General features: G+C 66.8%; 36 protein-coding genes and 1 pseudogene. 7 read left to right on the forward strand and 30 right to left on the reverse strand.

The window, feature by feature from the left end; translation table 11 throughout:
• Together SX243_07470 and polA are read right to left on the reverse strand one after the other, a co-directional pair.
• A partial coding sequence (locus tag SX243_07470) for a hypothetical protein (GenBank protein ID MDY7092794.1) occupies positions 1–2,562 on the reverse strand: 2,562 nt, incomplete at its 3' end.
• A 190-nt stretch (positions 2,563–2,752) separates the two neighbouring features.
• Positions 2,753–5,455 carry a DNA polymerase I gene (gene polA, locus SX243_07475; GenBank protein MDY7092795.1) on the reverse strand — a complete coding sequence of 901 codons (2,703 nt, stop codon included), beginning with the start codon at positions 5,453–5,455 and terminating at the stop codon, positions 2,753–2,755.
• A gap of 279 nt (positions 5,456–5,734) precedes the next feature.
• On the opposite strand from polA, the gene SX243_07480 reads away from it, so the two are divergent.
• Entirely contained in the window at positions 5,735–9,121 is a 3,387-nt protein-coding gene (locus tag SX243_07480) for an FG-GAP-like repeat-containing protein (GenBank protein MDY7092796.1), read from the forward strand.
• Positions 9,122–9,324: 203 nt separating this feature from the next.
• Here SX243_07480 and SX243_07485 read toward each other — a convergent pair whose 3' ends face one another.
• The 7 genes from SX243_07485 to SX243_07515 form a co-directional block, all read right to left on the reverse strand.
• Positions 9,325–10,590, reverse strand: a complete 1,266-nt coding sequence (locus SX243_07485) for a tetratricopeptide repeat protein (protein ID MDY7092797.1) — start codon at positions 10,588–10,590, stop codon at positions 9,325–9,327.
• Positions 10,591–10,731: 141 nt separating this feature from the next.
• Positions 10,732–11,664 (reverse strand): histone deacetylase, encoded by a 933-nt coding sequence (locus tag SX243_07490; protein MDY7092798.1) that lies wholly within the window; start codon positions 11,662–11,664, stop codon positions 10,732–10,734.
• 32 nt (positions 11,665–11,696) lie between these two features.
• Positions 11,697–12,413: a metal-dependent hydrolase gene (locus SX243_07495; GenBank protein ID MDY7092799.1), complete on the reverse strand. Its 717-nt coding sequence runs from the start codon at positions 12,411–12,413 to the stop codon at positions 11,697–11,699.
• Between the two features lie 199 nt (positions 12,414–12,612).
• Complete coding sequence (locus tag SX243_07500) at positions 12,613–12,951, reverse strand: metalloregulator ArsR/SmtB family transcription factor (GenBank protein MDY7092800.1); 339 nt, start codon at positions 12,949–12,951, stop codon at positions 12,613–12,615.
• Positions 12,952–14,008: 1,057 nt separating this feature from the next.
• The gene (locus SX243_07505; protein ID MDY7092801.1) at positions 14,009–15,040 is read right to left on the reverse strand and encodes a hypothetical protein; all 1,032 of its coding nucleotides are present in this window, start codon (positions 15,038–15,040) and stop codon (positions 14,009–14,011) included.
• A 268-nt stretch (positions 15,041–15,308) separates the two neighbouring features.
• A complete protein-coding gene (locus tag SX243_07510; protein MDY7092802.1) occupies positions 15,309–16,421 on the reverse strand; it encodes a carboxylate-amine ligase in 1,113 nt (370 codons plus the stop codon).
• A gap of 107 nt (positions 16,422–16,528) precedes the next feature.
• The gene (locus SX243_07515; GenBank protein ID MDY7092803.1) at positions 16,529–19,075 is read right to left on the reverse strand and encodes a heavy metal translocating P-type ATPase; all 2,547 of its coding nucleotides are present in this window, start codon (positions 19,073–19,075) and stop codon (positions 16,529–16,531) included.
• Between the two features lie 123 nt (positions 19,076–19,198).
• On the opposite strand from SX243_07515, the gene SX243_07520 reads away from it, so the two are divergent.
• Positions 19,199–19,366 (forward strand): hypothetical protein, encoded by a 168-nt coding sequence (locus SX243_07520; protein MDY7092804.1) that lies wholly within the window; start codon positions 19,199–19,201, stop codon positions 19,364–19,366.
• 18 nt (positions 19,367–19,384) lie between these two features.
• On the opposite strand, the gene SX243_07525 is transcribed toward SX243_07520, so the two are convergent.
• The 17 genes from SX243_07525 to SX243_07605 form a co-directional block, all read right to left on the reverse strand.
• Positions 19,385–19,912: a hypothetical protein gene (locus SX243_07525; protein MDY7092805.1), complete on the reverse strand. Its 528-nt coding sequence runs from the start codon at positions 19,910–19,912 to the stop codon at positions 19,385–19,387.
• A gap of 29 nt (positions 19,913–19,941) precedes the next feature.
• Positions 19,942–23,172, reverse strand: coding sequence for a CusA/CzcA family heavy metal efflux RND transporter (locus SX243_07530; protein ID MDY7092806.1), 3,231 nt, complete (start codon positions 23,170–23,172; stop codon positions 19,942–19,944).
• Between the two features lie 3 nt (positions 23,173–23,175).
• Positions 23,176–24,837 (reverse strand): efflux RND transporter periplasmic adaptor subunit, encoded by a 1,662-nt coding sequence (locus SX243_07535; GenBank protein ID MDY7092807.1) that lies wholly within the window; start codon positions 24,835–24,837, stop codon positions 23,176–23,178.
• Entirely contained in the window at positions 24,834–26,447 is a 1,614-nt protein-coding gene (locus SX243_07540; protein MDY7092808.1) for a TolC family protein, read from the reverse strand. The genes SX243_07535 and SX243_07540 overlap by 4 nt, the downstream gene beginning before the upstream one ends.
• Before the next feature lie 184 nt (positions 26,448–26,631).
• Positions 26,632–27,186 (reverse strand): hypothetical protein, encoded by a 555-nt coding sequence (locus SX243_07545; protein ID MDY7092809.1) that lies wholly within the window; start codon positions 27,184–27,186, stop codon positions 26,632–26,634.
• Between the two features lie 43 nt (positions 27,187–27,229).
• On the reverse strand, positions 27,230–27,553 hold the full coding sequence (gene sugE / locus SX243_07550) for a quaternary ammonium compound efflux SMR transporter SugE (protein MDY7092810.1): 324 nt from the start codon (positions 27,551–27,553) through the stop codon (positions 27,230–27,232).
• Positions 27,554–27,761: 208 nt separating this feature from the next.
• Entirely contained in the window at positions 27,762–28,148 is a 387-nt protein-coding gene (locus SX243_07555) for a VOC family protein (GenBank protein ID MDY7092811.1), read from the reverse strand.
• Positions 28,149–28,182: 34 nt separating this feature from the next.
• On the reverse strand, positions 28,183–28,623 hold the full coding sequence (locus SX243_07560) for a hypothetical protein (GenBank protein ID MDY7092812.1): 441 nt from the start codon (positions 28,621–28,623) through the stop codon (positions 28,183–28,185).
• Between the two features lie 24 nt (positions 28,624–28,647).
• Positions 28,648–29,970 (reverse strand): DUF6265 family protein, encoded by a 1,323-nt coding sequence (locus SX243_07565; protein ID MDY7092813.1) that lies wholly within the window; start codon positions 29,968–29,970, stop codon positions 28,648–28,650.
• A gap of 152 nt (positions 29,971–30,122) precedes the next feature.
• Positions 30,123–30,485: a P-II family nitrogen regulator gene (locus tag SX243_07570; protein MDY7092814.1), complete on the reverse strand. Its 363-nt coding sequence runs from the start codon at positions 30,483–30,485 to the stop codon at positions 30,123–30,125.
• On the reverse strand, positions 30,482–31,807 hold the full coding sequence (locus SX243_07575) for an ammonium transporter (GenBank protein ID MDY7092815.1): 1,326 nt from the start codon (positions 31,805–31,807) through the stop codon (positions 30,482–30,484). The genes SX243_07570 and SX243_07575 overlap by 4 nt, the downstream gene beginning before the upstream one ends.
• A 267-nt stretch (positions 31,808–32,074) precedes the next feature.
• Positions 32,075–33,433, reverse strand: a complete 1,359-nt coding sequence (locus SX243_07580; protein ID MDY7092816.1) for an ATP-binding protein — start codon at positions 33,431–33,433, stop codon at positions 32,075–32,077.
• Positions 33,434–33,446: 13 nt separating this feature from the next.
• On the reverse strand, positions 33,447–34,817 hold the full coding sequence (locus tag SX243_07585; protein ID MDY7092817.1) for a sigma-54 dependent transcriptional regulator: 1,371 nt from the start codon (positions 34,815–34,817) through the stop codon (positions 33,447–33,449).
• Positions 34,818–34,918: 101 nt separating this feature from the next.
• Positions 34,919–35,584: an ABC transporter ATP-binding protein gene (locus tag SX243_07590; protein ID MDY7092818.1), complete on the reverse strand. Its 666-nt coding sequence runs from the start codon at positions 35,582–35,584 to the stop codon at positions 34,919–34,921.
• Between the two features lie 144 nt (positions 35,585–35,728).
• Complete coding sequence (locus tag SX243_07595; GenBank protein ID MDY7092819.1) at positions 35,729–36,433, reverse strand: ABC transporter ATP-binding protein; 705 nt, start codon at positions 36,431–36,433, stop codon at positions 35,729–35,731.
• Between the two features lie 138 nt (positions 36,434–36,571).
• Positions 36,572–37,828 carry an HlyD family efflux transporter periplasmic adaptor subunit gene (locus tag SX243_07600; GenBank protein ID MDY7092820.1) on the reverse strand — a complete coding sequence of 419 codons (1,257 nt, stop codon included), beginning with the start codon at positions 37,826–37,828 and terminating at the stop codon, positions 36,572–36,574.
• A 274-nt stretch (positions 37,829–38,102) separates the two neighbouring features.
• On the reverse strand, positions 38,103–39,110 hold the full coding sequence (locus SX243_07605) for a hypothetical protein (protein ID MDY7092821.1): 1,008 nt from the start codon (positions 39,108–39,110) through the stop codon (positions 38,103–38,105).
• 329 nt (positions 39,111–39,439) lie between these two features.
• Here SX243_07605 and SX243_07610 point away from each other — a divergent pair, with 329 nt between their 5' ends.
• The 4 genes from SX243_07610 (at position 39,440) to SX243_07625 (ending at position 42,991) form a co-directional block, all read left to right on the forward strand.
• Positions 39,440–40,870, forward strand: coding sequence for an RtcB family protein (locus SX243_07610; GenBank protein MDY7092822.1), 1,431 nt, complete (start codon positions 39,440–39,442; stop codon positions 40,868–40,870).
• Positions 40,871–41,005: 135 nt separating this feature from the next.
• Entirely contained in the window at positions 41,006–41,665 is a 660-nt protein-coding gene (locus tag SX243_07615) for a ferritin-like domain-containing protein (protein MDY7092823.1), read from the forward strand.
• A gap of 466 nt (positions 41,666–42,131) precedes the next feature.
• Positions 42,132–42,326: a hypothetical protein gene (locus tag SX243_07620; GenBank protein ID MDY7092824.1), complete on the forward strand. Its 195-nt coding sequence runs from the start codon at positions 42,132–42,134 to the stop codon at positions 42,324–42,326.
• A 2-nt stretch (positions 42,327–42,328) separates the two neighbouring features.
• Positions 42,329–42,991 carry a helix-turn-helix domain-containing protein gene (locus SX243_07625; protein ID MDY7092825.1) on the forward strand — a complete coding sequence of 221 codons (663 nt, stop codon included), beginning with the start codon at positions 42,329–42,331 and terminating at the stop codon, positions 42,989–42,991.
• Positions 42,992–43,029: 38 nt separating this feature from the next.
• Here SX243_07625 and SX243_07630 read toward each other — a convergent pair whose 3' ends face one another.
• The 3 genes from SX243_07630 to SX243_07640 all read right to left on the reverse strand — a co-directional run bounded on the left by SX243_07630 (position 43,030) and on the right by SX243_07640 (position 48,265).
• On the reverse strand, positions 43,030–44,358 hold the full coding sequence (locus SX243_07630) for a hypothetical protein (GenBank protein MDY7092826.1): 1,329 nt from the start codon (positions 44,356–44,358) through the stop codon (positions 43,030–43,032).
• A gap of 717 nt (positions 44,359–45,075) precedes the next feature.
• On the reverse strand, positions 45,076–46,344 hold the full coding sequence (locus tag SX243_07635) for a DUF1501 domain-containing protein (GenBank protein ID MDY7092827.1): 1,269 nt from the start codon (positions 46,342–46,344) through the stop codon (positions 45,076–45,078).
• Positions 46,345–46,363: 19 nt separating this feature from the next.
• Positions 46,364–48,265, reverse strand: coding sequence for a DUF1800 domain-containing protein (locus SX243_07640; protein ID MDY7092828.1), 1,902 nt, complete (start codon positions 48,263–48,265; stop codon positions 46,364–46,366).
• A 119-nt stretch (positions 48,266–48,384) separates the two neighbouring features.
• Between SX243_07640 and SX243_07645 the strand changes: the two genes are divergently transcribed.
• On the forward strand, positions 48,385–48,882 hold the full coding sequence (locus SX243_07645) for a DUF4442 domain-containing protein (protein MDY7092829.1): 498 nt from the start codon (positions 48,385–48,387) through the stop codon (positions 48,880–48,882).
• Between the two features lie 51 nt (positions 48,883–48,933).
• Here the strand turns inward: SX243_07645 and SX243_07650 are convergent.
• Positions 48,934–49,055, reverse strand: a pseudogene (locus SX243_07650) (dihydroorotate dehydrogenase-like protein).

Here is a 49,055-nt window from a genome sequence, read left to right on the forward strand (position 1 = left end):
CAGTCGGTCCAGCGCGTCGTAGGAGTACATCGTCGTCGGGATCTCCGTCTGGCCGCTCTGCTGGGTGGTCGAAGGATGGTTGGCGTCCCAAACCTTCTCCAGGTTGCCTTCGCAATCGTACGCGTACTCGGTCTGGCTGCCGTCGGCGTGATCCACTGACTTCATCTGGCAGCGGTTGGCCCAGGTGTAGTCTGTGAAGGATTCAGTGACCCAACCGGCTCCGTCCCAGCGCTGCTGCTCCTCGCGGGTGCGGTTGCCGGCGGCGTCGAGGGTGTAGACGGTGCGCTCGCCGTGGCTGGTCGGTTGGTCGTTAGGTTTGCGCTCGACCCAGACCAGCCTCCCCGCGGCGTCGTATCCGTACTCGATGACGTTGCCCTCCGGCAGCACCGTCTGGAACAGCCGGCCGAATTCGTCGTAGCGGTGCTCGGTGACCAGATCCTCCGCCGGCGTCGCTCCCTCTTGAATCAGGAAGGTGACTCGGTCGGCGGCGTCGTACATCGTCGTGGTGGTCACACCGTTGGGGTCAGTGACACCGGTGCGACGATTGTAGCCGTCGTAGGCGAAGGTGGTGGTACCGATGAGCGGGTCGGTGCGCGACTCGGCGAGCAGGGAGCCGCGAGTGGAGTCGTAGACGGTCGTCGTCAGGTCGTCCGTGCCGTAGCCGGGAGGATCGACGACCTCCGGCAATCCCTCGTCCGTCGGCGTGTAGAAGGTCGAGTAGCTGAAAGCCCCGCCGGGAGCCTCCGCCCCCTCGATGCGCCGCTCCTCCAAAGCTCCCTCGCTGTTGTAGCCCATCGTCGTGGTGCGCACCGAGGCGCCACCGGCCACCGACGGCTGCTCGATCTCTGTGACCAGCGCTGGGTAGGTGGAGTGGTAGGTCCAGCTCGTGGTGCGTTCGACAGCCTTTCCGGAGGCCTCAGTGCGGGTCAGCACCTGACCCAAGTCGCCGTAGGTGAAGTCGGTGTGCACGCCTTGGGCGTTGGTTTCCCGGGTGGGTCGGAGGGGGTGGTCCGGGTCGTCGTAGTCCATGTTGGAGTTGGGAGTCATGCCACAAGCCGGGCAGCTGCCGGAAAGCTCTTCCAATCGGGCCTTGCGGCTGCCCTCATCGCGGCCGAAAGTGTAGGTGCTAGTAGCCCCGAGAGGATCGAGAACCGTCGTTTCCACCGGCAACGCCGGGTCGTCGAAGGACAGCTCCCAGAGGTTCACCGCATCGGGGCCGATCTTCGAAGCGTCCCCACGCCAGATGGCCAGCACGTTGCCGGTGGTGTCGTACTCCCAAGCGACATCTACTTCCCGACCGCCCATCGTTCCGACCAGCTCCACGCGGGTCAGGTAGCCGGGTAGGAGCAGATCTTCGTAGAAGAATTCGTAGGCCCGGCCGTCAGGCAGATCGATGCGCTCCAGGTCGTCGCCGTCCCAGGTGTAGGTCCACGTGCGGGCTGGCGAGCCGCCGACGCCGACCTCGGTGAGGGTGTCGAGCTTTCCGGTGACGGCGTCGTAGGTGAAGAGCTCCTCGCGCTGGTCGGCAAAAGTGACGCGCTCCAGCTGATCGAGGGCGTTGTAGAAGCCGGTCTTCGGGTTGCCAAAGCGGTCGGTGGTAGAGGTCCACTTCCCGGCGGCGTCGAAGGCCATCACCGTGCCGTCGAGGTCGGTGAGTTCCCAGCCGGCGCCGACCTTGCGCAGGGTGCGGTATTCGTCGGTGGGTGAGGTGGTCTGATAGACGCCGCCGGAGAGGTTGGAGAACTCCCGGAAGGTGACGCGGTCGGTGATCAGCCAGACGTGCCCATCTGAAGGAACAGCATCCGGGTCGGGGACGATGCGTTGGGCGTAGTCGTGGGACCAGTAGCGCCCCAGGGTGGGTAGCCAGCCGGCGGTGCCGGGCCAGCCGGGATGTCCCGCACCACCGGCTTTGTAGGCGAGGCGGGCACCGGGGCCGGTCTCGCCCTTGCCGTCGTAGCCCCCACCGCCGCCGCCGGGAGGTGCTCCTCCACCCCCGACGCCGAGGCAATTGGTGCAGCTGTACGCGTTGGCGCCGGGGCAGTCCTCTTTGGGCGGCTCGGGGCAGAAATTGGAGTCGTTGAGGTCGGCCGTGACCGTGGTCACGTGCTGGCACAGCGGGCAGAACGGTCCCTGACAGGGGCAGCTGCGGGCTTGGACTTGGAAGGCCACATCGGTGTCGCCGCAGGCGCCGGTGAAGCCCCATTGGACGGTGCCCGTATCCTCCAGAATCACCTGGCCGGCGTGGCCGCAGACTCCCAGCAGGCTATCCGAGGAGTCGCGGACCTCGACGGTGGCGAAGGTGTAGTTGAAACCGATGTCGGTCGGTTCGTTTTGGTGGTTTCCGGGGAAGCTGAGTTCGACGGTGGCCGTGATGGAGCAGGGGCCGAGGGCGGGGTTGCAGCCGAAGGCAGGCTCGAACACCGGCTCGGAGGCCACCGGCGGGTAGCAGCGGAAGCCGCTGCAATTAGCGCTCTGGTCGTCCTGATTGGTACCGAGGATCCAGTCGAGGCTGCCGGTGCAGGCGCCGGAGGTTTGGGCCAAAGCGGGTGGGCATGGGGTCAAGAGACACCCGAACAGCACCCAGGCCAAGAGACTTTGGAAGAGAGAGAAAGAGCGGCGAGCAGTCAGAGCCTTCATGAGAACTCCGTTCCCGCCGAAGCCCTCCTGAGGACGTTCTCCAGCTATTTCTTCTGAAACCCTCCAACCACCGAGCCGCGAAGGGTAGAAACCCCGTCTTAGATCTCAGAGTGAGCTACTTCGCCTCATACCAACTCTCCCCCACCCCCACCTCCGCCACCAGCGGGGCGTCGAGGGTGCAGACGCCTTCCATTTCTTCCTGCACCAGCTTGGAGACGGGATCGACCTCGGCTTCCGGGACTTCGAGGATGACCTCGTCGTGGACCGTCAGCAGAAGGCGGGAGGCGAGGGATTCTTCGGCCAGGCGGTGGTGGATGCGGATGAGGGCTAGCTTCATGATGTCGGCAGCGGTGCCTTGGATGCGGGCGTTGATGGCCATGCGTTGGGCGTTCTCGCGCACCGCGCGGTTCTTGGCGTGGATCTCCGGCAGCCAGCGAGCGCGGCCGTAGAGGGTTTCCACTTTGCCCTCGTCCTGAGCCGTCGCCAGAGTCTCGTCGACGTAGGCTTTGACGCCGCCGTAGCGCTCCATGTAGGCGTCGATGAATTGGGCCGCCTGGGCCTTGGGGATGCCCAGGTTGCGGGCCAGGCCGAAGGCACTCATGCCGTAGAGGATGCCGAAGTTGATGGTCTTGGCGGCGCGGCGTTGCTCGTCGGCGACCATGCCGGGGTCGATCTCGAAGACCGCGGCGGCAGTGGCGCGGTGGATGTCTTCGCCGGCGCGGAAGGCGGCAAGCATGGCTTCTTCCTGGGCGATGTGGGCGAGGACTCGTAGCTCCACCTGGCTGTAGTCGGCGCACAGCAGGCGGTAGCCTGGGGGTGCCACGAAGGCCTTGCGGATGCGCTGGCCGAGCTCGGTGCGCACCGGGATGTTCTGCAGATTGGGGTTGGCGGAGGACAGGCGGCCGGTGGCGGCCACGGCCTGGTTGAAATGGGTGTGAATGCGGCCGTCCTCCGCCACCAGGGTGGGCAGGGCGTCGACGTAGGTGCTCTTGAGCTTGGCCAGCTCCCGGTAGCGCAGGATCTCTGCGGGCAGCGGGTAGCCGCGGGCGGCGAGCTCTTCGAGGACCTCGGCGCCGGTGGAATAGGACTTGGTCTTGCGGGTGCGGCGGAGCACCGGGTATTCGAGCTTCTCGAACAGGATCACCCCCAGCTGCTGGGGCGAATTGACGTTGAATTCCTCCCCCGCCAGCCGATAGATCTCCCCCTCTAGAGCGTCGATCTCTTTGCCCAGCTCCGCCGACATCTCCGCCAGAAAATCCTGGTCGAGGAGCACGCCGGCCTCCTCCATGGAGACCAGCACCGGCACCAGCGGCGCTTCGATGTCGCCGTAGACCGCCGCCAGGGCGGGAGCCTCTTCGAGCTCCTGGCGCAGCTGGGGCGCCAACCGGCGCAGGGCGTCGAGACGCTCGCCGCCGAGGAGGGTAAGGCCTTGGTGGCCGGGCTCCGGCGGCTGCTTCTTCTGCCAGCCGGCATCCTCCAGGCTGGGCAGGGTACGGTGCAGGCGCTCGAGGCAGATCTCGTCGAGGCCGTGGCTCTTGAGCGCCGGACGCAGGACGTAGGAGGCGAGCATGAGGTCGAAGAGCTGGGCGCGGCAGTGGCCCCCTCCAATGAAACCGTCATTGGGCACCAGATGGAGAACTTCTTTGAGGTCGTGGCCCACCAGGCGCAGTTCCTCGTCCCCAAACCACTCACCGAGGGTTGCGAGGACGGCCTCCCGGAGCTCGGGACGGCGAAGGTCCACCAGAACGCCAACCGACAGGCCGCCTTCGACCTCGACATCCGCAGCGGCTCCCACCACCAGACCCAGCAGCGACTCGGCCCCCACCGGCGCCAGATAGAGCTCGTTGGGTGAAGCCTTGCGCAGCGCCGCGACGGCTTCGGCCCAGGCCTTGGGAGTGGTGATCTCCCGGGCGGCTTCGAGCTCCCGATCCTGCTCGGCGGCGGCGTCCAGCTCTTCCACCAGGGAGTGGAACTCGAGCTCGGCGAAGATCTCCCGCAGGGCGGCGTTGTCCGGCGGGTCACGGTGCAGATCGTCGGGGTCGAAGGCGATGTCCAGGTCGCAGTGGATGGTCACCAGCTCTTTGGACAGCTCGGCCTGGGCGCGGTGCTCCTGGAGGCCTTCGCGGTAGCTCTTGCGCTTGATCTCCTCGGCGCGCTCGAGGAGGGTCTCGACGGAGCCATACTCCTGCACCAGCTTGACGGCACCTTTCTGACCGATGCCCGGAACCCCGGGGACATTGTCGCTGGTGTCCCCCATGAGGGCCAACACATCGGCGACCTGCGCCGGCGGCACGCCGAAGTCCTCCTCTACCAGCGCCGGATCGTAGACCTTGGTGCGGCCGGTGTGGAAGAGGGAGACCTTGGCGGTCACCAACTGCATGAGGTCCTTGTCAGCGGAGACCAGCACCACGTCGTAGCCTTCGGCGGAGGCTTTGGCGGCGAGGGTTCCCAGGACGTCGTCGGCCTCGTAGTTGGGCATCTCCAGCATCGGGATGCGGTAGGCCTCCAGCACCTTGCGGATCCACGGGATCTGCGGACGCAGATCTTCCGGCATGGGGGCGCGGTGGGCTTTGTAGTCCTCGTATTTCTCAGTGCGCACCGTCTTCCGGGAGACATCCAGCGCCACGCCCACCAGCTCCGGGGCTTCCTCCCGCAGCAGCTTGCGGAGGATCTGCAGGAAGCCGAAGACGGCGTTGGTGGGCTCCCCCCGGGAGTTGGTGAGATGGCGGATGGCGTAGAACGCCCGGAAGATGTTGGAGTAGCCGTCGATGAGGTACAGGCGACGGGGCGACGAGGTGGAATCATTGGCGTTGGTCATGGAAGCTTGATTGTATCGTTGCGAGCCCGGTCCCAGGACTCGCAATGGGTAGCGTCCTGGTTTGAATCCTGGGAAGACCCCGAGGCACCCGCCGCAGGCACGAGCTGAAGCGGGAAAACGCGCGGAACTGTTTGAGCAACGCGAGTTTTCCGCGCGCCGCTTCAGCTCGACCGCCTGCGGTGGCTAGCAGTGCCGAGGCCTGAGCTGGATTCAAACCAGGACGCTGCCCCGCTCCAGTATCCTCGGACACTCTTCCTCAGAGATCGTAGAATGCGCTGCATGAGAAAAATCCTCACCGCCGCCGCCCTGCTGGCCTGCGCCGCCCAACTCCCCGCTCTCGCCACCTCGAAGATTCCGGAGGAGGCGGTGAGCTTGCAGAATGTGGGCTTCGCCCAGCTGGAGAATGAGTCCCCGGAGAAGGCCGAGAAGAGCTACCGCGCGCTGATCAAGGCTTTGCCGGAAGATCCCCTGGGCTACGCCAACCTGGCCATTTCTCTGCTGCGCCAGCAGCGCTCGGAGGAGGCATTGGAGGCCATCGACCAGGCGCTGGAGAAGGGGCCCGGGCGCGGTGATCTGCTGGCGGTGCGGGGGGACGTGCTGCAATGGGCGGGGCGAGCGGAGGAAGCGCTGACGACCTACCGCCAGGCGGCGGAGGCGGCACCGGAGAATCCAGAGATTCTCTACGCCCTCTACCGCCAGGCGGTGACGGTGGAAACAGAGGCCGCCAAGGACTCCAAGGCCTGGGCTTTGGAGCGGCTGGTACGGCTGCGGCCGGAGAATGTGGTGGTGCTGCTGGCCAGCGGTCAGCAGGCCATCGCCGAGGGCGACCGCGCAGCGGCCACTGGTGCCTTTCTGCGCATCCGCGAGCTGCTGTGGCAGACCCCGCCCATCGCCGAGACTGCCATGGAGAAGGTGATGGAAGCGCTGAAGGGCGAGACCGTGGCAGCCGCCCGGGTGCCGGCATTGCGGCTGGAGAACGTCCTCAAGGTCAGCGCCATGTACCGCGAAAGCCTGCGGGAGCTGGTGACGGGCATCCAGGGTATCCCGGTGACCAGATTCACCGGCAGCACCGACCGCGGCGACTTTGGAGCGCCGGGGAAGATTCGTTTCAGCGGCGAAGAATGGACCGACGGAGCGGCAAGGGCCCCGGTGGCCTGTGACGTGGACGGCGACGGGACCCAGGATCTGGCCTGGATCCTCCCCGGCGAGGAAGCGGCAGAGACAGCGGTAGAGCTGCGCAGGAGCGGTGCCGAGGGCGCCGCCCCGCCGCCGGTGCGGCTGCCGGCGCCAGCGGGAGCCGAGACCCTGCTGTGCACCGACCTGGACAACGACGGCGCCCTCGACCTGTTGGTCTTCTCTGCCACCGCCGGCAAAGTGCTGCGGGGGGATGGCCAGGGCGGCTTCACCGACGGCACCGAGGGGACGGGGCTGGCCCAGGCCGGCGCTGGCGCCGCCGTGGCGCTGGATTTCGACATCGAGGGCGACCTCGACCTCTTCCTCGCCGGCGGCTCTCAGATCCGAGGATCGAAGGTTCCCGGCGAGCTCTACTTCAACGACCTCCAGGGCCCACTGCAGCCGGTGGGGACCGAAGCTCTCCCAAAGCTGGACCCGGCTCGCAAGATCGCCAGCGCCCTGCCCACCGACCTCGACCAGGACGGGGACCTGGACCTGCTGCTGGCCCACGACCGCGGAGTCACCTGGCTCGACAATCTGCGCCAGGGAACCTTCGCCGACCGCACCGGCGAGGCCGCTCTCACCGCGGCGGCCCCGTCCCGCCAGGCCCTCAGCGCCGACCTCAACAACGATGGGCGGCTGGACGTGGTGAGCGTCGGCGCATCCCTGGAGGTTTGGGACAACCTGGGCGGCTCCTTCAAGCTACGCCGGCAGACCTCCCTGCCGGGGCCCTTCCACGCCGTCGAAGCCTTCGATGCCGACAACGACGGCCGCATCGACCTGGCCCTGGCCGGTGACGATGGCGTGCGGGTGCTGCAGCAGGACGGCCAGGGAGGGCTCGTCCCGGTGCCCTTGGCGGGCGCTCCGCGCCAGGTCAGCGATCTGCTGGCGGTGGATCTGGACGGCGACGGAGATCAGGACCTGCTCACCGCCGGGCCGGCGGGAGTGCACCGGCTGATCAACCAGGGCGGCGACCAGCGCAATTGGATCGCCCTGCGGCTGCGGGGGTTGGACAAGGGCAGCTCGAAGAACAACGCCTTCGGCCGCGGCGCACTGGTGGAGGTGCGTTCGGGCAACGCCTATCAGCTCAGGGAAGTCCACGGCGACCTGGTGCACCTGGGGCTCGGGGATTTGCGCGGCGGTTACCTGGTGCGGGTGGTGTGGACCAACGGCGTACCCCAGAACCGGCTGCAGCTGAGCCGCAATCAGACGATGGTGGAGGAACAGCTGCTCAAGGGTAGCTGCCCCTTCCTCTACGCCTGGAACGGCGAGTCCATGAGCTTCGTCAGCGATCTGCTGTGGGGCGCTCCCATCGGCATGCCCCTGGCCCCCGGCGTGTGGGCCGGCGCCGATCCGCAGGAATTGGTGCTGGTGCCGGAGGCTGCCGCCGAGGACGGCCGCTACCGCATGAGCATCACAGAGGAGCTTTGGGAGGCCGCCTACTTCGATTATCTGCGGCTGTGGGTGGTGGATCATCCAACCGAGGTGGAGGTGGCCAGCAGCCTGCGCATCCAGCCCGGAGAGAGCGTGCCGGATCGGGTCATGGCCAGCCGCCACCTGCGTCCCCTGGACGGCGCTTGGGACGGCCGCGGCGTGGAGGTCGGCGACCAGGTGGCGCGCCGTGACCACGTCTACGCCGACGGCTACACGCCGAGCCGGTACCAGGGCGTGGCGGCGGAGCCCTGGAGCTTCACCCTGGATCTGGGGGAGGCGCCGGCAGCACCGGTGCGCCTGCACCTGGACGGCTGGATCTTCCCCGCCGACGCCAGCCTCAACCTGGCCCTGGCCCAGCGCGGTGGCCCGGCGCCGGTGCCGCCACGGTTGGAGGTGGAGGTGGACGGCCAGTGGCGCACGCTGATGCCTTCCATGGGCTTCCCCGCGGGCAAGACCAAGACCATGATCATCGACACGCCGCCGCTGCCGCCGGGAGCCCAACGCCTGCGCATGGTCACCGGTCAGTGGCTCCATTGGGACCGCATCGCCTGGACCACCGGCGCCGCGGCGACCCCCGACGAGAAGGCGGTGAAGGTCGTGGCGAAGCTACCGGCGGCGCGGGCCGACCTGCACTTCCGAGGCTTTTCCCGTCCCTTCCGCCGCGCCCCCAACGCGCCCCACGAATTCGATTACGACGCGGTCACGGCGGACTCGCCCTGGCTCCCCATGAGCGGCGGCTATACCCGCTACGGCGACGTGCGGGAATTGCTGGCGGAGGCCGATGATCGTTCGGTCATCCTCGGTGCCGGAGACGAGGTCGAGCTCCTCTTCGACGCCAGCGAGCTGCCGCCACCGCCGGCAGGCTGGAGCCGCACGGTGTTCCTGGAAAGCCACGGCTGGGACAAGGACGCTGACCGCAACACCTGGGCCGGCGACCGCGTCGAGCCCCTCCCCTTCCGCGCCATGAGCGGCTATCCCTACGGCCCCGGCGAGGCCTTCCCGGACACTCCGGAGATGCAACGCTACCGCGAGGAGTGGCTGACCCGGCGGGTTCCCTGAGCAGGGCTCTCTCGCCTTCTGCTGCCGAGATGGTGGGCTGGCGCGCCCACCCTACGGAAGAAGCGTTGCTCTCCGGCTGTAGGGTGGGCGCCAGCCCACCGGTTTCTCTGATTCGCCAAATAAGAAACCGGCCGGCTTTCCCGGAAGGAAAGCCGGCCGGTTGGATCAGATCAGAAGCTCTGATCAGGCGCTGAGCTGAGGGATCAGCCCAGGTACTTGATCATCTCCTGAGCGGAGGCCGCCTCCGGATCGTCCGGAGCGATCTCCAGGAAGCGCGCCAGGTGCTCCTTGGCCTTGGCGTTGTCGCCGGTGTTGATGGCGGCCAGGCCGAGATAGTAGTGGGCCTTGCCGTGCTCCGGGTTGATCGTCAGAGCCTCTTCGAAGAGCTCGATGGCACCAGCGTAGTTGCCCGAGTTGAAGCGGCCCACCGCCAGGTTGTAGAGGTTGTTGGAGGCGAATTCGGGATCGACCTGGGCCAGATCCACCAACGCATCGCCGATCTTCTCCTCGTCGCCAAGGTTGACGTAGGCGTCGTAGCGGATGCGCAGCGCCTTGTCGTTGCCCGGCTCCAGAACCAGCAACCGCTCGGAAGCCTCGGCGGCCTCCTCCCAGCGCTCCAGATTGGTCGCCAGGATGGCGATGGCGTTGAACGCCGGCGCCAGGTTTTGGTCCATGGCGGCGGCTTCCTGGAACTTGCCGAGAGCAGCCTCTTTGTCGTCGGACTTGTTGAGCTCCACGCCCTCGTTGAAGATGCGCTTGGCCTCGGCGGTGTTCTGTCCAAGGGCAGCGATGGCCTCCTGAGCCTCCTGGGCCTTGTCGTCCATGCCCAGCTCTTTGTACGCCTCGTAACGAATGCGGTGGGCCGGCAGGAAACCGGACTGCTGGACGATGGCCTGCTCCGCCGAGTCCACGGCGGCCTGGTACTCACCGGTGGCCAGATAAACGTCGGCCAGCGCGGAGTGCGCCTGGTAGAGCTGGGAATCCGCCTCCAGGGCTTCCAAGAACTTGGTCTTGGCGGTCTCGTAATCCTTGGCGTCGTAGGCTTCGACACCGGCGTTGAAGGAGAAAATGGCCTTGTTGGACTTTGAGGCGGGCTTGTCGCCGCTGGCGGTCACCGGCGCGGCGCCCACGCCCTCGGCGAGCTCGAAGGTGTGCCGGGTGGTACCGCCGAGGTTGGTCTTCACCTCCTGCTCGGTGGTCTGGAAGCCTTCCTTCTCGATGCGGTAGACGTAGCGCAGGTACGCCTTGGAGAAGACCATGGAGAACGTGCCGTTCTTCTTGGTGCTGGTGATTTCCTTGTACTGGGGCAGGTCCGGCGAGGTGATGGTCACCGTCGCGTCTCGAACGGGATCTCCATCCTCGTCCACTACCTTGCCCAGCATCCGGCCTTCGCCGGCCGCCAGGGCCACGGCCGCGCTCAGCAGCACCATCAGGGGGAGAAGCGCTAGAGCTCGCCACGTCTTCTTCATTGCGATACCCATCCTTTCCATATCGATTCAAATTCAGCACCCTGACGATTCGAGACCGCAGCTGTCGGCGGTCCGGCGGCGGAAGTTCTCGCGCACGCAACCCGCTGGGGCTCCACCGTCATCGATCAGGGACGATCAAGTCTATCGGAAACTGGTTTCCGTTCCTAACTGCCGTTTCACGGCGCTCTGCGCCGCTAGCTCGAGAGTAGCGGTGTGGATGTCGACGATTCGTTCCACGGGACGCGCATACCCTCCGGCCATAACTAGTGCAATCGGGATGCCAAGATCCGCGCAAAAGCTCAAGACCCGGCGATCCCGCTCCCGCAGGCCCTGGCGGCTGAGGGCCAGCCGCCCGAGGCGGTCGCCATGGTATGGGTCAGCGCCAGCGAGATAAATCACCAGCTGGGGATCGAAGGGAGCCAGACTGCGATCCAGGGCATGATCCAAGATCTCCAGGTAGTCGCCGTCGCCGGTGCCGTCGGGAAGCGCCAGATCGACATCGCTGTGCTCTTTGTGAAACGGGTAGTTGCGCTCCCCGTGGATCGAGATGGTGAGCACCGAGGCATCGCCGGCGAAGATGCTGGCGGTGCCGTTGCCCTGGTGCACGTCGCAATCGAGGATCGCCACCCGCTCCACCCGGCCCTCCGCCTGCATCGCCCGGGCCGTCACCGCCGCGTCGTTGAACACGCAGAAGCCCTCACCGCGGTCGGTGAAGGCGTGGTGGGTGCCGCCGGCGAGGTTCGCCGCCACCCCTTCGGCGAGGGCCCAACGGCCAGCGGCCAAGGTGCCGCCGACGGAACGCCGGGAACGCTCCACCAGCGCCGGCGACCATGGAAAACCCATCCGCCGCACCTGCTCCCGGGTCAGCTCGCCCCTCACCACCCGCCGCAGGTACTCCGGGTCATGAACCCGCAGCAGCTCTTCGTCGGACGCCGCCGGCGGCACCCGGAGATGCTCCGCCGCCACGACCCCTCGAGCCCCCACTCGCTCCCGCAGCAGCCGGTACTTGGCCATGGGAAAGCGATGTTGGGGAGGCAGGGGGAGCACGAAGTGATCGCAGTAGAAAGCCTTCACCCCGGGCTCCTAGGAGGGCGCCGCCGTACCGCTCAGTAGACCTCTCCGGGCTGCAGGGTCAGCACATCGCAGTTGATGCCCAGGTCCCGCAACTCTTTGCTCAACTGGGTCGGAGTGCCGGTGAGATCCGGGAAGGTGCCCCAATGGATAGGCACCACATGGCGCACGCCGAGAAAGCGGCAGGCCTTCGCCGCCTGGTGGGGATCCATGGTGAAGACGTCGCCGATGGGCAGGAAGGCGAGCTCCGGGCGGTAGAGCTCGGCGATGAGCTGCATGTCGGAGAATAGCGCCGTGTCCCCGGCGTGGTAGAAGGTGTAGCCCTCGGCGAGCTTGACCACAAAGCCGCTGGCGATGCCGCCGTCGTAGTACTTGCCGCCGTCCTCCAGACCGCTGGAGTGATCGGCGCGGACCATCGACACCCGCATGCCCAGCACCTTGCGATTGCCACCGATATTCATCGGCGCCACGTTCTCCACCCCTTGAGCGGCCAGCCACTCGCAGATCTCGAAGTTGGCCACCACCGCCTCCGGCTTGTACTTCTTCGCCAGAGCCACCGCGTCGGCCATGTGATCCGCGTGGGCGTGAGTGATGAGCATGGCATCGATGCGTTCGAAGCTCTTGAGCTCGTCGGGACAGGAAGGGTTCCCGTCGACCCAGGGCTCCATCAGCAGGACCTTGCCATCCGGCAGGTCACAACGGACCGTGGAATGACCCAGGAAGGTGAATTTTGGGCGGGGGCTGTGGCTCATCTCTGTCTCCTCTAACCGATGCTTGGGCGTGTCCGGACGCCGGAACATTTTACCCAACTCGCAGCGGGAGGAAAGCCATGACGAGATGCGGCGGGAGGAGCCCGAAATGCGAAAACGCCGACGGAAAGCACCCATCGGGGTGATCTCCATCGGCGTTTTGATCCCGACCGTTGAGACGGATCGGGCTGCTAGCGCAGGCTCAGTTGTGCAGGTCGTTCAGGAAGCTCTCCTTGAGCTTGCCGTTGAAGTCGTGCTTGGTGAGCCGATAGTAGATGGTCTGGGCGTCCCGGCGGGGAGCCACCAGGCCCCGAGCCTTCAGCTTGGCCAGGTGCTGGGAAACCGCCGAAACGGAAACGCCGAGCATCTCAGCCAGGTCGCAGACGCAGATCTCACCGTGGGTCTCCAGCAGATAGAGCAGCTTCAGCCGGGTCGCGTTGCCGGCGAGGCTCATCAGCTCGGCAGCCTCCTCGATATCAGGGGCGCACTCCAGATCGCGGCGAATACGGGCGATGTCCTGGGAGGTAACAGTTGCTTCCATGGTCTTCTTACTCCTTACTCAAGAGGATTGAATCGTTTGGCCCGAGCCGGTCCCCCGTAGCCCTTGATCCTCGAAGGGCCCCTCGCTCACCCCGGGTGGCGGTCTGAACGGGACCGCTCCGGGGCTTGTAGGAGCAAGGAGTCTTCCAGCATCAAAATCTCGCTAACTCGCTGATTCCCTTGTTCCAGAGGTCGTTGCAGCACCGGTCCTCTGTAAGGCGTGACAAACTATACAACACTCTGGTCTTGTTTTCAGCACTTTTGTGAAAAAAGGTTGGCTAGTTTATGGCCAGGCCCCGCAAACTACCGCTTCAAAGGGCCTTAGCGCGCCTAGAAATTCTCTGTTAGGACATCTCCGAAGGCCTGAACCGCGCCCCGGGCCATCGATCCGACCACCCCACGGCAGCAGAAGTTTCTCCGGACGGGGGGCAAAGACTGGTTCCAGCAACTCCTGTAACCCTGAGAGTCGCCGGAGCGTGCGAGGGAGAGAGGTCACCGATGGTGGCGAGGCGATTCACGATGATCGGGACAGCCTGAGGCGGGAGGGAGCGAGAGAGCCACGGCATGGTGGTCAGGCTAACTCGGAGGTCTGGAAGCGTTCTGCGGGAGAGAGAGTGACGGGCCGCAGACGCGGAGAATGCTTCAGTTCCGAGGGAGCCGCCTTTGACGGAAGGCCGGGAGGCAGCCGCAGGGGACGCGGGAAGGCGGCTCTCGTCATTTTCTTTCCTTCGGGACCGTACCTACGCGCCGGTGAACGGACGGCAGTAGGGCTTGGGTTCCGATCTCGTCGACGCGGCGTGTCGAGGCGCTCCTGGCAGCACCGGTGAATCTCCTCGACACGCTCGGCGTCCCTGTCTGTTCTACCAGCCAACTTTGCAGGCGACCACTCTCAGCCCTCGAGACCTCGGTCGCCGCCCGGAGTCGGAGGGATGGGAGGATCATGAACGGAGATCTTCCCATTCCTCGCCTCTCGGGTTCTTTTGCGCCTCCTCGGCTCGAAGAGCGCCCTTGAACGGACCGGCCCCGATGGAGGTCGCCCCAATCCAAAGCCTGCAAGCCTAGCGTTTGAGCGTCAGCTCCCCCGCGGTACCCGAAACCTTCAGCCCTACCGTCGGCGCATCCTCGGCCAAGCTGGAGTCCTCCAGCGTCGAGCCTTCCAGCAGCTTCTCGCCAAATTGCACGTTCGCCCGCAACACCTCCGTACGAGCGTTGTCCGGCAGAACGATGAGGCAGGAACCGAAGCCAAAGCGCAGATCCACTTCGCCGTCCCCACGCCAAGCTCCCCCTAGATCTACCACCAGCTCGCCGCCGGAGGTTCGGAGGTTGGTGTACACCGGGCTGGCGTTGCCCAGAGAAAAGGTCTTGATGCTGCCCCAGGAGGCGTCCACTTCCAGCCGGGGCAGAGGCTCAGCCAACGGCTCGAGCACGCTCACCCAGTGGTCACCGGGGCCCAAGTCCATCTCCACATCGGTGAGCCAGAGCCCTCCCAGATCGAACCGCGATTCCCCTGCCCCCAGCGAAATCTCCAGCGCCAGAGCCCGGTCTCGGGGCAGCACCAGCCGCAGCTCCGGCGCCCGGCCGCCCTGCCAAGGCAGGCCGAAAACCCCACCTTTGCCATCGACCCGAAGCCGGTAAAGCCACGGCTCGCCCTCGATCTGGTGCAGGCTCTCCTCGACCCGAAAGCGCGCTTCGTCATAGTCGGCGAAGAGCTCGATCTCCTGATTCGGCTCACCGACCTCGAGGCGCAAGCTGCCCGCGTCCACGTTGACGCGGACGATGCCTTCGGCGGCAGCCGAGGTCCAGGAAGCGCTTCCCAGCTCCACCGCTTGGGGCCCGTCCTGAGAGGAACCGGTGGTGGAAGAAGGCGCGCCGGGAGGGGCTTCCGCCGGCATGGATGCCGGGGCTTCGGGGGCGGAGGGAGCGGCGGGAGCTTCGGGCAAGGGCTGAGCCATGCGGCGGGAAACCGGCTCGGGCTCCGGCGGATCCGCCGACGAGATCACCAGCCCCACCACCACCGCCGCGGCGCCGAGAAGCGCTGCCGCGACGACGCAGCCGATGCAGCCTCCCTTCAGGCAGCCGTCGGCGCTCATGACCCAATCATCCTGAAGCCGGTCGTCCTGAAGTCGGTCATCCTGAAGTCGGTCCTCTTGAAGTCACTGGGGCGGCTTGATGGTTGGGTCGAGCTCATAACACCTCCCGGCAGCAGGGCTCTCGGAGCAAATCCTCCGGGCCTGGCGAGGACTACGCCGCCGAGGAGCGGGGAGTTTCGCCCACGTCGCAGCCCGCCACGCCGGACGGACTATGCCCGGCGCGCTGCGGTTCGGGGGGAAGAGGCGTTAGTGGGAGCCCGGGGGGCGGTCAGTCACAACCCTCCCGAGTCTCGCGGATCAGATGATCCACCACCGCCTTCATGTCGCCGGTGCTGCGGAAGACCTCCAGCTGGCGATCGGCGGAGGAGCCGTTGGCGAGGATCGTATGGACGTATTCCACCTCCTCGCGGCTGCCCAGCTCGTCCACCACATCGTCGATGAAGGTGAGCAGCTCGCGAGCCAGGAAGCGCATGGGCACGGCCTGCCGGAGGCCGAAGTCGATGAGCTTGCCGTCGATGCCGTAGCGCACCGCTCGCCATTTGTTCTCCTCGATCAGATGGTGGCGGTATTGGCGCCAGCTCTGGTTGCTGCGGCGGAGTTTGATGAGCTTGGCCACGATGGCCTGAATCAGCGCCGCCAGGCAGATGGCCTCGTCCACCTTGGTGCAGATATCCGACACCCGGAACTCGAGGGTGGGGAATTTCGAGTGCGGACGCACGTCCCACCAGATCTTGCTCGGTTCGTCGATGCACTCGGTCTTGACCAGGATGTCGACGAAGCCCTGGTAATCCGCCCAGGAGTCGAAGGACGGCGGCAGCCCGCTCCGGGGCAGGCTCTCGAAGACCACCGACCGGTAGGATTTGAGCTTGGTGTCGCGGCCGTGCCAGAAGGGCGAGCTGGTGGACAGGGCCAGCACGTGGGGCAGAAAGTACCGGGCCTGGTTCATCACGTCGATCATCAGCTCTTTGTTCTCGATGCCGATGTGGACGTGCATGCCGAAGATCAAGAGGCGCTGCGCCAGCTGCCCCATGTCCTCCTGGAGCTTGATGGACCGCGGAGTGACGTTGACGTCCTGCTTGGCCCAGCTGGAGAAGGGATGGGTGCTGGCCGCCGCCACCTTGAGACCGTTGCGGTCCGCCAGCTCGCAGATCGAGCGGCGCAGGCGCACAATGTCCGCCCGCGCCTCCTGGATATTGCGGCAGATCTGACTGCCCACCTCCACCTGGGACTGCAGGAACTCCGACTTGATCTGATCCTGAAGCACCACCCGGCCCTGCTCCAACATCTCCTGGATGTAGGATTTGAGCTCCCGGCTCTCGGGCTCGATGATCTGGTACTCCTCTTCGATGCCGATGGTCAGATCCGGTAGCGTGATCTTCATCGCGAGCTGCTCCCTCCACGAATGCAAATGCCTGAATTCGCGCGGATTCTAGCACGCACTCCGACGCCCGCCGAACCCGATTCCGCCAAGGTGCCGGCGGTCCGAGATCAGAGCTTCACCCGCCGCAGCCGCAGCGCGTTGGCGATCACCGACACCGAGCTGAAGCTCATGGCGGCGCTGGCGATCATGGGCGAGAGCAGGAGGCCGAAAAACGGGTACAAGGCTCCCGCCGCCACCGGCACACCGAGGGCGTTGTAAGCGAAGGCGAAGAAGAGATTCTGGCGGATGTTGCGCATGGTCGCGCGGCTCAGCCGCAGGGCCCGCACCAACGCCCGCAGATCCCCCTGCACCAGAGTCACTCCGGCGCTTTCGATGGCAACGTCGGTACCGGTACCCATGGCGATGCCCACGTCCGCCCGGGCGAGGGCGGGAGCGTCGTTGACGCCGTCCCCGGCCATGGCCACCCGCAGGCCACCGTTGTCGGATTTCTCGGCCTTGAGCTCGGCCACCAGATCCGCCTTCTGCTCCGGCAACACGCCGGCGTGGATCTCGTCCAGCCCCAGCTCCCGGCCCACCGCCTCGGCGGTGGTGTGCTCGTCGCCGGTGAGCATCACCAGCCGCAGCCCCGCCTCGTGGAGCTGCCGCACCGCTTCCGGAGTCGATTCCTTGATCGGATCCGCCACCGCCAGCAAGCCCGCGGCGGCGCCGTCCACCGCCACCAACATCACCGTCTGGCCCTTGCGGCGCAGCTCGTCCGCCCGCTGTGGCAAGGCGCCGGCGTCGACCTCCAGCTCCTCCAACAGCGCCCTGTTGCCCACCGCGACGGTGCGGCCGTCCACCGTGCCGTGGACGCCCTTGCCGGTGACCGAAGAGAAGTCTTCGGAGGAGGGAAGCTCCAGCTCCCGCTCCTCAGCACCGCTCAAGATCGCCTGGGCCAGGGGATGCTCACTGCCGCGCTCGAGCGCCGCCGCCAGGCGCAGAAGCTCCTCTTCGCTCAGCTCACCGCCGTCGACGGGCTCCACCGCCACCAGGCGCGGCTTGCCCTCGGTGAGGGTGCCGGTCTTGTCCACCACCACCACGTCGATCTGCTCCAGTGCCTCCAGCGCCTCGGCGTTGCGGATCAAGACGCCGGCGCCAGCGCCGCGGCCGGTGCCCACCATGATGGACATGGGCGTCGCCAGCCCCAGAGCGCAAGGGCAGGCGATGATCAACACCGAGACCGCCGCCAGCAGCGCGTGGGCCAGCCGCGGATCCGGCCCCAACCACAGCCATAGGACGAAAGCCACCACGGCGGTGAGCACCACCGCCGGCACGAACCACGCCGCCACCTTGTCCGCCACCCGCTGGATCGGCGCACGGCTGCGCTGGGCCTCCGCCACCATCTCGACGATGCGCGACAGCAGGGTGTCGGCACCGACGTGGCGAGCGTGGACCACCAGACTGCCGGTGCCGTTGAGGGTGCCGCCGGTGACCTCGTCCCCGGCTTCCTTGGATACCGGCATGGGCTCGCCGGTGATCATCGACTCGTCCACCGTGCTGCGCCCTTCCAGCACCTCGCCGTCCACCGGCACCTTTTCGCCGGGACGCACCCGCAGGCGGTCCCCCTCGCGCACCTCCTCCAGCGGCACATCGCGCTCCGAGCCGTCTTCCTCGAGACGTCTGGCGGTGTCCGGCGCCAGCTCCAGGAGCTCCTGGAGCGCCCGGCTGGTCTGGCCCCGGGCCTTGAGCTCGAGAACCTGCCCCAGCAGCACCAGGGTGATGATCACCGCCGCCGCCTCGAAGTAGACCGCTACCTCTCCCGAGGCCTCCCGGGCCGCTTCGGGGAAGAGATCCGGCGCCAGCGCCGCCAGCAGGCTGTAGAGGTAAGCCGCACCGGTACCGAGACCGATGAGGGTGAACATATTCGGGCTGCGGTGAACGACGCTGGCCCAGGCGCGCTGGAAAAACGGCCAGCCGCCCCACAGCACCACCGGCGTCGCCAGCGCCAGCTGCAGCCACAGGCTCACCCCGTGAGGGACGAAGCCCAGGGGATCGCCGGGAATCATCTCCGACATGGCGAGCAGGAGCACCGGCACGGTGAGCACGGTGCTGACCCAGAAGCGCCGGCGCATCACCGTCAGCTCCGGATTCTCCTCCGCCGCCACCGTGCGCGGCTCCAAGGCCATGCCGCATTTGGGGCAATCGCCGGGCTCGTCCCGCACCACCTCCGGATGCATGGGGCAGACGTACTCCACTTTCCCAGCCTTTTGCGGGCTCTCCGGCTCCAGGGCCATGCCGCATTTGGGGCAGGAGTCCGGGCCATCGCTCTCCACTCCCTCGCACATGGGGCAGATGTAGCGCCAGGAGCCAGTGCGAGACGACTCCGGGGGTGTGGCCGACGAGCAACAAGAACCCGGCTCTTCGTCCCCCGAACCCTGCGCCAGGTACTGCTCCGGATTCGCGACGAACTTTTTCCGGCAGTGCTCACAACAGAAGTAGTAGGTCTCCCCTCCGTGCTCGGCGCGGTGCTCGGCGGTGGCCGGATCCACCGTCATGCCGCACACCGGGTCCAGGACACCGGAGGAATCCGGCTGGTCCTTCGCAGACTCATCTTTCTCAGAATGACCGCAGCAGCTGTGGCCGGACTCGGATGAAGATTCCTGGTGCTCGCTCATGACTTGGCTCTCCCTGTGCCCGTGGGCACTGTTCGCCAGCGTTCGTTGAATCCCAAGGGTGCGTGAAGACGATGCGATGGACGACAGAGCGGACTCCCCGGCGCGAGGTTGTAGACTCGCCCCATGGATCCCAAAGCCATCGCCCATCTCGCTCGCATCGCCGCCATGTTCGCCGCCGCCGTGGCGCTGTTGGTGGGGATGTTCCTCGGCCCCCGCGCTCCGGTGGCGGTCGTCGCAGCCATCCTCACGGTGGTCTTCGCGGCGATCACCATGATCGCGCGCCGACTCTGACCGCTGGAACGACGACGATCAGCTCTCGACGATCTCACCACAGCGGGGCATGCTCTGACCGTGGTACGGATTGCCGATCTCACCCTCCGGCTGTAGCCAAGACTTGCGCGCCATGGGGCAGTAGGTCACGGCGGGCCAGTCACCGTCAGCAATGGCGCGGTAGCGCACCAGGGGCTTGCTGATGGCGTAGAAGGCGTCGCGAACGGCATCCAGGCTCTCCGCCGACTCCAAAGCCTCGACCCCCTGCCGAATCTCCACCAGCAACTCGCCGGCGGTCTCGACCTGATCCTTCGCCACTCCGGCCCGGGCCGCCGTCAGGTCGGCCTCCAGCTCCGCCAAGGCTTGCCCCATGGCGGCGGCGTGGGACGAGATATCGGTGGTGGCATCTTCGACCAGCACCAAGCGTACCTGCTCGTAGCGGTTCAAGACCCGTTCCATGGGCAGCTCTTCGGCATTGGCGCTGCCGGCACCGAGGGCACCCGTACCGAAAGCACCGGCGAGGGCGAGAAGCAGGGCGAGGGTGAGAGATTTCTTGACTCGGAACATGATCGTTTCTCCTTGTAGGTCGTATCGGTTCAAGAGGCAGATTGATCGGGCGGCGGCTGCGAGCCGCTCCCATCTGTAGAGATCGAGTCCGTAGAGCTCGATTCGTTCTCGGAATGGCCCGGCGCAGACGGCGGGAAGAGCTCTCCGCTCTCCACCCCGCGACTACGCCAAACGAAATACATCGCCGGGAAGACCACGAGCTCCGCCAGGAACGAGGTCAGCACGCCGCCCACCATGGGCGCCGCGATGCGCTTCATGACGTCGGCGCCGGTGCCGCTGGCCCACAGGATGGGCACCAGCGAGACCAGCACCGTCACCACGGTCATCATCTTCGGGCGGATGCGCTGCACGGCGCCGTGATCCACCGCCGCCGCCAAGCCGGCGTAGCCCCCCGGGGCTCCCCGCTGCCGCCATTCGCGGTAGGCGATGTCGAGGTAGAGCAGCATCACCATGCCGGTCTCCGCCGCCAGCCCGGCGAGGGCGATCATCCCCACCCACACCGCCACCGACCAGTTGTAGCCCAGCCAGTCCAGGAACCACACCGAGCCCACCAGCGAGAAGGGGATGGCGGAGAGCACGAAGAAGGTCTCCACCACCGAGTGGTTGTGCAGATAGAGGATGATGAAGATCAGGAAGAGGGTCAGAGGCACGATGATCATCAGCCGCGCCCGCGCCCGCTGCATGTACTCGAACTGGCCGGACCAGAAGATGGTGTATCCCGGCGGCAGCTCGACCCGCTGGGCCACTTCCTCGCGCGCCCGCTCCACCCAGCCGCCGATGTCGCTGCCACCACCCTCCGAGGCCAGCAGATCGACATAGATCCAGGCGTTGGGGCGGGCATTCTCGGATTTGATCCCCGGCGGGCCCTCCTTGAGCTCCAATCGCGCCAGCTGTTCCAGCGGCACTTGAGCCCCCTGGGGCGTCGACACCAGCACCTGGCCGAGCTCGGTGATGCTGGAGCGCAGCTCCCGCGGGTAGCGGACATTGATGGGATAGCGCTCCAGGCCTTCCACCGTCCAATCGACATTCATGCCGCCGATGGCGCTCTCGATGACGCCCTGGACGTCGGCGACGTTGAGGCCGAAGCGGGCGGCGGCGGAGCGGTCGATCTCGAAGTCCAGGTAGGTCCCCCCCATGACCCGGTCGGCATAGGCCGAAGCGGTTCCGGGGAGAGCCTTGACCACCGTCTCCACCTCCTGGGCCAGGCCCTCCAGGACTTTCAAATCCGGCCCGGCGATCTTGATCCCCACCGGCGTCTTGATGCCGGTGGAGAGCATGTCGATGCGGGTCTTGATGGGCATGGTCCAGGAGTTGGTGAGGCCGGGGAATTGGATCGCCCGATCCATCTCCCGCACCAGCTGCTCCCGGGTCATCCCCGGCCGCCATTCGCTGGGGTCCTTGAGGGTGATGGTGGTCTCGATCATCGACAGCGGTGCCGGATCCGTGGCGGTCTCCGCCCGTCCCACCTTGCCGAAGACCGACTCCACCTCCGGGAAGGTGCGCAAGATCTTGTCCGTCTGCTGCAGGATTTCCTTCGCCTTGGTGATGGAGATACCCGGGAAGGTGGTGGGCATGTAGAGCAGGTCCCCCTCCCACAGCGGCGGCATGAACTCCGAGCCGATATTGCCCAGAGGCACCAGGGTGAGGAGCAGGATCACCACCATCGCCGCGATCACCGGCCAGCGGAAGCGCAAGGCTCCCCGCAGCATCGGCCGGTAGATGGCGCGCAGGAAGCGCGACACCGGATGCCGCTCCTCGCTGTGGATGCGGCCGCGGACGAACCAATACATGAGCACCGGCACCACCGTCACCGCCAGCACCGAAGCCATGGCCATGGAGTAGGTCTTGGTGAAGGCCAGCGGCTTGAACAGCCGCCCTTCCTGGGCCTCCAGGGTGAAGATGGGCAGGAAGGAGACGGTGATCACCAAGAGCGAGAAGAAGAGCGTCGGCCCCACCTCCTGGGCCGAGCGCAGGATGATCTCGAAGCGCGAGACCTGGCCCTTCTGCTCCTCGTAGTGTTTGTGGGCGTTCTCCACCATGATGATGGCGGCGTCCACCAGCACGCCGATGGAGATGGCGATGCCCCCCAGGGACATGATGTTGGCCCCCAGGCCCTGCCAGCGCATGACCACGAAGGCCAGGAGCACGGAGAGGGGGATGGAGACCACCGCCACCAGCGCCGAGCGGAAGTGGAAGAGGAAGAGGAAGCACACCAGGGAGACCACCAACAGCTCCTCCAGCAGGGTGTGGGTGAGGTTGGAGACCGCGCGGTCGATGAGCTGGCTGCGGTCATAGGCGATCTCCACCCGCACATCCGCGGGCATCCCCTCCTGGAGCTCTTCGAGGCGCTCCTCCACCCTCCGGATGGTTTCCCGGGTGTCGGCACCGGCGCGCACCACCACGATACCGCCGACGGTCTCCCCTTCGCCGTTCCATTCCGCCACTCCGCGGCGGATCTCCGGTCCCACGGTGACCCGGGCGACATCTCGCAGCTGCACCGGCACGCCGCCGCTGCCCGCCGCCAGCACCACCTTCTCCAGATCCTCCGGCTTCTGAACGTAGCCGCGGCCGCGGATCATCAGCTCCCGCTCCGCCACCTCCAGCAGACGGCCGCCGACCTCGACGTTGGAGCGTTGGATGGCCTGTTTCACCCGCTCCAGGGAAATGCCGTAGGCACGCAGCTTCACCGGGTCCACCTCGACCTGGTACTGGCGCACGAAGCCGCCTACGGAGGCCACCTCCGCCACCCCGTCCACCGCCGACAGACCGTATTTGAGGTACCAATCCTGCAGGCTCCGCAGCTCGTCCAGGGAGCGCTCGTCGGAGTTGAGAACGTACATGAAAGCCCAGCCCACGCCGGTGGCGTCGGGCCCCAGGTTGGGGGTCACCCCGCGGGGCAGCTGGTCCCCCAGGCCGGAGAGGGACTCCAGCACCCGCGAGCGCGCCCAGTAGAGATCGGTGCCGTCCTCGAAGAGCACGTAGACCAGCGAGTAACCGAAGAAGGAGTAGCCCCGCACCACCCGGGCGTGGGGCACCGCCAACATCTTCGACGAGATGGGGTAGGTGACCTGGTCCTCCACCACCTGCGGCGCCTGACCGGGGTAGCGGCTATAGACGATGACCTGGACGTCGGAGAGGTCGGGGATGGCGTCCACCCGGGTGGTGGTCACCGCCCAGAGTCCCGCCAGCACCGCCACCAGCGCCGAGACGGTGACCAGCAGCTGGTTCTTCAGCGACCATTCGATGATGCGATCCAACATCACTCAATGCCCCCGATGATCCGAGCTCATGGGATCTGAGCTCATCGGGTCAGAGCTCATAGCGTCCGACTCCATCGCTCCGGAGCCGGTGGATTGCGCGCTCCCCCCCATGGCCTCGGCGCGACGGGCGGCGACCAGTTTCTGGATCGCCGCCGCCAGGGAGGATTCCGAATCGAGGAGGAATTGGGCCGAAGTCACGACCTCCTCCCCCGCTTCGAGGCCGGCCAAGACCTCCACCCGGCCCTCGCTCTCGCGCCCCAGGGTGACCTCCCGGGGCAGGAAGCGGCCCCCCCCCAGGGCGAGGACCACCAGGCTGCGGCGGCCGTCCCGCAGCACCGCCTGGGAGGAGACGGTGAGGGGCGGCTGAGCCGCCTCATCCCTCTGGGCGAAGCGCACGGTGGCGAACATGCCCGGCCGCAGCCGGCCCTCGCGGTTGGGAATGGCGAGGCGCACCGGCAGGGTGCGGGTCTCCGCCGACATCTCCGGCGCCACCAGCTGCACCCGGCCGGTGAAGGTCTCGCCGGGGAAGTAGGTGAGGGTGATCTCCGCCTCGGTGCCTTCCCGCACCCACGCCACCTGGTCCTCGTAGAGCTCCACCGACAGCCACAGGGTGGACAGATCCGCCAGGTGGAAGAGCTCCATGCCCGGCTGCACCGCCATGCCCTCCAAGCCCGGAAGGGTCTTCATCACTACGCCGGAGGCGGGAGCGTAGACCGTGAGGGTGCGGAAGACCTCGCCGCTGCTCTCCAAGCGCTCCAGCTGGGAATCGGTGACGTCCCAATAGGCCAGCCGCTGGCGCGCCGCCTCCACCAAGGCCTGGGCGCGCTGCCGGGCACCCTCCGAGGCCCCGTCCATGCGGCGGGCGAACTCCAGCGCCGAGAGCAGCTCCCGCTGGGTCTGCACCAGCTCCGGGGCGTAGATCTCGAACATCGGCTGCCCCCGACGCACCTCCTCGCCCAGGTAGTGGACGTAGACGTTCTCGATCCAGCCGCGGTACTTGGTCGTCACCGTCACCATGCGGTCCTGGTCGTACTCCAGATAGCCGACGGTGCGGATGCGCTGGGCCAGCTCCTCGCGCCGCACGGTCTCAGTGCGGACGTTCATGGTCTGCACCATCACCGGGTCGATGCGCACCTCGGTGGCCTCCATCGCCATGCCGTCACTGCCGGTGCTCCCAGGGTCTTCCATCGGCGCCGAAGCCTCCACCGGCACCAGATCCATTCCGCAGATGGGGCAACTGCCGGGCTCCTCCTCCAAGATGTTGGGGTGCATAGGGCAGGTCCACAGCTCTTCGCCCATGGCGTGATCGTGACCCTCATGAGCACCGGCATCAGCCATCGAAGAGCCAGCCATCGAAGAGCCAGCGCCCTGGGAGCCCCCTTCGGTCGATTCCAGGGGGACGAGATCCATGTGGCAGATGGGGCATTGGCCGGGCTCGTCCTGGATCACCTGCGGGTGCATGCCGCAGGTCCACAGGGTGCCCTCTTCGTCCCCGGCCATCTGATTCACCGACTCTTCGCCCCGCAGCCGCTCATCCAGGGGATGCCAACCGAAGGGATCGAGGAAAAGCAGGGCGGCGAGTAGGAAACCCACCACCAGGGCGGCCACCATCGCCGCACGAGCGGCACCGGCGGAATTTCGAGGTCGGGTTGCAAGCTGTCTCACGGTGTTCCTCCAGAGGTCTGGATACCTCCAACCATCTGCGTACCCCCGGTCATCGGCTCTTCCAGGGTCTTCGATGTCATTTCGTCCGATTTCCGAGCCGAGCTCTCCAGCCGAGCCCGTAGCCCGCCCAGAGGCCCGCCCACCGCCGTCTCCAGCCGAGTCCACGCGAGAGCCAGCTCGAGGCGGGCCCGCGCCTCGCCGGTGGCCACCTCGAAGAGCACGTGCTCGGCATCCAAGAGCTCCAGCGCTCCCACGGTGCCGCTGCTGTAGGCCCCCTCGGCGGCCCGCACCGCTTCCTCCGCCTGGGTCACCAACACGTTCTCGAAGAGCTGCCACTGGTCGTAGAGCAACGGCAGCCGGGCCACCAGATCGCCGATGGTGCGCTCGAAGTCCTGGCGCAGCTGACGCTCCTCCTGCGCCACCACCGACTGCTGCTGCAGCGCCTCCTCCAACGCCGCCGCCAAGCGCCCCCGGCGCACCGGCAGGCGCACGCCGGCGGAGAGGGCGACGATGTCGTCCCCGTCCCCTTCCGGCGGGTTGAGCTGTCCCGCCGCATCCTGCCGCCGGTCCACCAGGGTGTAGCCGAGACCGACAGTAAAGTCGGGACGGTAGCCCGCCTCCGCCACCTCCACCATCAGCCGCCGGCGGATGCCCTCCGCCGCCAGCGCCCGGCGCTCCGGACGTCGCTCCCAAGCCCGGCCGATCAGCTCCTCGGCATCGAGCCGGTCTGCATCGAAGACGGATAGACGGCTCTCCTCCATCATCGTGAGGCTTTCAGCGGAGCCCATCGGCCGAGGCAGCTCCAGCCCATCGATGTCGGCATCGTGGGGACGCTCCCGCAGAGCGTTGAGCTCCGCCGCCAGCGCCCTCCGGCGCTCCTCCACCTCCAGCAACCGCTGCTCGGCGCGGGTAATCTCCGCCTGGATCTTCACCACCCCTTGCTGCGAGCCCTGACCGGCGGCATAGCGCGCCCGAGCCAGCTCCTCGTGGCGCAGCAGGTGCACTCGCTCCCGCTCGGCGATGGCCAGCCGCTCGGTGGTGAAGGCGAGCTGGTAGAAGCGCTCCCGCACGTGAGCGAGCGTGGCCAACCGCGCCGCCTCGACCCGCTCCCCGGCGGCAGCGGCGGACCACAGAGCAGCACGCTCGCCGAGGGCCAGCTTGGCGGGCCAGGGCACCGCCTGGCTCACCGACACCGCCACCCGCTGGGGCCCCACCCGCGTCTCCGGCGGTAGAGCAAAGAGGGTGAGCATGGCGGAAGGGTCGGGCAACGACCCGGCTTGCGGCGCCCGGGCAGCCGCGGCGGCTGCCTCCGCCCGCCGCCGCGCCACCTCCGGGCTGTGGCGCAGAACGTCCTCAGCGAGGAGGCGCAGAGCCGCCGGCTCGGTAGCTGCCAGCAGAGCCGCCACGGTTTTCCGCTCCGGGGTCTCGGCGGCGGGAGCGCTCATCACCTCCGGGGACGACTCCGCCTTCGGGGACGCTTCCCCGTCGGCGGCCCCTGCCGTGGAGGACGCCACCAGCCCCACCACCACCAGAGCTGCGAGCAGGCAGGGCAACCGGCTCGGGCGGGAGCCCGAGAGCCGACAAGGCAATTCGGGAAAAGAAAGACTCATCTCGTTCCTCCACGGAACAGCGCAGCGCGAACCCCGAAGGGGATCAGCGGGCGCGGTGCGCGCTAGGCGAGGAGCGAGAGAAAAGGCGGAGAGCTGGGCTCCTCGCGGCGCGGATCAACACGAACCGGGGATGAGGGCAGCAAGGCCCACACCGCCCCGGCGGGCGATCAGCGGGAGGAGAGACTCAAAGCAGGAAGGCTTGGTGCAGAACCAATAGACGACCGGGGGGGTCGCCGTCGGGGGCAGGGGGACGGAGCGGGCGCTGAATAGAGCTGGGCGGCAAGACTTCCAGCACCGGAGCGGCCGCAAGGGCGAGGCTCGCATCGGTCAACTGGGTCGGCGAGGGTGACTTCAACGCCACCGCGCTCGCCGGGACGCCCTCACCGGAGGTGCAGCAGCCGGCGGCAGCCAGCTGGGTCCCGAATGCCGGTGGGGATACCGGCGCGGCGGCTTCCGGCTCTACCGCAGCCTCGTCCTGCTCGGGCTCCATGGCGCCATGGCAGGCGGGCATGGCGGCCTCGTGGGAATCGTTGGATTCAGCGGCAGCGATCTTCTCGTGATGAGAAGACGGCGCGGCCTCCATTTCGGCGCCGGCAGCGCCCGGCGCATGATCGCAAGCGACCAGCATCGAGCAGCCTCCGGGGCAGGCGGCGAGGGCCGCTGGGGCAGCGACGATGCAGAGCACGAGGAATCCCACGAAGGGGAGGCGCCAGTTCTTCACGCACGTAGTATAGCTCACTACTTGCTCGGAAACTCAAGCAGCCAGGTTTCTGGCGGGCGGCTCATCCCCGACCCGCTGCCCAACGCAGGCCGGCGATGCCGCAGATGATCACCCCGATGAAGAAAAGGCGCCACGGATCCCGGGACTCGCCGAAGAGGAGGATGCCCAGCAGGGCGGTGCCGACGACCCCGATGCCCGTCCACACGGCGTAAGCGGTGCCCACCGGTAGAGTGGTGAGAGCGCGGGCGAGAAAATAGAAGCTGACGATCATGCCGGCGACGGTGAAGACGGTGGCGCCGGGACGGGAGAAGCCCTGGGTGTATTTGAGACCGATGGCCCAGGCCACTTCCATCAGGCCCGCGATGAGCAAGTAGATCCAGGCCATGAAGAAAGGGAAGGTCGAGACGAGGTATTCGGGTGAGGCGGCGCTACCAGAAGACGATCAGCAGCAGGAGTAGAAATCCCATCCCGCAGAGCTCCAAGAACCACCAACCGCGGATGATCTTGTTCCAAGAACGCATTTTTGGAGGATATCACGGGGCTCGAGGCCGCCTGGAGCAGCCGCCTGGCCCCGGCAGGTTCCCCGTTTGAGCTCAGCCGCGCCGTTCACTCATCAGGGCGAGGGTGTTGCCCTCTCCGTCCTCGAAGAAGGCCATCCACAGCTCGTGGTCCGGCATCTTGGCCACCAGGTGAGGCGCCTGGAGGAAGTGCACGCCCCGTGCCTCCAGCTCCCGGTGGTGGGCTTCGATGTCCTCCGTCCGGAAATAGAGAATCGTGCCGTGGGGCTCCTGGTCTCCCGAGCCCTCGCCGAGCATCAGCCGCACCTCGCCGAGGGCGAAGAACGCCATGCCCGAAGCCTCGAAGAGAAACGGCACCTTCAGCACGTCGCGATAAAAGGCGGTGGCCCGGCCGGCGTCCTGCACCGTGAGGCCGATCTGGCCGAGGGTGGTGAGACCCGGAGGCTCCTGTGCTGTGCTCATCCTTGTTTCTCCAACGGTAGGGTGATGGGCTGTCTTACTGCCGTCCGTAGGCTTCGCGCTCGAACACATTGTCCCGATACGGATCCTGCCCCCGCAGATACGCCAGCAGGCTGGAGCCAAAGTAGGCGGGGAGGAAGAGGGGGCCCCAGCGTTCGTATTGGCGCACATGGACGTGCTCGTGGGGGCGATGGTAGGCCAGGCTGTGGGCGGTGCGGCCGAGGATGACGTGCCCCACGGTCATGGCGCCGGCGCCACCGGCCAGGCCGGTGCACAGCCACAGCGCCCGAGCCAGAAGCGGGCCGTGGGCCTCCACCGCTCCCTCGACCCAGCGAATGCGCCCGCCACCGGGCAGGGCCAGGAGCGCCAGGAGCAATCCCAGCAGAGTGTTGGGGGAGGCCCACAGATAGCACAGCGCCCGCCGGGCCGAGGGTCGCCAACGGAAGCGCCGCGGCTGGGTGAGAGAGTGCCTCATCATCGTTTCGACCCAGGACAGAGTGGTTCAACGACCGTCCGCTGGCGATCCCATGGTCCGGCGGTATTGAAAATCCAGCTCGGTGCGCTGCTCTCCCTCCTCGATCACCAACCACGCGGCGAGCGCATCCGGGGGCGTGTGCTCGAAGGTCAGGCGCAAGGTCTTGCCGCCGGTGTCCGGGGTCGCCTGCCGATGGACGAAGACCGGGCGGAGGGCGTTGGATTCTTCGGCGAGGTCGAAAGTCAGGGTGCCCTCCTTGTCCTCCCAAGCCACCAGACCGGCTCCAAAGTGACGAAGGCGCAGGACCACTCCGGAGTCGGTGGGCTCCAGGGCGAGGAGCTCATAGACCCGGACGGCATCGGGCTTCATCCAGCGGAAGATTCCCACCATGGTCCCCGCCGCCGGCTCCAGCCAGCTCTCCTCCACCCGCTCGCCGTTCTTCTCCCCCACCCAGTGGCCGGCGAACCACGAGAAGTCCTCGACGGACAGGCTGTCTCCCCTCGCCGCTGCAGAAGCCTCCGAAGAATCCGGCTGGTCCGAAGTCTCGGAGGTGGCCAGGGGCTCGACGTGAATGTCCTCCAGCACGACGGTGGAGATCTTGTCGAAATTCTCCCGGACATAGGCCGGGGTGATGGCCTCCACCTTCAGATCGCCGCCGCCGTTGAGGCCCCAATTCTCCGAATCGAAGAAGAGCAGGCCACCCACCCACCGATGATTGAAGGCGCGGCGCAGGCGCAGGCCGCCGCGTTGAGGATTGTTGGCGAAGCTGTAGGCGAATTGCTCCAGGCGAGCGGTCTGCGGATCGAACCAATACAAATACTCGTCGCTGGCGTCGGTGCTCGAGCCCGGCTCGAACGTCACCTTGACCTTGTGCAGGCTGCGATCACCCCAGGTTTCGAGGCCCAGGTCCTGCTTGTAGACCCCGGGGTCGTTGAGGCGGAAGGGGAGGAAGGGGAAGTAAATCCTGGCGCTGACAAAATCCCGGGCCCGCTGCGCCGCCTCGGCGTCGAGTTCCACCGCCTCGCCGCCCACCCAACGCTCCGCCGTGTCGTTGGTGACCCGCGTGCGAAGATTCTGCCCCTGGGCGTTGGTACCGGAGACCTGGTGCTCGAAGAGCTCGCCGTCCATGCGCGAAACGACATCGAAAGCACCGGAGCGGGAACGGATGGTGAGGCGGGTGCGGGAAGCCCGGTAGAGGTCGCCACCGTGGTATTCGATGGCCCGATCGACGATGGGCAGGCGGTCGTGCTTGGCGGGCTCTGCCGGCTCCGCGGGATCGCCCTGACCCGCTGCGGCGACCTGCCAAGGCCAGACCGTCGCCAGACCGATCAAGACACAAAAAAAGAGCATTGAGGCCGGTAGACCCCAATGCTGAAGCGTATAGGTGTTGCGTCGACAACGTCGGGAAAACGTGTTCATGGTCGCGAGTCTATCGCGGCCAAGGGAAACCAGAGAGCCATGCCCCTGGCTTCAAAGTCAGGTCGAAGAGTCGGATCGAGAAGTCAGACGCTCTGCGCCAGCGCCGGCGTCACGGCGGCGGTATCCTCCTCTCCGGTGCGGATCCGAACCACCCGTTCGACGGGCAGCACGAAGATCTTGCCGTCCCCCACCTCGCCGGTGCGGGCGGCGCCGGCGATGGCCTGCACGGCGGTGTCCACGAAGCCGTCGGAGGTGCCGATGTCCAGACGCACCTTCTCGGTCAGCTCCATCTTGACGGTGGTGCCGCGGTAGGTCTCCACCTGCTCGGTCTCGCCGCCGTGCCCCTGGGCTCGGGAGATGGTGAGGCCGTGGATATCGGCCTGGAAGAGGGCTTCGAGCACCGCGTTGAGGCGCTCCGGACGGATGATGGCGGTGATCAGCTTCACGCTTCACCTCCCAGCGGCTCCGCCAGCCGAGGCTTGGAGGAGCTGAGTTTGGACTCCGATTGGGACTCCGATTGGGGCCCCGCCTGACGAGCGACCACCAGAATCGCCCCTTCGCCGGTGGAGTACGCCTCCTCGCCGTGGAGGGGAACGTCCAGCCCCAAGCCCTCGTCCCGATCCGTGGCCCGCAGATTGGCGAACACCCCGATGAGCTTGAGCAGACCGTAAGAGACGACGCCGCTGTAGACGATGGCTGCCAACGCCGCCAGCGCCTGAACCCCCAGCTGCCCAGGGTTGCCGTAGAGCAGGCCGTCGGTGCCGCCCCAGCGGGCGTCGGCGAAGACGCCGGTGAGCAGCGCCCCCACCAAGCCTCCCAACCCGTGGGCCGCCACCACGTCCAACGAGTCGTCGAGGGAGGTCCGGCTACGCCACAGGATGGCGAAGTAGCTGGGCACCGCAGCGAGGGCGCCGATGGCGATGGAGCCCATGGGGCTGACGAAGCCCGCCGCCGGAGTCACCGCCACCAGGCCGACCACGATGCTGGTGGCCAACCCGACGGCGGTGGCGCGGCCGGTGAGAAAACGGTCGAGCACCAGCCAGGTCACCAAGGTTCCCGTGGGCGCCAACAGGGTATTGACGAAGGCCTGCACCGCCAGGCCGTCCGCCGCCAGGGCGCTGCCGCCGTTGAAGCCGAACCAGCCGAACCACAGCAGCCCGGTGCCCAAGAGCACGAAGGGCACATTGTGGGGCAGCAGGGCCTGACGGCCATAGTCTTTGCGCGGCCCCAACACCCGCGCCGCCACCAGCGCCGCCATGCCGGCGTTGATGTGCACCACGGTGCCGCCGGCGAAATCCAATGCTCCCATCTGGGCCAGCCAGCCGCCGCCCCACACCCAGTGGCAGACCGGCGCATACACCACCAGCACCCACAGGGCGGTGAAGGCGACATAGGGGCCGAAGCGCATGCGCTCGACGATGGCGCCGGAGATCAGCGCCGCGGTGATGATGGCGAAGGTGCCCTGGAAGGCCATGAACAAGAGGTGAGGAATCGACCCGTGGGCCTCCAGCCCCACCCCGGCGAGGAAGGCGTGCCCCAGGCCGCCGATCCAGGAGCCACCCTCTCCCAAAGCCAGGCTGTAGCCCACCACCGCCCACAGCAGACCCGCCACACCGAGGCAGACGAAGCTCATCATCATGGTGTTGAGAGCGTTCTTCGAACGCACCAGCCCGCCGTAGAAGAAGGCCAGAGCCGGGGTCATGAGCAAGACCAAGGCGGTGCAGACGAGAATCCAGGCGGTATCCGCCCCCACTACGTCCACCCCCATCGGCACCGCGGCGGCTTCCAGAGCCGCGACTTCCGCCTCGCCGGCGCTCTGAGCCAGGACCGAAGCCGAAGATAGAGAAAGTGTCGCGAGCATAGGACCAACCTCCTTCCGATGGGCCGAAGGCTAGACCAGAGCGAAAACGACTGTCAACAAAAATCTGCAGATTGACGAGCAAAAAAGAATCAATCTGCAGATTGCAACCACCGAAACAGGCTCACGGAGCTAGATCTGTGCAAAATGACACGAATTCTTGAGTCATTTTGCACATCAGGCCGCGCCGGACTCCTGGCACGGCAAACGCAGCAGCGCCACACACCCGCGACCGTCGTGGCGGTTCTCCAGGGTGAGGTTTCCGCCATGGGCCTCCGCGATCTGCTGACTGAGCACCAAGCCGATGCCGGTGCCTTCGGGCTTGGTGGTGAAGAAGGGAACGAAGAGATTGTCGGTGGAGGCTAGGCCTGGGCCCTCGTCCTCGATCCACAGCTCGAGGAAGCGGCCGCGGCGGCGCCAGCCCATGCGCACCCCGCCGCCGGTCTCCAGCGCCGCATCCACCGCGTTGCGCAACAGGTTGATGAGAGCCTGATCCAGCTGATCCGCATCCGCCTCCACCGAAAGATCCGGCCCCTCCTCTACCTCAATGCTCAAGCGCGGCTCGAGGCGCGCCGCTCGGCGCACTCGCTCTGCCACCGCTACGGTCTTGAGCCTCGGCGGAGGCAGGCGGGCCAGGCGCGCGTAGGCGGCGATGAAGCGCCCGAGGGAACGGGAGCGGTCCTCGATGAGCCCCAGACCGCGCTGCAGATCCTCCTCTTGCTCTTGAGGATCGCCATCGCCGCGGGAGAGCAGGGTGCGCAAGGTCCCGGCGGTGGAGCGGATGGGAGCCAGGGAGTTGTTGATCTCATGGCCGAGCACCCGAATCAGGCGCCGCCAGGCCTGCCGCTCCTCTTCTCGGAGCGCCTGGCTGAGGTCGGTGATCACCAAGAGCTGATGCTGGCGGCCGTCGAGGCGAAAGGTGCTCCGCCGCACCGCCCAGCGCCCGAAACCACCGGGGAAGGTGCGCTGCACGGTGCGGCGAGCGGGCCCCTCGAGCCAATCCGCCAGCCCGAGATCCGCCGCCCGCCGGGCCAGCAGTCGCCCCTCGGTCTGCCCCAGGAGCCTCTCCCCCGCACGGTTGACCAACCGCAAACCACCCCCGATGTCGAAGGCGAAGACCGCGATGTCGATCTCGTCGATGACGTTGCGCAGTAACGCCGAGGCCTCCATGGCGTCGAGGCGCTGCTGATGGAGGGTAGAGCTGAGGTCGTTGACCTCCATCAAGAGCTGATCGAGGGCGTCCTCGACCGTGGTGTGGCGGCCGCGCAGGGAATAATCCCCCTCGCGCAGAGCCGACAGCAGGTTGGCGAGGGTTTGCAGCGGGTAGGCGACCCGGCGGCGGACGGCGAAGGAAAACGCCAACCAGCAGCCTACCGTCAATAGGGTCAGAGACCACAGCACCCGCGGCGGCGAGTCGCCGGACCACAGCAACGCCATGGCCAGGACGGTGGAGGGAAGCCCCGCCAGCAGGGCCAGCACCAGGACGCGCTGCTCGTGGCTGAGGCGCCGCTCCGGATGCTGCCGCCGGCGATTCATACCCTGGAGCGACTCACAACCCGTGGCGCTCGAGCCGCCGGTAGAGAGCGCTGCGGCTCAAGCCCAAATGCTCGGCGGCCTGCTTGACGTTGCCGTCGCTGCGCTGGAGCGCCTTCTTGATCAACAGCCGCTCGGCCTCTTCCAGGGTCAGATCCTCGAGCCCCGGCAACCCCGGCCCGTCGACACTCCGCAGGCCCAGATCGGCGCTGCGGATGTGCTCACCGCGGCACATCAGGACACCGCGCTCCACCGCGTGGTCGAGCTCGCGGACATTGCCCGGCCACGAGTAAGAGGCCATCAGCTCCAGAGCGTCGGGCTCGAACCCTTCGATGGGCTTGCGGTAGTGCTCCCGATGACGCTTGAGGAAGAACTCCGCCAGAGCTTCCACGTCCCCCCGCCGCTCGCGCAACGGTGGCACGTGAATCTCGATGGTGTTGAGGCGGTAGAGCAGATCCTGCCGGAAACGGCCCTCGGCGACCTCCACCGCCAGGTTGGCGTTGGTGGCGGAGAGCACCCGCACGTCCACCCGCTGGGTTCGCGAGGCCCCCACCCGCTCGAACTCGCCGGTTTCCAGAACCCTCAGCAGCTTGGCCTGCTGGGGTTGGGGAACGTTGGCGATCTCGTCCAGCAGTAGCGTGCCGCCGTCCGCCATCTCGAACCGGCCGACGCGCTCGGTCTTGGCGTCGGTGAAAGCGCCGCGGACGTGACCGAAGAGCTCGCTCTCGAAGAGCCCCGGCGACAGACCACCGGCGTTGACCGAGATCAGCGGCTTATCCCGGCGCCCGGACACGGCGTGGAGGCAGCGCGCCACCACCCCTTTGCCGGTGCCGTTCTCGCCGGTGATCAATACGTTGGCGTCGGAGGGACCGACCTGCTCGATGAGCTCCAGCACCGGCTCCATGGCGCTGGAGCGGGCGATGAGGGTCGGCTCGTCGGCCTCCCGCAGCATGCGGTTCTCGGCCTCTAGTCGCCGCCCCCGCCGCAGCGCCCGGCCGAGCTCCACCTGGGTGCGCAGGATGGACACCAGGCGCGCATTGTCCCAGGGCTTCTCGACGAAGTCCCGGGCCCCCAGACGCATGGCCTCCACCGCCAGCTCGACGCTGCCCCAGGCGGTCATCACCACTACCGGTAGCGAGGCTTCGGCGCGGCGCAGCCGCTGCAGCAGGTCCAACCCTTCGCGGCCGGAGGTGGTGTCCCGGGCGTAGTTGAGATCCATCAGGACGACATCGAAATCCGCCTCCTTCACCGCTGCCAGCACCGCGGCGGGGGAATCGACGGCGGTGACCTCGAAGCCCTCGCTGCGCAGCAGCAGCCGCAGGGACTCCAGGACGTCGCTCTGGTCGTCGGCGAGAAGGGCTCGGGGGCGGTGGTGGGAGGTGCTCATGGGGCGCCTCCAAGATTAGCAGCAAGCCTCGGAGCACGGGCTGGCGGCGGGCGCATCGCCGGAATCTTCGGAGCTGCGGAGGGGAGCCGGACGGAGACGCCTCAATCCTCGACGATCCAGCCGTCGAGAAGCTGCACGACGCTGTCACCGTAGGCTGCATTGGCCTCCGAATGGGTGACCTGGACGATGGTGGTGCCTTCCTCGTTGAGCTCCCGGAAGAGCTCCATGATCTCCTCCCCCTGGGTGGAGTGGAGATTGCCGGTAGGCTCGTCGGCGAGGATCAGCGCCGGCCGGGTGATCACCGCGCGCGCCACCGCCACCAGCTGCTGCTGGCCACCGGAGAGCTGAGGCGGATAGAGATCGCGCTTGGCGACGATGCGGAAGCGGTCGAGAACGTCCGCCACCCGTGCCTGGCGCTCGCGGCGGGACACCCCCTGGTAGGAGAGGGGCAGCTCCAGATTCTCGTACACCGTCAGATCTTCCAGCAGATGGTAGCGCTGGAAGACGAAGCCGATGGTCTCGCGGTGGAGCTGGGTGCGCTGCTTGCGGCTCAGCTCGTGCACCGCCTGGCCGTCGAGCAGATACTCGCCCTTCCAGCCGTCGTCGAGCAGTCCCAGGATGTGGAGCAGCGACGATTTGCCGGCCCCGGACGGGCCCATGATGGTGACGAACTGGCCCCGGCGGACGTCCAGCTGGATCCGGCGCAGCACGTAGGTGCGGCCGTGGGGGGTGTCGTAGTAACGCTCGACATCCCGCAGCCGAATCAACGGTTCCATGGGGCTCTCAGGGAGGACAAGATGGGAGGCTCGGGGCTCCGGTCCGCCCGGCGGGTGACGCCGGCGACGGACCGGAGGTGCTGTGATCGAGAGTCAGCGATCAACAGTCGGTGCTCAGCCTCGCGGCGAGGTGCCTCAGGCAACCTCGGCGCTGTCCTCGTCGACGATGCGGCCGTCGAAGAGGTGCACGGTGCGGCTGGCGTAGCTCGCGTAACGCTGATCGTGAGTCACCATGCAGATAGTGGCACCGGCGTCGTGGAGCTCCTTGAGCAAGCCCATCACCGCCTCGCCGTTGGTGGAGTCGAGGTTACCGGTGGGCTCGTCGGCGAGCAGGATGGCGGGATCGCCCACCACCGCCCGGGCGACGGCGACGCGCTGCTGCTGACCACCGGAGAGCTGGGACGGATAGTGCTTCATGCGGTGGGCCATTCCCACCCGCTCCAGGGCCTTCTGCACCCGCTGCTTGCGCTCGCCGGAGGGCATGCCGCGGTAGGTCAGGGGCAGCTCCACGTTCTCGTAGACGGTGAGGTCGCCGATGAGGTTGAAGGCCTGGAAGATGAAGCCGATCTCGCGGTTTCGAATCCGCGCCCGCTCCGCCAGGGTGATGTTGGCCACCGGCTGCCCCTTGAGCATGTACTCGCCGGAGCTGGGGGTGTCCAAAAGGCCGAGAATCGACAGCAGGGTCGACTTGCCACAGCCGGACGGGCCGGCGATGGAGACGTATTCGCCCTGGTTGATGTCCAGGTGAATGCCCGCCAAGGCATGGGTCTCCACCTCGTCGGTGAGGAAGACCTTGGTGACGTCCTCCAGGTGAATCAAAACATTCTTCTCTTCGCTCATCGCTCTCTCCTCTCGATCAATCAGTGTGCTGACACCGGCTTCCATGCTCTAGCCCCGGCCACTAAGGACAGGACGAGCGCCGCTCGCGGAAGGTTTCAATCCTGCCGGCGAGCGGCTCATCGTCTTGGGAGCTCACAGTCATTTCAACCGCAGGCGATCCTCGTCGTCGTAGGCGGAAGTGTCGGACAAGATCACCCGATCTCCCTCTTCCAGACCGGAAACGATCTCGAAGGTCGACACCGAGCTACGGCCGAGCTCGACCTGAGTCCGCACCGCGCGGCCTCCGTCGTCCACCAGCTTGAACAGGCCGATCTTGCTGTTGGCCTGGCCGTAAGCCGGACGCTGGACGTAGAGGACGTCATCCAAACGCTCGATCTCGATGGTGCCGTCGACGCTCAACTGCGGCCGGGCACCCCGGGGCAGATCGCCGAGCAGCTCCACGTCCACCAGCACGGTGCCGTCCTGAGCCGCCGGGTCGATACGCACTACCTTGCCGTCGATAATACCGTTGCGGGTATCGATTCGCGCAGGCTGGCCCAGGAGGATGTCCTTGGCCTGGGTCTCGGCGATGCGCAGCTCGGCTTTCAGATCACCGGGTTGGGCGACCCGCGCCAGGTTCGTGCCGGGCTGGACCTGCTGGCCCTCTTCCACCGGCACCTGCTGCAACACGCCTTCCAGTGGCGAACGGACTTCCAGCGCCTCGAGCTCCTGACGGCGCAGGGCTGCCAGTCCCTCGGCCTGCCCCAAGCGAGCCTTCGCGGCTCCCAGCTGAGCGGTGAGCGACTCCTCGGTCTTCTTCAGGCGCAGCTCCTCGATGCGGTTGCGATTCTCCAGCTGCTTGGCCCGGATCTGCGAGCGGCGCAGCTCGATCTCCGAGATCAGGCCGTCACCGGAAAGCTCCTCGTTGGCCTCCGCCTCGAGCTGGGCTTCCCGGAACTCCGCCTCGATGGCGGCCGCCGAAGCCTGCTGGTTGAGATATTCGCTATCCAGCCGCACCCTCAAGTCTTCGTAGTCGGCACGGGCAGCGCTGAGCTCCCACTCGGCGTCCTGCGCGGCGCGCTCGACGCTGGGATTGCTCAGCACCATGATCACCGTGTCGGCGTCCACCTCGGCGCCCGGGAGCACCACGATGCGCTCGACCCGGCCTTCGGTGAGGGCGCCGATCCAGCGCACGTTCTCCGGCACCAGGGTCCCGGGGCCGCGCACCTCGCGTAACATCTCGCCGCGCTGGACCTGTCCGATCCACAGTGTCGACTCGTCGACGGTACGGGCCGCCGGCTCCAGGCTGGCGACCGCCGCCCACACCACCGCCAGCGCAACCACTACCAATCCGCCGTAGATCAATCGCTTACGGCGTTTCTTTTCTGCAAAACCTTCGCGTGGAATATCGACCATTGAATCCTCCTGAGCCAACCAGTAGAAGCAAGATGTACGCCAAGGGGGCAATCTCAGGGCTGGGAGCTGAGCCAGAAGCCCTGTCTCGGGGCGTCAATGCCATTACGCAAGCGCGGCGGCGGAAGTTTCCAGCAGCGCCTCCGAGGCCTGCGAGAGCCGTCTCGCGTTCGGTGTTGGGACCGCCCCGTCCCAAAACCGGACACTTTTCTCCGCCATCGGCTGCCTTCTTTCGCCCGCGGCCCGCCGTTCGCGGCCCCCCTTTGGCGGCTCTTCCCTAATTTCTGCCGGCGGCCGGCCTCTGCGGCGGAGCGTCGGTCCACTCGGCGTTGCGCCATTCCACCAGCGTCGGGAAGAGATCCGTCAAATCCGCCAGCGACAGCGGCGCCCCCTTCTTGCGCCAGCGCTTGACCAGCTTGCGCGCCCCGGACTTCTTCTCCGCCTGCCACACCCGCTCCGACGCTTCGACGAAGCGCGCCTGATAGTCGAGCCACTGGGCCACCGGCAGATCGGTGTCGAAGCCCTCGAGGCGAGCCTTGCCGGGCTCTCCTTTGAGGGAGCGCAGACGGCGCAGGGTGATAGTGAGGTCGACGGGGGACGGCTCCTTGTTCAGGCGCCGCGCGGTGGTGCACAGGATGTGGCCCACCAGCTCCGCCACCCAGGGCTCCCGGCCGGCCGGCGCCAGGCCTCGGTTGATGGCGATCATGCGGCACATCTCGAACTCCACCAGGGAATCCGCTAGCAGCACTGTCGCCACTTCCTCGGCGGAGCCCCGAACGGTGAACTCAGTGCTGCCGTCGATGGTCATCCCCGCCAGCTCCCGCCACAGCACCACCGTCTCGTCGGTGCCCCAGGCGGGCACCGCGCCGGCGAAGGCCGCCACCCGCTGGGCCATGCCGTAGGGCCGTGGAAGCTGCTGGTCCCGCCAGTCGTCCGGCGACAGCACGAAGACCGCGAAGGGGCTGCCCACGGAGACCCAGGAGTTGACGCGCTCGTAGAGGTCCTTGAGCCGAAACTGCAGCCGGGCGGCGCGGTCCAGCGAGCCTGGCGTGTAGCGCACCATCACCTGGTCGTCGGGAATGGTGAGCAAGAAGTCGAGGCTCGTGCGCGGCACCGGCCCCAGCGGCGTTCCCGTGTCCTGCCCCAGCGCCGGCCGCGGAAGAGCCATCGCCATCATCCCCACCACCAGCAGCCCCGCCATCAACAGGCAGGTCAAGGAGCCCCTCCGACGATGGCGGATCGGGGATGGGGAGCGCGAGGCGGCGAAGTCGTGGAGATGATGCATCGAGTGGGAGACCTCGGGCGTTGATCTTCGAGCGAATCGGATACGACAGGACCAATGACGCCGTAAGTGTAGCGCGAACCGGCTCCGGCCCTCCCTCACCCTCATCGACCTCGATGATGCCGGTAAGGTTGATACTCAGGGTCGCCCGCATTGGGGATGCACACCGAAGGCAGGCACAAGGCCTGTCCTACCGTCTGATCTAGCATCGCATCCGGCCTCGAGACATCCCCGACTGCTATGCTAGAAAGTCCGCTCGTCGCACGGAATCCTTCCAAGGAGGGCTTCGCGCTGCGACATCTCATCGATTCTCATCCCCATCAGGAGGCACCATGCGGAGCAAAGATCTCGTCGCCCTCGGCGTTCCCCGCGGCGATCTCGATGTCGCCAAGGAGGTGCTGCGCGGTGCCAGCCGGGCGGGGCTCAAGAAGCGCGCCATCCGGCGGCGGCTGGAGGCGACTCTGGAGGTTCCGGAGCAGTGGCGGGAGGACGAGCACTTCGGCCCCCTCGCCCGCGCCCTGGAGGAGCGGGCGGACGCCCGGGACTCCTTCGAGGAACGCGCCGAGCCCGCCCACTACCGCCGCTGGGGAGAGGATCTGGACGCCAAGTCGGTGCAACAGATGGAGAACGCCTGCCGGCTACCGGTAGCCGCCGCCGGCGCCCTGATGCCCGACGCCCACCTGGGCTATGGACTGCCCATCGGCGGCGTCCTGGCCACCCGCAACGCGGTAATCCCCTACGCCGTCGGGGTCGACATCGCCTGCCGCATGAAGATGACCGTCCTCGACCTGCCGGTGAACGCTCTCGCCGGCCAGAAGGACCGGCTGGAGAAGTCGCTGGAGGCGGAGACCCGCTTCGGTATCGGCTCCAGCTTTCGAGATCGGCGCGAGCACGAGGTGCTGGATGAGGATTGGAGCGTCTCGCCCATCACCCGGCAGCACAAAGACAAGGCCTGGGCCCAGCTGGGCACCAGCGGCAGCGGCAACCACTTCGTCGAATTCGGCGTGCTCACCGTGCCCGCCAGCGACGGCGCTGACTCCGAGAGCTCAGCAGACGGCGACGGCCTGGGCTTGGAAGCGGGAACCTACCTCGCCCTCCTCAGCCACAGCGGTAGCCGCGGCACCGGCGCTTCCGTCGCCAGCCACTACAGCCGCCTGGCCATGGACCTGCATCCGGAGCTGCCCAAGGAGCTACGCCATCTGGCCTGGCTGGACCTGGATACGGAAGCCGGTCAAGAGTACTGGCAGGCGATGAGCCTGATGGGCCTCTACGCCGCCGCCAACCACGCCTGCATCCACCGCCACATGGTCAAGGCCCTGGGGGCTCGGGTGCTGGCGGATGTGGAGAATCATCACAACTTCGCCTGGAAGGAAGATCACTTCGGCGAGGAGGTGGTGGTGCACCGCAAAGGCGCCACCCCCGCCGGCGAGGGCGTGCTGGGCATCATCCCCGGCTCCATGGCGGACCCGGGCTTCGTGGTCCGCGGCAAGGGCCACCCCGACTCTCTGGCCTCCGCCGCCCACGGTGCCGGCCGCCGCATGAGCCGCCGCAAAGCCAACAACAGCTTCACCTGGTCCGAGACCAAAAAGCTCCTGGCAGACAGGGGAGTGACGGTGCTCTCCGCCGGCCTCGACGAGGTCCCCATGGCCTACAAGGACATCCGCTCGGTGATGGACGCCCAATCGGACCTGGTGGAGGTACTGGCTCGCTTCGACCCCAAGCTGGTCAAAATGGCCCCGGCGGGGGAGCGCCCCGAGGACTGAGCCAGCCCGTCGCAGATTCGTTACAGCGGAACTTCATCGCACGAAAGCACCACCCGCGATAGAATGGGAGACCGGCCATGGGCAGCCGGCGCGGAAATCTTCGAGCCCACGCATCTCACCCCCAAGGAGTCAGGCATGGACAGCAAGCAATTCGTCGACCAGCTTTTCAGCGAGATGGAGGAGCTGTTCTCCCAACTCGGTCAGCACGAGACCCTGGAGGCGGAAGCCGACGGAGAGGTAGAGGTGATCAAGCTGCTCAAGCTGGCTCTCAAGAGCGAGCTCGAAGCCAGCGAGCTGGCGGCGGTCTGGATGCCCACCACGCCGGAGGTAGACGCCAAGCGCCTGCTGGCGGAGCAATGCGGCGACGAGATGAAGCACTACGAGCTGATCAGCCACCGCCTGGGAGAGCTGGAGGTGGATATGAGCGACTACAACCCGCTCCAAGAGGGCTACTCCCCCCTCTACCACTACCTCAAGGGCCTGCCCACCACGGTGGAACGCATCGCCGGCGGCCCCTTCGCCTGCGAGGCCGTGGCACGCATCCGCAACCTCCAATTCATCGACTTCTGCCGCTCCGCCGGGGACTACCGCACCGCCGAGATGTACGAGACCATCATCCAGCCGGAAGAGGTCCATCACCACATCCGCGCCCGGGAAATCCTGGAGAAGTACTGCACCACTCCCGCACTGCAGGAAAAAGCCGCCACCGCCTGCCGCAGCGCCCTCGCCGTCGCCGACGAGCTTCGCAGCCTGAAGGAAAAGACCACCGGGCTGCACTCGATCCCCATGTCCTGAGGCGACTCGTCTCGATCCGCCACAGCGACCGGCCAGCCCCGCCCCGGGATCCAATCCCCGGGCGGAGGTGCTGAAACCACAACGATTTCCGATTCCACTCAATCTTTCCGCCACCACTCCCGTCATTCCCGCGCATGCGGGAATCCACGCGAGGCTGGGGAGTGAATGCCCCCTATCCGAACCAGTGGTACCTGAAGTCAACCCATCCTGGGATACTCAAAGATCACTCCTCACCAGCGCGTAGCCTCCCGCCTTCGCGGGAGTGACGGCGTTGTAAAAGCCACCCCCGATTTCGGGGCCGAGTTGCTCCCACTACTGGCAAACTCCCCCCTCCCCATTGGCACCAAGCGGAAGAACTTGTCCCAGCAAGGAAACCCCATTGACACTCAGATATTCATCCACATAAAATCTTGCCATTATGGCAGCACAACGAGGTCGGCCGCCTTCCAGGCCGAAGGATCTGGTGGTGTTCAACGCGCAATTGACCGCGGAAGCCAAGGCCAAGCTCAAGGCTCTGGCCCAGGTCGAGCACACCTACGCCTACTCGCTACTGGAGAATGCCTTCTGGCAGCTGTGGGACCGGCTGCCGGAGGACAAGCGCCGAGCTGCGGAGATCGTCGCCCAGCTCACCGGAGAGACTCCGACGGAGGAGGACTCCTGAGCGTGGGCGTGTGGGACCGGCTACCCCAGGCGCTGCGCAAGTTGCGGATTCTTCGGCGCATGACCCAGCGGGAGCTGGCGGCGGCGGCGGGGATCGGGACCTCGGCGATCTACAGCTACGAATCGGGACATCACCTGCCCCGTCTCGACACCCTCGGCGTGCTGATGGAGGTCTTGGAAGTCGATCTTTCCGACCTGACTCCCCTACTGAACCCACCGGCCGCCGCGGGCTCCCAATCAGCGAGCTCCCAATCAGCAGGCTCCCAGTCGACTCGCCAGCAGCCGGATCGGCGATATCGCCCGCCTCGGCGTCCCGGACTGGGCCTCGAAGAGCCCGCCGGCTTCATCGAAGAGGTCGGCCGGGGCATCGCCTGGCTGCGCCAAAGCCAGCGGCTGACCCTGCACGAAGTGGCCTCCGCCGCCGGTCTGAGCCAAAGCACCCTGAGCCGCATCGAGCGGGGGCAGCAGGACGTCAAGGGTGAGGCCCTGGGCAAGATCCTGGAGGCGCTGGACGCGGACCTGCTGCGCCTGGCCTTGACGGTCAAGGTCGCCGGCACCCTCACCGGGGAGCAAACCCTGAGAGAAGACGCGGACGACCGCGAGCTGGTCTCCATGGCCATCGCCGCCCTCGGCCTGGAGGAGGCGGTGCGGCTGATGGAGAATTGACTTCGCCTTCGAGGGAAGCTCAGGCTTTCGAGGGGAACTCAGGAAGCGATCTGGAAGGCATGAGTCGGATCGCGGCGGACCTGGACGAGATAGGTGGCCAGGTCGCCGATAAGCGCGGCGGTGACCCGCTCCAACATCGCCGCATCCTGGAAGAGCATCAGCGCCGCCGTCGCTTCCCGCGACACGTCTTGCCGCAGGAACTCCTGCACCATCTCCCCCGCCAGCTCTTTCACTTCGCCGGTTCGCCGCTGCTCCAGATAGAGCTCCGCCAGCTCCAGCGACACCAGCGCTGCATCGTAGGCAATATCTTCCTTCTGGAAGCCATGGCGGGCGGTGAGGAGATGGAACTCGGCCTCCTCCAGCTCGCCCAGCCCGCGAGCGATCTTCCCCTCCACCCAGGCGACGCGGAGCAGGCTCAGCGGGTCGCCGAGGCGAGCGTAGAGATCACGGCTCGCCTCGAGGATTCTTGCCGCCTCCTGCGGGTCCCCCGTCTCGCACAGGCAGATGGCCCGGGCGTGTTGACGGTAGAGGTAGATCTGGGGCTCGCTCTCCGCATCGATCAAATCCGCTATCCGGTCGAGGACCCGTAGGCTCTCTTCGGGGTCGCCGGCCTCGAAAAGCACCGCTGAGAGCTTGAGAAGGGCCCTTGCCGCCTCACTCAGGTTGTCGAGCATAAGGTACGTCGTCACTGCTCGGTGCAGCAGTTTCTTAGCTCCCTCGTGCCTCCTGAGAGCCTGGTAGAGCGAGGCTTCCAGAGCATCAACTTCAGCACGAACTAGGCGATCACCTCCACCGACAGTCCGCAAGAGGAATCGGCAGTGCTCGAAACGCTCCAATGCTGTCCGCGGGTCCCCCGCCACCCGAATGGCGTTACCAGCGTAAGCGAGAGCTTGAGCGTAAAGCTCGGTGGTGAGACTCGAGGCCTCGGAGTGCAGCAGCACCGCTCGCGCCAGCTCGGCGAGTTGGCGAGCCTGCTGGGGCTTGCCGTGAAAGTTGTCTCGGGAGGCCTTCAGCAGTAGCGCGACCAGAGCGGGACCACGATAGGCGGCAGGAGCCTGCCGCACCGCCTCCAAACGCTCCGACTGAGGAAGGGCCATTAGCTCTTCCAGCCGGCTTCCAGCCGCTCGCTTCTCCTGGCTCACCCGAGGCTCGGCGGCCTCGACCCGCTCCTTCACGCGTTGAAAGGCGGAAGTGTAAGAAGTCGCCTCTCCGGCGCTGGCCTCGGCCTGAAACGCCTCGAACTCCCCGCAGCAGGTGGGGCAAAGATCGAAGAGATGGGCCATCACGAGAGAGACCAGATCTCCGGGATCACGGGTCCCGTCCGCCAGCGCGCGCAGCAGCTCCCGCGTGAGATGCAGACTATCCATAGAAGCTCCCTGATTTGTTACAACAGAGACTCTATCAAGCAGCTGCGTGTCCTTGGAAGGGATATAAATACCCCCCTGCAGAAACACTCAGCCAATACAACAGCTAGAAGTTGTGCCGGCCGCTACTCCCGTGAATTAGGTCCGAACCTCTAAGAATGAGCGACCTCTACCATCAGGGTCGATGAACGGACCTGCGTCCCCACAAGACCGACCTGCACCATCGGGGTCAATGAACGGCCCAGTGTCGCCGCAAGTCCGACCTGCACCATTGGGATCGATGAACGGACCTGCATCATCCACCAGCACAGCCGCTGCTTGAGTCAGCAGAACCGCTTCTCCATCAATGATCTGCCAACCTTCATCAGCGTAGTCAGTCAACGCCAAGAGCGAGGTCAACGCACACACCACGAACGCCACAACGAGAATAGGTCCCAAAGCCAGATTCCGCATAGTTCCTCCTTGAGAGCACTCAGAACCAGCCCGAAAGCCGGCCGGGGCAGCGCTCCGGTTGATCCCCTAAGATGATTTAGTGCCCTCCAAGCATAAGCGCTGGACGGAAGAATGCACCGAATAGGGGAGCTTCCTCTATCTCTGAGACAGATCGGCTGACCCCCGAGGAGAGGAACACGGAGACTGGCGCAGACGACAAATGCTGCGCAGCGAGTTCGGGAAGAAGCGCGGATTCGAGGAGCTGGGGAAGGCCAGAGAGCGGGGGCGCTACCCGCGCCGGAAGAGAGGCAGCCGCGAACCGCTCCAGCCGGGGAAGAGCTCCTCGCCGACCGGAACGCCCAGGTGTGCACCGGCGACCTCGGAGAAGACCGAGCGGAAGTCGGTGGTCACCGGCAGATCGCGGCCTTCGTAGAGATTGTCGGGAGCGAGGGGTCCGAGCTCACCGTGGACCTTGCCGCCATCGACCTGGTTGCCCAGCACGAAGAGGCACGAGCCGTGGCCGTGGTCGGTGCCGGCGGCGCCGTTCTCCGCCACGGTGCGGCCGAATTCGGTCATGGTCAGCACCACCACATCGTCGCGGCGGCCGCCGAGGTCGGTCCAGAAGGCGGCGATGGAATCCGCCAGGTCGCGGGCGTGCCGGGCAAAGCTGCCGTTGACGGTTCCCTGGGCGACGTGGGTATCCCAGCCGCCGGACTCGGCGAAGGCCACCTCCAGGCCGACGTCGGCTTTGATCAACATGGCGATCTGCCGCAGGCTCTCCCCCAGGGGGCTCCGCGGGTAGCGAGCGCCGCCGGCGGGCCGATAGCCGCGCAGGGGCACCCGCTGCAGCAGATCCAAGGCCTCGAAGGTCTCGCCGCCGGTATCCCGCAGGAGATCCTGGGCGGTCTGACGATAGAGGGCTTCCAGGTCTTGGCCCGTGCCTGCGCCACCAGGCACCCCGCCCGCCATCAATCCGCCCGAACGCAGCCGGAAGTCCTCCAGTCGCCGCACCGCCACCGCCGGCTCGTCGCCGTAGAGGGAGCGCGGCAGGGCCGAGGTCAGGGATACCGCCCGGAACGGCGTGGCGTCGTGGCCCAGCAGACCGGAGGCGCGGTTGAGCCAGCCGCTGGAGGTGCCCTTGCGTCCCGGCGTGCCGGTCTCCATATAGTCCTGGGCATCGAAGTGGGAGCGGGTCGGATCCGGTGAGCCGACGCCGTGGACCACCGCCAGCCGGCCCTCCCGCCAGGGCTCCAGCAGCGGCTTGAGAGCGGGATGGAGCGCGTAGCCGACTCCCAGATCCAACAGGTCGCCGCCCCGGGCCGCGGAGAGGGCCAGCCGCGGCCGCAGCTTCGCCAGCTCCGGTGCCGACACCGGCGACACCGCCATCAGGCCGTCCATGGCGCCGCGCTGGAAGAGGGTTACCAGCACCTTCCGCCGCTGGTGGGCCCCCGGCGCCGCCACTGCCCGGGCGGCCCGATGAAGGAAGGACGGGCCGGCACCGAGGGTCACCAGGGCCAGGCCGCCGGCCTTCAAGAACGCTCTGCGATCTACCGTCATGCTTCGTTCTCCTTCCCTCTCAGCGACGCTGAAACTCCGGCGAGCCGAGGATCACCCCCACCACCCGCTCCTCGGCGGTGGGCGGCGGTGGCTCGGCTCGGCCCCGGCGACCCCGATCCAAAAGACCACTCCCCTCTGAGCCGAAGAGCAGAGCATCGGTCTCTCTGTCGATCAGCGGACCGGCCTCGTCGTCCCTTCCGGGGCTCTGCTGGGACCGTGCCTCGTCCATGCGGGCGGCGAGGTCCGAGCTGCGCACCATGGGCTCCAACAGCTCGAGCATGGGCTCTAGCTCCCGCTCCGGCAGGAGGATCGGCAGATAGGCCTCCAGGGCCGCGGTCAGGGACTCCGGCTCCCGGCCCGCGAGCAATGCTTCCAACCCCAGGTCCACACCGCGCACCCGCCCTGCGGCCAGATCCATGCCGAAGCTCATGCGGTTGAGCAGCGCACCGGTATTGACCCAGAAGTCGCCGCGGTCCGGGAAGCCGGTGGGAGCCTGATAGGCGTAGAGGGGTTGCCCCATGCGGCGCACCCACTCCACGACGCCGCGAGGATCGCCGACCTCGGCGTCCAGCACCCGTAGGGCGGACACCGCCAGCTCGAAGGGGGACTTGACCTTCTGCCGCCGCGCCTCTGGGGACCAGAAATGCGGCGAATAGGCCAGCGCCCGTACCATCTCCGCCGCGTCCCCACCGCTGCGGCGATAGACCTGCGCCAGCTGCTCCACCAGCGGCGCCGGAGGCTCGTCGGTGACGAAACGGGCCGCCAGCTTGCGCGCCAGGTGGCGAGCGGTGGAGGGATGGGAGGCGAGCAGGTCCAGCACCTCTTCCCCGTCCTCGATGCCGCGGCCTGGAGCCAGGCGCCGCCCCAGCACCGTCTTCGCCTCGGCATCGTGCTGGTCCGCCCGGAAGAGGAAGGGGCCGTCCACCACGAAGCCCAGGCCCCGGGCTCGACGGGCGCGCTCCAATCGCTCCCGCACGCGATCTCCGGCGCTTCCGGAAGGCACGACCGTCCAGCCGGTGAAGGCTCTCGCCACCTCCACCACATCCCGCTGGCTGTAGCCACCGTCGACGCCCAGGGTGTGGAGCTCGAGGAGCTCCCGGGCGTAGTTTTCGTTGAGCCCCACCACCCGCCGTCGAGCAGCCCGGGCGCGGCGGCCTCCAGCAAAGGTGGTGCGCACCCCTTCCTCCGCCGCCGAGCGGGCGTTGTCCAGATATAGCAGCATCGCCGGGTGGCGGGCGGTGGCCTCCAGCAGACGAGGGAATCGGCCCAGAGACCGGGGCCGTAGTGCGTCGCGCTCGTAGGCCAGGATGTAGGGGCGGACTTGGTTGTCGGTGAGGGAGACGTTGAAATGGTTGAACCAGAAGTCCGTGAGCACTTCCTGGAGCTGATTCTCGGAGTAGACAGCGCGGTAGAGCTTGGCCGCCATCAACTGCTGGAGGAGCTCGCGCTGGGAACGGTAGCCCTGCTCCCGCGCCCATTCCATCACCTGCCGCCGAGCGCGGCGACGATCCACGCCCGTCCCTTCGCCCCCGACGCCCTGTGCACCAGCTCCCTGTGCACCGGCTCCCTCTGCACCGGCTCGGAGGGCCTCCACCTGCTCCCGATCCAGCACCCCCTCCGCCACCGCCTGCATCAGCAGCTGTCCCGGATTGGGGAAGGTGCTGGCGAGCTCGTCCTCGGTGAGCTTCCAAAGGTCCAGCCGAGCCAGCCGCGTCTCCAGCTGCGGGCTCCGCCGATCCGCCGCCAGCTGCTGCTCCAACCAGCGCTCCAGCCCCATCTCCCGCACCGCCTGAACTTCCCCGGGGCGCGGGCCGAAGGCGAAGCGGTCCAGAAGATGCGCTGCAGCCTGGCCCTCGCTCCAACCCGCGGCGCGCCAGGGTAGACGGTCCCCGGGCGTGGAGCTGCGCAAGGCCTGGCTCATGGCTTCATCTTCCGGGTCATGCCGCGATCCTCCATCACGTATAGTGCAACCCACGACGAAGCCGCTTCTTGCGCAAACCGCTGACCTTTGACCCGACAAGCCCCGCCATGTCCAAGAAAGTGACCACCAAGCAACGCTGGCTCTTCTGGCTGATGCGCTTCTATCCCCCCTTCCTCGGTGCGGGGATCCGAGTGTGCACGGTGCGCGATGACCTGCGCCTCATCGAAACCGAGATGAAGCTCCACTGGTGGAACCGCAACTACGTGGGGACCCACTTCGGCGGCTCCCTCTTCGCCATGTGCGACCCGTTCTACATGGTCATGCTGGTGGAGCTGCTGGGCCGCGACTACATCGTCTGGGACAAGGCTGCCACCATCCGCTTCCGGCGGCCGGGCCGCGGCACCATGCGGGCGCGCTTCGAAATTCCCCTGGAACGCGAGCAGGAAATCCGCGCCGCGGCGGACGCCGAGGGCAAGGTAGAGCCGGTGTTCAAGGCCGAGGTCTTGGACCAGGAGGGCGAGGTGGTCGCCGAGGTGGAGAAGCTCCTCTACGTGCGGCGCAAGGATGCGCGGCTAGAGGACTCGAAGCCGCCGGAGGGAAACGAGGAAGAAGCTTAGTAGAGCGGCCGGCGGCGGCAACCAAGCCTTCAGCCTGGTGGACTGGCGTCCTATCATTTTAATAACATCTTGCCCTTTTTGTATCCCGCTAGTTGCTGCAAAATCAACTTCTAATCTACCGTACAAAATAGCTATCCAACGCATAGGTAAACGCATTGCTTGTGGCGTACTTA

The organism is Acidobacteriota bacterium (assembly GCA_034211275.1).
Lineage (GTDB): Bacteria > Acidobacteriota > Thermoanaerobaculia > Multivoradales > JAHZIX01 > JAGQSE01.

What these genes read in the sequence shown, in the direction of transcription:
- polA (MDY7092795.1), bottom strand. Translation starts at nt 5,455, where the DNA reads ATGACCAACGCCAATGATTCCACCTCGTCGCCCCGTCGCCTGTACCTC.
- SX243_07480 (MDY7092796.1), top strand. Translation starts at nt 5,735, where the DNA reads ATGAGAAAAATCCTCACCGCCGCCGCCCTGCTGGCCTGCGCCGCCCAA.
- SX243_07485 (MDY7092797.1), bottom strand. Translation starts at nt 10,590, where the DNA reads ATGAAGAAGACGTGGCGAGCTCTAGCGCTTCTCCCCCTGATGGTGCTG.
- SX243_07495 (MDY7092799.1), bottom strand. Translation starts at nt 12,413, where the DNA reads ATGAGCCACAGCCCCCGCCCAAAATTCACCTTCCTGGGTCATTCCACG.
- SX243_07500 (MDY7092800.1), bottom strand. Translation starts at nt 12,951, where the DNA reads ATGGAAGCAACTGTTACCTCCCAGGACATCGCCCGTATTCGCCGCGAT.
- SX243_07505 (MDY7092801.1), bottom strand. Translation starts at nt 15,040, where the DNA reads ATGAGCGCCGACGGCTGCCTGAAGGGAGGCTGCATCGGCTGCGTCGTC.
- SX243_07510 (MDY7092802.1), bottom strand. Translation starts at nt 16,421, where the DNA reads ATGAAGATCACGCTACCGGATCTGACCATCGGCATCGAAGAGGAGTAC.
- SX243_07515 (MDY7092803.1), bottom strand. Translation starts at nt 19,075, where the DNA reads ATGAGCGAGCACCAGGAATCTTCATCCGAGTCCGGCCACAGCTGCTGC.
- SX243_07520 (MDY7092804.1), top strand. Translation starts at nt 19,199, where the DNA reads ATGGATCCCAAAGCCATCGCCCATCTCGCTCGCATCGCCGCCATGTTC.
- SX243_07525 (MDY7092805.1), bottom strand. Translation starts at nt 19,912, where the DNA reads ATGTTCCGAGTCAAGAAATCTCTCACCCTCGCCCTGCTTCTCGCCCTC.
- SX243_07530 (MDY7092806.1), bottom strand. Translation starts at nt 23,172, where the DNA reads ATGTTGGATCGCATCATCGAATGGTCGCTGAAGAACCAGCTGCTGGTC.
- SX243_07540 (MDY7092808.1), bottom strand. Translation starts at nt 26,447, where the DNA reads ATGAGTCTTTCTTTTCCCGAATTGCCTTGTCGGCTCTCGGGCTCCCGC.
- sugE (MDY7092810.1), bottom strand. Translation starts at nt 27,553, where the DNA reads ATGGCCTGGATCTACTTGCTCATCGCGGGCCTGATGGAAGTGGCCTGG.
- SX243_07555 (MDY7092811.1), bottom strand. Translation starts at nt 28,148, where the DNA reads ATGAGCACAGCACAGGAGCCTCCGGGTCTCACCACCCTCGGCCAGATC.
- SX243_07560 (MDY7092812.1), bottom strand. Translation starts at nt 28,623, where the DNA reads ATGATGAGGCACTCTCTCACCCAGCCGCGGCGCTTCCGTTGGCGACCC.
- SX243_07565 (MDY7092813.1), bottom strand. Translation starts at nt 29,970, where the DNA reads ATGCTCTTTTTTTGTGTCTTGATCGGTCTGGCGACGGTCTGGCCTTGG.
- SX243_07575 (MDY7092815.1), bottom strand. Translation starts at nt 31,807, where the DNA reads ATGGGGGTGGACGTAGTGGGGGCGGATACCGCCTGGATTCTCGTCTGC.
- SX243_07580 (MDY7092816.1), bottom strand. Translation starts at nt 33,433, where the DNA reads ATGAATCGCCGGCGGCAGCATCCGGAGCGGCGCCTCAGCCACGAGCAG.
- SX243_07585 (MDY7092817.1), bottom strand. Translation starts at nt 34,817, where the DNA reads ATGAGCACCTCCCACCACCGCCCCCGAGCCCTTCTCGCCGACGACCAG.
- SX243_07595 (MDY7092819.1), bottom strand. Translation starts at nt 36,433, where the DNA reads ATGAGCGAAGAGAAGAATGTTTTGATTCACCTGGAGGACGTCACCAAG.
- SX243_07600 (MDY7092820.1), bottom strand. Translation starts at nt 37,828, where the DNA reads ATGGTCGATATTCCACGCGAAGGTTTTGCAGAAAAGAAACGCCGTAAG.
- SX243_07605 (MDY7092821.1), bottom strand. Translation starts at nt 39,110, where the DNA reads ATGCATCATCTCCACGACTTCGCCGCCTCGCGCTCCCCATCCCCGATC.
- SX243_07610 (MDY7092822.1), top strand. Translation starts at nt 39,440, where the DNA reads ATGCGGAGCAAAGATCTCGTCGCCCTCGGCGTTCCCCGCGGCGATCTC.
- SX243_07615 (MDY7092823.1), top strand. Translation starts at nt 41,006, where the DNA reads ATGGACAGCAAGCAATTCGTCGACCAGCTTTTCAGCGAGATGGAGGAG.
- SX243_07630 (MDY7092826.1), bottom strand. Translation starts at nt 44,358, where the DNA reads ATGGATAGTCTGCATCTCACGCGGGAGCTGCTGCGCGCGCTGGCGGAC.
- SX243_07635 (MDY7092827.1), bottom strand. Translation starts at nt 46,344, where the DNA reads ATGACGGTAGATCGCAGAGCGTTCTTGAAGGCCGGCGGCCTGGCCCTG.
- SX243_07640 (MDY7092828.1), bottom strand. Translation starts at nt 48,265, where the DNA reads ATGAGCCAGGCCTTGCGCAGCTCCACGCCCGGGGACCGTCTACCCTGG.